The 57,671-nt window shown below is 74.1% G+C and carries 37 protein-coding genes (1 of these 37 only partly in view); 18 read left to right on the forward strand and 19 right to left on the reverse strand.

Annotation, left to right across the window (positions count from 1 at the left end):
• Positions 1–29: 29 nt before the first annotated feature.
• Positions 30–1,313 carry a cation:proton antiporter gene (locus tag AB0C33_RS41085; protein WP_358298264.1) on the forward strand — a complete coding sequence of 428 codons (1,284 nt, stop codon included), beginning with the start codon at positions 30–32 and terminating at the stop codon, positions 1,311–1,313.
• Between the two features lies 1 nt (position 1,314).
• Here AB0C33_RS41085 and AB0C33_RS41090 read toward each other — a convergent pair whose 3' ends face one another.
• Both AB0C33_RS41090 and AB0C33_RS41095 read right to left on the reverse strand, forming a co-directional pair.
• Positions 1,315–1,953 (reverse strand): 4'-phosphopantetheinyl transferase superfamily protein, encoded by a 639-nt coding sequence (locus AB0C33_RS41090; protein ID WP_357978830.1) that lies wholly within the window; start codon positions 1,951–1,953, stop codon positions 1,315–1,317.
• Between the two features lie 59 nt (positions 1,954–2,012).
• Positions 2,013–2,933, reverse strand: a complete 921-nt coding sequence (locus tag AB0C33_RS41095; protein ID WP_358298266.1) for a nitroreductase/quinone reductase family protein — start codon at positions 2,931–2,933, stop codon at positions 2,013–2,015.
• 149 nt (positions 2,934–3,082) lie between these two features.
• Here AB0C33_RS41095 and AB0C33_RS41100 point away from each other — a divergent pair, with 149 nt between their 5' ends.
• From AB0C33_RS41100 to AB0C33_RS41110, 3 genes are all read left to right on the forward strand, one after another.
• Positions 3,083–4,480, forward strand: a complete 1,398-nt coding sequence (locus tag AB0C33_RS41100) for an MFS transporter (RefSeq protein WP_358298268.1) — start codon at positions 3,083–3,085, stop codon at positions 4,478–4,480.
• 33 nt (positions 4,481–4,513) lie between these two features.
• Entirely contained in the window at positions 4,514–5,578 is a 1,065-nt protein-coding gene (locus tag AB0C33_RS41105; RefSeq protein WP_358298270.1) for an alkene reductase, read from the forward strand.
• Positions 5,579–6,077: 499 nt separating this feature from the next.
• A complete protein-coding gene (locus tag AB0C33_RS41110) occupies positions 6,078–6,812 on the forward strand; it encodes a glyoxalase (RefSeq protein WP_358298272.1) in 735 nt (244 codons plus the stop codon).
• A 42-nt stretch (positions 6,813–6,854) separates the two neighbouring features.
• Here AB0C33_RS41110 and AB0C33_RS41115 read toward each other — a convergent pair whose 3' ends face one another.
• The 5 genes from AB0C33_RS41115 to AB0C33_RS41135 are packed head-to-tail and all read right to left on the reverse strand — an operon-like array spanning position 6,855 to position 12,778.
• The gene (locus AB0C33_RS41115; RefSeq protein WP_358298273.1) at positions 6,855–8,153 is read right to left on the reverse strand and encodes a hypothetical protein; all 1,299 of its coding nucleotides are present in this window, start codon (positions 8,151–8,153) and stop codon (positions 6,855–6,857) included.
• The gene (locus AB0C33_RS41120) at positions 8,150–9,361 is read right to left on the reverse strand and encodes a hypothetical protein (protein WP_358298275.1); all 1,212 of its coding nucleotides are present in this window, start codon (positions 9,359–9,361) and stop codon (positions 8,150–8,152) included. The genes AB0C33_RS41115 and AB0C33_RS41120 overlap by 4 nt, the downstream gene beginning before the upstream one ends.
• The gene (locus AB0C33_RS41125) at positions 9,358–10,641 is read right to left on the reverse strand and encodes a hypothetical protein (protein ID WP_358298276.1); all 1,284 of its coding nucleotides are present in this window, start codon (positions 10,639–10,641) and stop codon (positions 9,358–9,360) included. The genes AB0C33_RS41120 and AB0C33_RS41125 overlap by 4 nt, the downstream gene beginning before the upstream one ends.
• Entirely contained in the window at positions 10,638–11,840 is a 1,203-nt protein-coding gene (locus tag AB0C33_RS41130; protein WP_358298278.1) for an ATP-grasp domain-containing protein, read from the reverse strand. Before AB0C33_RS41130 ends, AB0C33_RS41125 begins: the two co-directional genes overlap by 4 nt.
• A complete protein-coding gene (locus AB0C33_RS41135; protein ID WP_358298280.1) occupies positions 11,837–12,778 on the reverse strand; it encodes a glycosyltransferase family 2 protein in 942 nt (313 codons plus the stop codon). The genes AB0C33_RS41130 and AB0C33_RS41135 overlap by 4 nt, the downstream gene beginning before the upstream one ends.
• Before the next feature lie 199 nt (positions 12,779–12,977).
• On the opposite strand from AB0C33_RS41135, the gene AB0C33_RS41140 reads away from it, so the two are divergent.
• The 3 genes from AB0C33_RS41140 to glf are packed head-to-tail and all read left to right on the forward strand — an operon-like array spanning position 12,978 to position 16,554.
• Complete coding sequence (locus AB0C33_RS41140; RefSeq protein WP_358298282.1) at positions 12,978–14,774, forward strand: carbamoyltransferase C-terminal domain-containing protein; 1,797 nt, start codon at positions 12,978–12,980, stop codon at positions 14,772–14,774.
• Positions 14,771–15,409 (forward strand): hypothetical protein, encoded by a 639-nt coding sequence (locus tag AB0C33_RS41145; protein WP_358298284.1) that lies wholly within the window; start codon positions 14,771–14,773, stop codon positions 15,407–15,409. Before AB0C33_RS41140 ends, AB0C33_RS41145 begins: the two co-directional genes overlap by 4 nt.
• Positions 15,406–16,554, forward strand: a complete 1,149-nt coding sequence (gene glf, locus AB0C33_RS41150) for a UDP-galactopyranose mutase (protein ID WP_358298286.1) — start codon at positions 15,406–15,408, stop codon at positions 16,552–16,554. Before AB0C33_RS41145 ends, glf begins: the two co-directional genes overlap by 4 nt.
• Positions 16,555–16,731: 177 nt before the next feature.
• On the opposite strand, the gene AB0C33_RS41155 is transcribed toward glf, so the two are convergent.
• The 5 genes from AB0C33_RS41155 to AB0C33_RS41175 are packed head-to-tail and all read right to left on the reverse strand — an operon-like array spanning position 16,732 to position 29,578.
• Entirely contained in the window at positions 16,732–18,918 is a 2,187-nt protein-coding gene (locus AB0C33_RS41155) for a hypothetical protein (RefSeq protein ID WP_358298288.1), read from the reverse strand.
• On the reverse strand, positions 18,915–22,643 hold the full coding sequence (locus AB0C33_RS41160; RefSeq protein WP_358298290.1) for a DUF5682 family protein: 3,729 nt from the start codon (positions 22,641–22,643) through the stop codon (positions 18,915–18,917). The genes AB0C33_RS41155 and AB0C33_RS41160 overlap by 4 nt, the downstream gene beginning before the upstream one ends.
• On the reverse strand, positions 22,640–23,791 hold the full coding sequence (locus AB0C33_RS41165) for an AAA family ATPase (protein WP_352323711.1): 1,152 nt from the start codon (positions 23,789–23,791) through the stop codon (positions 22,640–22,642). The genes AB0C33_RS41160 and AB0C33_RS41165 overlap by 4 nt, the downstream gene beginning before the upstream one ends.
• Before the next feature lie 34 nt (positions 23,792–23,825).
• Positions 23,826–28,682: a DNA-binding protein gene (locus tag AB0C33_RS41170; RefSeq protein ID WP_358298292.1), complete on the reverse strand. Its 4,857-nt coding sequence runs from the start codon at positions 28,680–28,682 to the stop codon at positions 23,826–23,828.
• Entirely contained in the window at positions 28,679–29,578 is a 900-nt protein-coding gene (locus AB0C33_RS41175; protein ID WP_358298294.1) for a DUF4132 domain-containing protein, read from the reverse strand. Before AB0C33_RS41175 ends, AB0C33_RS41170 begins: the two co-directional genes overlap by 4 nt.
• A gap of 365 nt (positions 29,579–29,943) precedes the next feature.
• Between AB0C33_RS41175 and AB0C33_RS41180 the strand changes: the two genes are divergently transcribed.
• The 5 genes from AB0C33_RS41180 to AB0C33_RS41200 all read left to right on the forward strand — a co-directional run bounded on the left by AB0C33_RS41180 (position 29,944) and on the right by AB0C33_RS41200 (position 40,130).
• On the forward strand, positions 29,944–31,539 hold the full coding sequence (locus AB0C33_RS41180) for an FAD-dependent oxidoreductase (protein ID WP_358298299.1): 1,596 nt from the start codon (positions 29,944–29,946) through the stop codon (positions 31,537–31,539).
• A 32-nt stretch (positions 31,540–31,571) separates the two neighbouring features.
• Positions 31,572–32,783: a cytochrome P450 gene (locus AB0C33_RS41185; RefSeq protein WP_358298301.1), complete on the forward strand. Its 1,212-nt coding sequence runs from the start codon at positions 31,572–31,574 to the stop codon at positions 32,781–32,783.
• 135 nt (positions 32,784–32,918) lie between these two features.
• Positions 32,919–35,750: an AAA family ATPase gene (locus tag AB0C33_RS41190; protein WP_358298303.1), complete on the forward strand. Its 2,832-nt coding sequence runs from the start codon at positions 32,919–32,921 to the stop codon at positions 35,748–35,750.
• Positions 35,751–35,822: 72 nt separating this feature from the next.
• Positions 35,823–35,945, forward strand: coding sequence for a hypothetical protein (locus AB0C33_RS41195; RefSeq protein ID WP_357978876.1), 123 nt, complete (start codon positions 35,823–35,825; stop codon positions 35,943–35,945).
• 135 nt (positions 35,946–36,080) lie between these two features.
• Positions 36,081–40,130: a S8 family serine peptidase gene (locus tag AB0C33_RS41200; protein WP_358298305.1), complete on the forward strand. Its 4,050-nt coding sequence runs from the start codon at positions 36,081–36,083 to the stop codon at positions 40,128–40,130.
• Between the two features lie 75 nt (positions 40,131–40,205).
• Here the strand turns inward: AB0C33_RS41200 and AB0C33_RS41205 are convergent, their stop codons facing one another.
• Entirely contained in the window at positions 40,206–40,673 is a 468-nt protein-coding gene (locus AB0C33_RS41205) for an NUDIX domain-containing protein (RefSeq protein WP_358298307.1), read from the reverse strand.
• Between the two features lie 129 nt (positions 40,674–40,802).
• Between AB0C33_RS41205 and AB0C33_RS41210 the strand changes: the two genes are divergently transcribed.
• Together AB0C33_RS41210 and kstD are read left to right on the forward strand one after the other, a co-directional pair.
• Positions 40,803–41,693, forward strand: a complete 891-nt coding sequence (locus AB0C33_RS41210; protein WP_358298309.1) for a YihY/virulence factor BrkB family protein — start codon at positions 40,803–40,805, stop codon at positions 41,691–41,693.
• 74 nt (positions 41,694–41,767) lie between these two features.
• On the forward strand, positions 41,768–43,525 hold the full coding sequence (gene kstD / locus AB0C33_RS41215; protein WP_358298310.1) for a 3-oxosteroid 1-dehydrogenase: 1,758 nt from the start codon (positions 41,768–41,770) through the stop codon (positions 43,523–43,525).
• Between the two features lie 3 nt (positions 43,526–43,528).
• Here kstD and AB0C33_RS41220 read toward each other — a convergent pair whose 3' ends face one another.
• Complete coding sequence (locus AB0C33_RS41220; protein WP_358298312.1) at positions 43,529–44,194, reverse strand: hypothetical protein; 666 nt, start codon at positions 44,192–44,194, stop codon at positions 43,529–43,531.
• A gap of 256 nt (positions 44,195–44,450) precedes the next feature.
• Between AB0C33_RS41220 and AB0C33_RS41225 the strand changes: the two genes are divergently transcribed.
• Together AB0C33_RS41225 and AB0C33_RS41230 are read left to right on the forward strand one after the other, a co-directional pair.
• Positions 44,451–45,851, forward strand: coding sequence for an APC family permease (locus tag AB0C33_RS41225; RefSeq protein ID WP_358298314.1), 1,401 nt, complete (start codon positions 44,451–44,453; stop codon positions 45,849–45,851).
• Positions 45,852–45,958: 107 nt separating this feature from the next.
• Complete coding sequence (locus tag AB0C33_RS41230) at positions 45,959–46,522, forward strand: dihydrofolate reductase family protein (RefSeq protein ID WP_358298316.1); 564 nt, start codon at positions 45,959–45,961, stop codon at positions 46,520–46,522.
• 164 nt (positions 46,523–46,686) lie between these two features.
• Here the strand turns inward: AB0C33_RS41230 and AB0C33_RS41235 are convergent, their stop codons facing one another.
• The 5 genes from AB0C33_RS41235 to AB0C33_RS41255 all read right to left on the reverse strand — a co-directional run bounded on the left by AB0C33_RS41235 (position 46,687) and on the right by AB0C33_RS41255 (position 53,217).
• Positions 46,687–48,639, reverse strand: a complete 1,953-nt coding sequence (locus AB0C33_RS41235) for an ABC transporter ATP-binding protein (protein WP_358298318.1) — start codon at positions 48,637–48,639, stop codon at positions 46,687–46,689.
• A complete protein-coding gene (locus AB0C33_RS41240) occupies positions 48,636–50,372 on the reverse strand; it encodes an ABC transporter ATP-binding protein (protein ID WP_358298320.1) in 1,737 nt (578 codons plus the stop codon). Before AB0C33_RS41240 ends, AB0C33_RS41235 begins: the two co-directional genes overlap by 4 nt.
• Entirely contained in the window at positions 50,372–50,995 is a 624-nt protein-coding gene (locus tag AB0C33_RS41245; RefSeq protein WP_358298322.1) for a helix-turn-helix domain-containing protein, read from the reverse strand. The genes AB0C33_RS41240 and AB0C33_RS41245 overlap by 1 nt, the downstream gene beginning before the upstream one ends.
• Positions 50,996–51,064: 69 nt before the next feature.
• Positions 51,065–52,792, reverse strand: coding sequence for an MFS transporter (locus AB0C33_RS41250; RefSeq protein WP_358298323.1), 1,728 nt, complete (start codon positions 52,790–52,792; stop codon positions 51,065–51,067).
• Between the two features lie 122 nt (positions 52,793–52,914).
• Positions 52,915–53,217 carry a 4a-hydroxytetrahydrobiopterin dehydratase gene (locus AB0C33_RS41255; RefSeq protein WP_358298325.1) on the reverse strand — a complete coding sequence of 101 codons (303 nt, stop codon included), beginning with the start codon at positions 53,215–53,217 and terminating at the stop codon, positions 52,915–52,917.
• 479 nt (positions 53,218–53,696) lie between these two features.
• On the opposite strand from AB0C33_RS41255, the gene AB0C33_RS41260 reads away from it, so the two are divergent.
• Together AB0C33_RS41260 and AB0C33_RS41265 are read left to right on the forward strand one after the other, a co-directional pair.
• A complete protein-coding gene (locus tag AB0C33_RS41260; RefSeq protein ID WP_358298327.1) occupies positions 53,697–54,803 on the forward strand; it encodes an FAD-binding oxidoreductase in 1,107 nt (368 codons plus the stop codon).
• Between the two features lie 70 nt (positions 54,804–54,873).
• Positions 54,874–57,671: the 5' portion of an amino acid adenylation domain-containing protein gene (locus tag AB0C33_RS41265; protein ID WP_358298329.1), read on the forward strand. It continues 241 nt past the right edge of the window; the window shows 2,798 of its 3,039 coding nt (coding positions 1–2,798); its start codon is at positions 54,874–54,876; the stop codon falls past the right edge of the window.

A 57,671-nucleotide genomic window follows, 5' to 3' on the forward strand; every position in this document is an offset into this window, starting at 1 on the left:
CGATCGGCCTAGCCTCTCCTGTGCCTGACATGCCTCTGGGAGCCCACGAACTGCTGGTCTTCATGCTGCAGCTGGGCCTGCTCCTCGGTCTCGCCGTCCTGCTCGGCCGGCTGGCCGTGCGCCTGCGCATGCCCGCCATCGTCGGCGAGCTGACCGTGGGCGTGCTGCTCGGCCCGTCGCTGCTGAACCATCTGGCCCCCGCCCTGAAGTTCACCCAGCTCCACCTGCTGGACGCGGTGGGCCAGGTCGGCGTCCTGCTGCTGGTCGCCATCACCGGCGTCCAGCTCGACTTCGGCCTGGTCCGGCGGCGCGGCGCGACGGCCGTCAAGGTGAGCGTCGCCGGTCTGGTCGTGCCGCTGGGGCTCGGCGTGGCCGCCGGTTTCCTGCTGCCCGCCTCCCTGCTCGTCGAGGGCACCAGCGTGACCGTCTTCGCGCTGTTCCTGGGCGTGGCCACGTGCGTCAGCGCCATCCCCGTGATCGCCAAGACGCTGACGGACATGAAGCTGCTGCACCGCGACGTCGGCCAGCTCTGCCTGACCGCGGGGATGGTGGACGACGCGTTCGGCTGGTTCATGCTCTCGGTCGTCTCGGCCATGGCGACCACCGGCGTGCGCACCGGGCAGATCGTGTTGTCGCTGGTCTACCTGGTCGCGCTGGTGCCGTTCGCGCTGTGGGTGGGCCGGCCGCTGGTCCGCTGGACGATGCGGGCGGCCACCCGCTCGGACGAGCCGGGCCCGGCCGTGGCCACCGCCGTGGTGCTGGTGCTGCTGGCCGCCGCCGGCACGCACGCGCTCGGCCTGGAGGCCATTTTGGGGGCGTTCGTCTGCGGCGCGCTGATCGGACGGTCCGGCCACGCCGACGCCGCGTGGCTGGCCCCGCTGCGCACGATCGTCCTGAGCGTGCTCGCGCCCCTGTTCTTCGCGACGGCCGGCCTGCGCATGGACCTCACGCTGCTGTCCAGGCCGGACGTGCTGGCGGCGGCCGGGGTCGTGCTGGGGGTGGCGATCGTCGGCAAGTTCCTGGGCGCGTACCTCGGGGCGCTGCTGAGCCGGTTGAGCGCGTGGGAGGCGTTCGCGCTGGGGGCGGGCATGAACGCGCGCGGCGTCATCGAGGTGATCGTGGCGATGGTCGGGCTGCGCATCGGCATCATCGACACGGCGATGTACACGATCGTGATCGTCGTCGCGATCGTCACCTCGCTCATGGCGCCGCCGATCCTGCGCGTCGCGATGAGACGCGTCGAGCTCACCGCCGAGGAACGCCTGCGCCGGGCCGAGCACGAGCAGCTGGTCGAGCCCGGCCGCCGCGGCTGACCTATCGGGGGACGACGATCGCCGTGGCCAGCAGCCCGGGGGCGGCCGTCCAGCGGCCCGCGAACTCCGCCAGCGGCGCGTCCGGCGGCAGCAGCCTGGCGCGGAAGCGGCCGTCGAGGGAGAAGGCGAGTGAGCCGTCGTGGAACCCCAGCCACTCGCCGGTCAGCGGGAACCACGCCTTGTAGACCGACTCCTTGGCGCTGAACAGCAGCCGGTCCCAGCAGGTGCCGGGCCGCAGGTCGCGCAGCTCGCGGACCATCGCGGCCTCCTCGGGCCTGGCCACCATGCGGAAGACGCCTTCGGGGAGCGGCTCGTGCGGTTCGGCGTCGATGCCGATGCTGCGCACGTCGCCGGCGTCGGCCACGGCCGCCGCGCGGAACCCGGCGCAGTGCGTCATGCTGCCCACCGCGCCCGCCGGCCAGCGCGGCGCGCCGCGCCGGCCGGGGACGATGGGCGCGGGCGGGATGCCGAGGGCCGCCAGCGCCTCGCGGGCGCAGTGGCGGACGGTGGCGAACTCGCGCCGGCGTTTGGCGACCGCCTTCCTGACGGCGTGCCGCTCCTCGGGGAAGAGCCGCACGCCGGGCGGGTCGCCGTAGGCGGTGGAGACGGCGACGTTGTCCGGGACGAGCGTCTCGATCATCGAGTGTCCCTCCTCCTGGGCCGGCGGGTGCCCCTCCGTCTACCCACAGGCCGCCGTCGTCACCGCTCTCCGGCGAGCGGTTCGAGGACGAGGACCGGGATCAGGCGCTCGGTCTTCGTCTGGTAGTCGGCGTAGTCGGGGTAGGCCGCCACCGCCCGCCGCCACCAGGCGTCCTTCTCCTCCCCCGACACCTCGCGCGCCCGGTAGACGCCGGTCGCCGTGCCGTCCTGGAGCTCGACGACGGGCTCGGCGAGCACGCTGGCGTACCACTGCGGGTTGACCGGGGCGCCGCCCAGGGACGCGACGGCCGCGTAGCGCCCCTCGTGCTCGACCCGCATGACCGGCGTCCTGCGCAGTTTGCCGGTCTTCGCGCCCCGGTAGGTCATCAGCACGACGGGCCGGTCCTTGATCGTGACGCCGTCGGTCGTGCCGGTGCGCAGGATCTGCTCGACGTGCTCGCGGACCCAGTCCGACGTGCTGGGCTCGTACTCGCCGATCGGCCCCTGCCCGGCCCGCCGCGCCGCCTCCGCCGGGCCGTGCCGCCGGCCGGGGCGCTTGTCCACGTTGTCGGTGAGGGTGTTGATCAGGGCGGGCAGCCCGGCCACCGTCTCGGCCGGCAGCCCGGCCACGGTCTCCTCGGCCAGGTCGACCCAGAGCCGCTTGACCTGCTCGGCCAGCGCCCGGCCGCTGTCGGTGAGCTCGACCACGCTGGCCCGCTTGTCGGACGGCGCAGGCGTGCGGCGGATGTGACCGGAGGCCTCCAGCTTGCGGCTCATGAGCGTCACGCTGGGCGGCTCGCATCCCAGCGCCTCGCTGAGCTGCGCCTGGATCCTCGGCCCGGTGCGGGCGAGTTCGAGCAGCAGCGCCTCCTGCCCCGGATGCAGGCCGAGCGGGGCCAGCAGGGCGGCTGCCCTGGCCCGGTGGCGCAGGCTCAGCAGGCGGATCGCCTGGTTGACGGCGTCGGCTTGTGCGAAGTCCATGATCGCTCCTTGACGGAAATTAGTTATGTGCATAATAGTTATCCGCGTAACCAATCCTACACGGCCGGGCACCGCCCACAGGAGCCGGGATTGCGAAGAGCCCCGACGCGGCGCGTCCCCAGGGCGAGCAGACAAGAACGGAACATCCCATGACGAGCATCGGCGCCGCCGCCCGGCGGGCCACCCCACGAACCATCCCGTCCTGGCTGATCCTGGCGCTGGCCTGCGCCGGCCAGTTCATGGTCATCCTGGACGCCTCCATCGTGAACGTCGCCCTCCCCGCCATCCGCGCGGAGCTCGGCTTCACCCCCACCGGGCTCGCCTGGGTGGTGAACGGCTACCTGCTGGCCTTCGCCGGCTTCATGCTGCTGGGCGGCCGGGCCGCCGACCTGTTCGGCCCGCGCCGGACGCTGGTCGCCGGGCTGCTGCTGTTCTCCGCCGCCAGCCTGGCCGCCGGCCTGGCGACCGCGGCGGAGGTCCTGGTCGCGGCCCGCGTGGTACAGGGCGCCGGGGCCGCCATGATGGCCCCCGCCACGCTGGCCGTGATCAACACGTACTTCACCGAGCCGGGCGCGCGTGCCAGGGCGTTCGGCGCCTGGTCGTCCGCGGGCGGCGTCGGCGGGATGATCGGCGCGGTGGCCGGCGGCGCCATCACCACCGGCCTGTCGTGGCGCTGGGTCTTCCTGATCAACGTGCCGGTCGGCGCGCTGCTGATCGCCGTGGCCCTCGCGGCGCTGGTCACCGTACGAAACGCGCGGCGCGAGCCGCTCGACCTGGCCGGCGCGGTCACCGCGACCGCCGGCCTGGCGGCGCTGGTCTACGGGGTCATGCAGAGCGCCGAGCACGCCTGGTCGTCCGGACGGGTGCTCGTGCCCGTGCTCGCCGGCCTGCTGCTGCTCGCCGTCTTCGTCGTGGTCGAGGCGCGCTTCGCCGGAAGGCCCATGCTGCCCCTGCGGCTGCTCCGGATCCGGGGGGTGGCCGTCGGGAACGGCATGCTGCTGCTGTTCGGCGGGATCACCATCGCGATGTGGTACTTCACGTCGCTGTTCCTGCAGAACGTCCTGGGCTTCAGCGCGCTGCTCGCGGGGCTCGGGCAGACGCCCGCGGCGGTGACGTTCATGCTGGTCGCCCGGGCGTCCGCCGCCCTGCTGCCGCGGGCCGGGGCGCGTGCGCTGACGCTCGCCGGCGGCGCGCTGTTCGTGGCCGGGTTCGGCTGGCTGTCCCTGGCGCAGGCCGGCAGCGGCTACCTCACCGGCGTCCTCGGGCCCACGCTGCTCGTCGCGGCCGGCATCGGGCTGACCTTCCCCACCCTCATGGCCGCGGCGACCGCCGAGGCGCCCGAAGGAGCGGCGGGCGTCGTCGGGGGCCTGGCCAACACCACCAGCCAGGTGGGCTCGTCGATCGGCCTGGCGGTCCTCGCGACGGCCGCGGGCGCCGCCGGCTCCCCCGAAGCCCTCGCCGACGGCTACGGCCTGGTCTTCCTCATCGCGGCCGGGCTCGGCCTGGCCCTGGCGGCGGGCGGCTTCCTGCTGCCGCGCCGCGCCTGACCCACCCCCACCCCTTCCACCAAGGAGATTTCCATGTCCATCGCCTTCGATCCGATCGCCGTGGGCGGCACGAAGCTGGCCAACCGGGTCGTCATGGCCCCGATGACCCGCAGCCGCGCCCGCGACGGGCTGGTGACGAGCCTGACGGCGCGGTACTACGCCCAGCGCGCCTCCGCCGGGCTGATCGTCACGGAGGGCATCCAGCCGTCGGTGATCGGCCAGGGCTATCCCTTCACGCCCGGCCTGCACAGCGCGGCGCAGGTCGCCGCCTGGCGGGAGGTCACCGGCGCGGTGCACGCGGCGGGCGGCAAGATCTTCGCCCAGCTCCTGCACACCGGCCGGATCGGCCATCCGGTGCTGCTGCCCGAGGGGGCGGTCCCCGTCGCGCCGTCGCCGGTGGCCGCGCGCGGGCAGCTCTTCACCCCCGACGGCGTCAAGGAGTTCGTCACCCCGCGCGAGCTGACGGAGCCCGAGATCGAGCGGACCGTCGCCGACTTCGCGGACGCCGCCCGCAACGCCGTCGAGGCCGGCTTCGACGGCGTGGAGCTGCACGGCGCCAACGGCTACCTGATCCACCAGTTCCTCGCCCCCGGCAGCAACCGGCGCACCGACGGCTGGGGCGGCTCGGCGGCCGGGCACGCCAGGTTCGCCGTGGCGGTCGTCTCGGCCGTGGCCGAGGCGATCGGCGGCGACCGCACCGCGTTGCGGATCTCCCCCGGGATGCCGAACAACGACATGCACGAGCCCGACCCGCGGCCGGTCTACGAGGAGCTGCTGGGCCGGACGTCCGGGCTGGGGCTGGCGTACCTGCACGTCATGGAGGCCGCCGACCGGGAGCTGACGCGCGCCCTGCGACGGCTCTTCCCCGGCCCGCTCGTCCTGAACCCGCACACCGGCGACCGCCCGACCGGCCCGGAGGACCTCGCGCTGATCGAGGACGGCACCGCGGACCTGATCGCCTTCGGCCGGCTCTTCCTCGCCAACCCCGACCTGCCCCGCCGGCTGGCGACCGGCGCGCCGCTCAACGCCCCGGACCCGGCCACCTTCTACGGCGGCGACGCCGCGGGCTACACCGACTACCCGGCCCTGCCCGCCTGACCGGCCGGTCGCGGGGCGCGGACCGGTTCAGGGGACGCCATCCTTTTTGATCTTCAAGGATGGCGTCGGCCGGAATTTCGGTCGGCCGATAAAGCGGCTCCCTTGCGGAGCAGGCGGTCGGAGGCGGTGTCAAGGAAGGTCCGCGCCCCACGCCCCGGCGGCGATTGGCCCGGACCCGCGCGAACAGGACGCCACCAGCCTCGATGCGCGCCTCCGGCCGCCGGAGTCACCGAAATGTGATCGGCGCTCTTTTCCCATGCATTCTTCGCCTCGCGCATGATTCAGTGGAAAACAATTCATCGGCGAATTCAGGGCGGGTGGATCGCCGAAAATTCACCGCCGCCCGACCGCTGTTCAAATGATTCGGGAAAAGCGCATTGTCCGATCAATTGCGTCCCGGAATTCAGCGAACAAGGCTGCGGAACCGTCCTGGAACGATCCATATGCGAGAGGCCGCCGGAGATGCCAGCATCGTCGGATGACCCGAGAGGTGGAATCCGTGAGCGAGCCCGCGATCCGTCCCAACGAGACGACGGTTCCGGTGCTGCCCTGCCCTTCCCCCGAGCAGACCCTGGAGTTCTTCGAGGCGCTCGGGTTCACCGTCACCCACCGGCAGACCCGGCCCTACGTCTATCTGGCGATGCGCTGGAGCGGGTTCGACCTGCATTTCGGCCCCGCGCCGAAGGACTTCGACCCCGCCCGGGACGCGACCGGGGCGTGCCTGGTCCTGGTCGACGCCGTGGCGCCGTACCACGCCGCGCTCGTCGCGGCCATGCGCCGGGCCTACGGCAAGGTGCTGAGCTCGGGCCTGCCGCGGATCACCCGCTACCGGCCCGGCGCGTCCAGGTTCACGCTGATGGACCCGTCCGGGAACTCGATCATGTTCATCCAGCGGGACGAGCCGGCCGAGCTGGAGTACGGCGGCTCCACGAAGCTGACGGGCCTGGCCAAGGCGCTGGACAACGCCCGGATCCTGCGCGAGTTCAAGAACGACGACCTGCAGGCCTACCGGGCGCTCAAGTCGGCCGTGCGCCGGCACGGCCCGCAGGCTCCGGCGGCCGAGCGGGCCATCGCCCTGTGCCACCTCGCCGACCTCGCCACGGCGCTCGGCGAGCCCGCCGAGCCGTGGCTGGCCGACCTGCGCGGCACCGAGCTCACCCCCGACGACAGGCGGCGCGTCGAGTCCGAGCTCGGCCACCTCGCCGACCTGAGCGAATGGCTCGGGCCGAGCTGACGGCGGGCAGAGCGGCGGCGAACGGCCGGGCCGCGGCGGGCGTCAGGAGGCGGGGGTGTTGTGCATGATCTTGACCATCCGCACCTTGCCGTTGGGCTCCGGGGTGATGCTGTCCACCGTGCGCGCGGTCACCTCGAAGTCCTTGGCGACGGCGGCCACGGCGTCGCGGACCCGCCCGGCCAGGTCGGCGGGGGCCGACGGCGAGGGCACCAGCAGGATCTCCACCGCGCCCGGCCGGTACTGGAGCACCTGCACGCCGCGCACGCCGGCCGTCGGCATCACGGCCGGGTTGGTGAGGAAGTTGGCGTGCACCGTGCGCCCGTCGGCGGCCACGACGCGGTCCTCGGTCCGTCCCTGGATCCGGCGGATGATCGGGGTGTGGAAGGCGCGGCACGGGCAGTCGTCCGGCTCGATGAGCACGCGGTCGCCGAGCCGGTAGCGGATCAGCGGCATCGCCTCGGCGTGCAGCCGGGTCACCAGGACCTCGCCCTCGCCGTCGGCCAGCGACACGCCGCCGTCGTCGTGCAGCACCTCCACCACCACGTCGGCCGAGCGCAGGTGCATCGCGCCCTCGGGGCAGGTGCGGCCGATCGTGTACGCCTCCACCGAGGCGTACACCTCGTGGCCGCGCGCCCCGAAGTAGTTCAGCACGTGCTCGCGGGCCTCGGGGGTGAGCGTCTCGCCGGCGAAGATGACGGTGTGCACGCGACGGTAGGCGATCTTCCTGCGGCGCAGCTCGTCCACGAGGGTGACGATGCAGCCGGGGAAGCCCCACAGGAACGTCGGCCGTCCGCGCAGGAACGCCTCGACCTGCTCGTCCAGGCTGCGGCTGGTGTTGACGTGGACCGTACGGGCCAGGCCGAGCCGCTGGAGCCGGTGCGGCCGGAACTCGCCCACCCGGAAGTAGCCGATCCGGTCCCAGGGACGCAGGCCCGAGGCCAGCAGGTCCTGGAGGTAGGTGGCGCGCAGGTAGCCGAGGTCGCCCTCGGAGTAGAAGGGCCGGATGGGCACGCCGGAGGAGCCGCTGGTGGGCGCCTCGCGGGTGTTGTCGGGGGTGAACCCGGTGGCCATCAGCTCGGCGGGCGGCAGGTCCCGCAGCGTCGTCCGGTTCAGCATCGGCAGGGCGGCCAGGTCGGCGGCGGTGGACAGCGCCGCCACGGCGTCGGCCGGGAACACGCGGCGGTAGTACGGCACGTTGGCGTGCGCGTGACGGACGAGCCCCGTCAGCAGCCGGTCCTGCACGACCTGGAGCCGGGCCGGGTCCATCCGGTCCCGTGAGCGCGCCAGGTACAGGTTCCGCACCACCGGCACCACCGGGATCGTGCTGGGCAAGCCCTTCATGAGGTCTCCTTCTTCAGCGTGGCCAGCATGACGCCGCCCTTGACCACCTCGCCCGCGCAGTACGCCAGCAGCGCGCCGAACGCCGTCGCGGCGGGCACCAGGAACCAACCGGCGGCGGCCACCACCGCGAACTGCAGGCACGCGGCCACCGCGGCCAGCCGCCGTCCCCGGTCGTCGGTGTTCTCCACCAGCAGGAACGCGGGCAGCACGGCCACCGTCAGGGCCGCCTCGGCCAGCAGCGCCGCGCCGGTCGCCACCATGCCCCGCTGGCCGCCCGCCAGCACCACCCCGAGCACGACCACCGCCAGGGCGCCGGCCGGCACGGCGGGCGCGAGGATGCGCCGCGCCATCCGGCGGGCGCCGGCCTCGCCCGTGCCCTCGATCCAGACCGCCACCCGCGGCTGGAGGATGCGCAGCAGGTACGACACGCCCATCACGACCACCGACAGCGCCACCGACCACACGTAGAAGACGCTGGTCTGCTGCGCGTCGTCCAGGTGGGCGAAGTACGCGAACGTCACCGAGGTGGCCGCGACCGCGGTCACCTCGCCGACGCTGAGCAGCGCCGCCGCGCGCACGGCCGGCCGGTAGGCGCCCTTGTCCGCCTTGCCGGAGCGCCCGCGGATCAGCCCGGCCGCCAGCACGGCGTTCAGCACCGCCAGCACGCCGACGTGCAGGGCCAGCAGCGCGTTGGCCCGCATCCCGGTCAGGGCCACCAGCCCCACGCCGGACGCCTGCGCGACGGCGAGCGTCAGGTAGGCGAACACGTCGGCCCGCGCCCGCCCGCGCAGCCGGTTCAGCGCCGCCATGACCGCGCAGCAGCCCAGCCCGCAGGCGTAGGCGGCGGCCGCCGCGTACCGGGCGGGCGCGCCGCCGGGGTCGGCCGCCGCCAGGGCCAGCCAGACGGGCACGGCCAGCGTGAACGGCGTGGCCGCCAGCAGCATGAACAGCGGCCGCAACGTCTGCCCGCCGCGCCGCGGCACCAGCGCCAGCGCCGCCTTCTCGATGCCGCTGGACGTCAGCGCCAGCAGCCAGCCGGACACGCCGTTGGCGGTGGCGTACAGGGCGAACTCGTCGGCGCCCCAGAGGCCGAGCAGCACCAGGTTGGCGGTCCACAGGGCGGCGCGGAACGCGCCGCGCCCGGCGAACAGGGCCGCCGTCACCGCCACGAGGCGTGGCGGCGGCCTGCGGCGCAGGCTCACGGTCACGGGCCGGCCTGTGCCGACTCGACGAACCTGCCCTTGCCGCCGGGGGTGAGCGTGACCCGTTCGGCCTGCTCGAAGCGCACCTCGACCGGGCCGCCCACCTGCTTGGCCAGCCCGTCCCGGTAGGCCGCGGCCACCTCGTCGAAGTCCCGGCCCGCCTCGGGAACCAGGTGGACGGTGACGTTGCCGTCGGCGTCCTGGCGGACCATGCTCTCGGCCACGCCCGGCGTCCACATGGCCAGCGACAGGAACGTGGCGGTGTAGACGCGGTGGCCGCCGGGGAAGGTGATGTAGTCGTCGGACCGGCCGCCGGTCACCCGCATGCGCGTGAACCGGTTGCCGCAGCCGCACTCCCCCGGCACGATCATGCCGCGGTCGCCCAGGCGGTAGCGGATCAGCGGCATCGCCCGTTCCCTGAAGTGGGTCACCACGACCGCGCCGTCCTGGCCGTCGGGCACCGGCATGCCGTCGTCGTCCACGATCTCCAGGCGGACGCGGTCCTCGTCCACGTGCATCGCGCCCCGGTCGCACTGGGTGGAGACGGTCAGCACCTCGTAGGCCGAGTACTCGTCGTACACCGGCACGCCGAAGCCGTTCTGCAGCAGCTCGCGCACCTCGTCGGTGAGCAGTTCGGAGTCGGTCATGACCATGCGCAGCGTGCGCCGCAGCTCGGCCACCTGGGCCGGGGTGGCGGCGCGCAGCAGCCCGCGCAGCACCACCGGGTAGCCCATGATCAGGTGCGGGCGCACCTTCAGCACGTCGGCCAGGATCTTCGCGTCGCCCTGCCCGGCGCCGATGACCGTGCGCGGGAACAGGCCGAGCCGCTGGAACCAGCGCAGCGGGCGGGGGAACGGCTTGATGTGCGCGATCCGCCACCACGGCCGGTAGCCCGACAGCAGGAAGCGGCGGAAGATGGTCGCGCCGTGGTAGCCGTAGGCGGCCACGTCGTGCCGCACCTCCAGGACGCGGCCCGTGGTCCCGCTCGTACGGTCCAGCCGGTAGTCCTTGGTGCTCAGGCCGGGCGTGTGGAAGCGGGACAGGTCGCCGTCCAGCACGGTGGCCTTGTCCAGGATCGGCAGCTTCGCCAGGTCGGCCAGGCTGTGCAGGGGCACGTCGTAGCGCGGGTCGGCGTAGTGCGGCACGTGCGCGCGGGCGAAGGCCAGCAGGTCGCGCAGGCCGTCGAGGGTGAGCCGGTCGGTCTCGGCGCGCGGGCGGCGGATGGCGCGGAAGGCGTCCACGACGTGCCGCACCTCCCGCACGGCTACGCCCAGTCCATGGCTCACAGGCCGTCCCCGATCTCGAAGCGGAGCAGCCCGGTGGCCTCGGCCAGCACGCCGGCCAGGGCGTCCCGGCCGGAGGCGGCGGCGGTCAGGTAGCCGAGCTTGGCGCCCGCCCGCGTGTAGCGCTCCACGTGGTCGCCGGGGGCGGCGGCCAGCACCAGGTCGACGACGCCGGGCAGCGCCCTGACCTGCTCCTCGCCGTCCACCCTGACCAGCTTGCCGTCGCGTTCCGCGTTGAGCACGCGGACCGCGCCGTACCGGGTCGCCGCCGGGGTCAGGGACGGCGTCTCGCCCATGGCCGACAACACGTACTGCTCGACCACGTCCACGCCGTGCACCAGGCCCAGCAGCTCGGCCAGGCCGTTGCCGCCCAAGCGGGCGCCCATCTCGACGAGCACGACCTCGCCCGCCCCGGTGACCAGCACGTCGGCGCTGAGCGGCCCTTCGCGCAGCCCGGTCTCGGCGCAGATCGCGTCGAGCATCGGGCGCACGGCGTCGGTGACGTGGTCCGGGCCCGGCATGGTGTGCTGGACGGTGATGAACAGCGGCGGCGGGGTCAGCTCCCGTTCGGCCAGGCCGATCAGCGCCACCTTGCCGCCGATCACGAACGCCTCGGCCGTGTAGTGGGCGCCCTCCAGGAACTCCTCGGCCACGACGCGGCCGGACAGCGACCACTCCCTGGCCAGCCCCACGGCCTCGGGCAGCTCGTCCGGCGCGCGGCACAGCGACACGCCGCGGCTGCCGGAGGAGTCCACCGGCTTGACCATGAGCGGGAAGCCCAGCTCAGGGGCGTCGCGCAGCACTTCCTCCGCAGCGCCGCTCACGTGGCGGGGACCGGGCAGGCCGAGCCGGGCGCACATCGCGCGGAACCAGCCCTTGTCGACCGAGCCGCGCACCGCGCCCTCCGACAGCCCGCACGGCAGGCCGAGCCGGGCGGCCAGGGCGAGCTGCGAGGGCAGGTTGACGTCGCTGGCCGGGGAGACCACGCCGGCCAGGTCGTCGCGCTCGGCCAGGGCCCGCGCGACCCGCGGCACGTCGCGGGTGCTGAGGTCGAGGAACTCGTCGGCGTGCGCGACGCCGGGGGCGTCGGCCCGCATGTCCACGCAGATCGTGCGCACGCCGAGGCGGGCCGCGGCGCGGATGGTGCTGATGGCGCCGTCCGCGCCGCCGAGGACCGCGATGGTGCGGCCGGCGCCGGTCACGTGAGCCTCCCGGCGAGCAGGTCAGCGGAATCGACCGGCACGTTGGCCTCCCGTACGAGGAACAGCGGCGGACGGGCCTGACCGCGAGAGATGTGCAGAAGCGTGCGGGCCATCATGCTCAGCCCGAACAGGGCGGCGGCCAGCGCCAGCCCGAACAGCAGCGCGCTGCCGGTGATCCCGGCCAGCAGCGCCACGGGCAGGCCGATCAGCCCCGCCCACACCGCGGCCGAGATGGGCCGCGACGAGAAGCCGAAGAACAGGTCCAGCGAGTGCCTGGCCAGCCCGCGCACGGTCACCTTGGACGAGCCGTGCACCCGCGGCCGGTGCGCGGTCGGCACGGTCGTCCAGGCGCGCGTCAGGCGCGGCAGCGTGGCCAGGAAGTACGGCGTGCCGAGCCGCAGGTCCACGATCCGTCGCGCGATCTCCGTGCGGACCAGGCGGAACGTCGTGGCGCGCGGCGGGATCTCGATGCCCAGCAGCCGCCGCGCCAGCCAGTCGTGCACGATCGACGCGGTCCGCCGCGGCCAGGGGTCCTTGCGGTCCACCCGGATGCCGAACACCGCGTCGTACCCGTCGGCCGCCCGCTCGATCAGCCGCTTGGCCTCGGTGGGCGGGAACTGCAGGTCGGCGTCGAGGTGCAGCACCCAGGGGTTCCGGGCGTACCGATAACCGGCCGAGAAGGCGGCCTCCACGCCGAAATTCTTGGACAACGATATGAACGACACACGATTGTCACTCTCGGCGATCGCGCGAATGCGCGCGAGCGTGTCGTCCGTACTGCCGTCGTCGACGAAGAGAATTTCGAGTTCTCCCTGGTCACCCAGCGCGTCTGCGATTTCGCGATAGGTGTCAGGGATGTTGTCGGCCTCGTTCAGGCACGGAACGACCACGGTGAGTGCCAGGCCGTCCGGCGGAACCGGAAGCGGATGCTCATTCATGGAACGGTCTTCACCACGTGTATCAACCCCGGTTCACCCTGTGACAGGGCCCGGGCATTCCCACCCGGCTACGACCCCGGTTGCGGAATATATCCATACGTGTCAGACAAAAGCTAGGTATTGATTTCTTTACGGCCGGTTTGTTAGGAAGATCTCCGACGCGGGGCCGCTGGGTCATGCGCATTGTCAGGGGGCATTCATGTTTGTGCTCGGCATCAGCCAGGTCCACGACTCGGCGGCGGCCCTGGTGGCCGACGGGAAGATCGTGGCCTTCGCCGAGGAGGAGCGGTTCACCAGGGTCAAGCACGACGGCCGGTTTCCCGCGCAGGCCGTGCGCTACTGCCTGGAGGAGGCCGGCATCACGCTGGCCGACGTCGACCACGTCGCCTACTACTGGCAGGCGCCCCGCGAGACGTTGCACGCGCTCGGCCACTTCGCCCGGCACCTGCCCCACACGCTGGCCGTCTTCCGCAACGACGCCGGCGACTACGGCGACAAGGCCAGCGGCCTGCTGGAGACGCTGTCCGACCAGAAGGGCCAGGCCCACCCGGACGACTACAACGTGGGCGGCGCGCTGCTGCTGCACCTGCGGCGCGGGTTCACGCTGGAGAAGATCCTGCGCGAGTCGCAGAACTTCCGGGGCCGGACGAAGTTCAAGGTCCACCTGATGGACCACCACCGCGCCCACGCCGCCAGCGCGTTCTTCATCTCGCCGTACCAGGAGTCGGCGATCATCACGTGGGACGGCATCGGCAGCGACGGCACCTCCACCTACCTCGGGCTGGGCAAGGGCGGCCGGATCCACGACATCCGCCGGGTCAAGTTCCCGCACTCGCTGGGCGCCATGTACGCCGGCGTCACCGGCTACCTCGGCTTCAACCCGACCCGGGACGAGGGCAAGGTCATGGGCCTGGCCGCGTACGGCACCGACCGCTACGTGGACGACTTCGCCGACCTGGTCCGCCTGGGCCCCGACGGCCACTTCGAGCTGGACCTGAGCTGGTTCCGGCACCACGCCACCGGCAAGCACCAGATGTCGGCCAAGTTCCTGGCGCGCTTCGGCCCGGCCAGGCCGCGCGAGCGCGCCATCCCCAACCAGCACTACGCCGACGTCGCGTACGCGCTGCAGGCCACGCTGGAGCGCACCGGCCTGCACGTGGCGCGCTGGCTGCAGGCCAAGACCGGGCAGACCCGCCTGGTCACCGCCGGCGGCGTCGCGCTGAACAGCGTCATGAACGGCCGCATCCTGCTGGAGACGCCGTTCGAGGACTTCTTCGCCCAGCCCGCAGCCGCCGACGACGGCTCGGCGCTGGGTGCGGCGCTGCTGCTGGGCGTGGAGAAGTACGGCATGCGGCGCCCGCGCGACGAGGAGTACATCTTCCTCGGCCCGCAGTTCGGCGAGGAGGAGATGGAGCGGGCGCTCCAGGACGCCGGCCTCGACTACCGGCGCACCGACGACATCAACGACACGACGGCGCAGGCGCTGGCCGACGGCAAGATCGTCGGCTGGTTCCAGGGCCGCATGGAGTGCGGGCCGCGCGCGCTCGGCAACCGCTCGATCCTGGCCGACCCGCGCCGCGCCGACGCCAAGGACCGGCTCAACGAGAAGGTCAAGCACCGCGAGCCGTTCCGCCCCTTCGCGCCCTCCTGCCTGGCCGAGCACGCCGGCGAGTACTTCGCCAGCGGCTACCCCTCGCCCGTCATGCTGCTCGTGTTCGACGTGCTGGAGCACCAGCGGGACAAGGTGCCGGCGATCACGCACGAGGACGGCACCGCCCGCGTCCAGACGGTCTCGGCGGCCGACAACCCGCGTTACCACGCGATGATCTCCCGCTTCGCGGAGCTGACCGGCGTGCCCATGGTGGTCAACACCTCGTTCAACGACAACGAGGAGCCCATCGTGTGCACCCCCGAGGACGCCGTGCGCTGCTACCTCAAGACCGACATGGACGCCCTGGCCCTGGGACCGTTCTTCACCGAGAAGGACGTTCGTTGAGGCGTTGGCTGTGGCTGGCGCCCGCCGTTCTGGGCGCCGGGGCGGCCACCCTGATCATGGTGATCCTGCCGCCCGACCGTACTCTGGACAACCCGCTCGAAGCGCTGTGGAAGGTCAGCCCGCTGGTGTTCGCGGTGCTGGCCGTGGCCGGGTTCCCCCGGCGTCCGGGGCTGGGCATGGCACTGATGTGCGCGCTGGTCGTGGGGTACATGGGCGTGCTCGACACGGTCAACGTGCTGCACATCTTCTCCTACGCCGAGTCCGCCGACCAGAAGGCCGCCTTCCCCGAGCTCTACCAGTTCATGCTCTTCATGAACTCCTTCACCGTGCTGGCCGTGCTGTTCGCCTACCGGCTGGGCGGGGCGCGTTCCGACCGCGTGCTGAAGGTCGGGCTCGCCAGTGTCCTGGTGGTGATCTCCGGGCTGAACGACCTGTCGATGTGGCTGCTCGGCGACTGGCCGCAGGGCCGGCCCGGCACGCTGACGTGGGCCTCGCACATCGCGGTGTTCGTCGGCGGGCCGCCGAGCGTCGCCGTGGCAGTGATCTTCTTCCTCGTCCACCTCGCCCTGGCCGGGGTCGTGCTGGCGCTGCCCGTTCGGCGCTGGCTTGACCGGCTCGTCCCCGCGGCCGCATGAACGCCGACTTAGTCGTCGTCGGCTCCGGTCTGTTCGGGCTGACCGTGGCCGAGCGGTGCGCGTCCGAGCTGGGGATGCGCGTGCTGGTGCTGGAGCGCAGGGACCACGTCGGCGGCAACTCCTACAGTGAGCGCGAGCCGCAGACCGGCATCGAGGTCCACCGGTACGGGTCGCACCTGTTCCACACGTCCAACGCGCGCGTGTGGGAGTACGCCCAGAGGTTCACGTCGTTCACGCCGTACGAACACCGGGTCTATTCAGTGCACAAGGGGCAGGTCTACCCGATGCCCATCAACCTGGGCACGATCTGCGCCTTCTTCGGCCGCCACCTCAGCCCCGACGAGGCCCGCGACCTGGTCGCCCGGCAGGCCGCCGAGGTGACCAGCGCCGGCAACCTGGAGGAGAAGGCGATCTCGCTGATCGGCCGGCCGCTGTACGAGGCGTTCATCCGAGGCTACACCGCCAAGCAGTGGCAGACGGCCCCGGCCGAGCTGCCCGCCGAGATCATCGGCCGGCTGCCGGTGCGCTACACCTTCGACGGGCGCTACTTCGACGACCTCTACCAGGGCCTGCCCACCGACGGGTACGCCGCCTGGCTGGAACGCATGGCCGACCATCCCAACATCGAGATCCGGCTCGGCGCCGACTTCTTCGACCTGCGGGAGAGCCTGGCCGGCGCGGTGCCCGTCGTCTACACCGGGCCGCTGGACCGCTACTTCGGCTACGCCGAGGGCGAGCTGGGCTGGCGGACGCTCGACTTCGAGACCTCCGTGCTGCCGACCGGCGACTTCCAGGGCACGTCGGTGATCAACTACGCCGACGAGGACCTGCCGTGGACGCGCGTCCACGAGTTCCGCCACCTGCATCCCGAACGCACCTGGTACCCGTCCGACGCCACCGTGATCATGCGGGAGTACTCGCGCTTCGCCGGCCGGACCGACGAGCCGTACTACCCGATCAACACGCCGCAGGACCGCGCCCGGCTGCGCCGGTACCGCGACCTGACCAAGGGCGAGCGGGACGTCTGGTTCGGCGGACGCCTGGGCACCTACCAGTACCTCGACATGCACATGGCCATCGCCGCCGCCCTCACCCTGTACGAAAACCGCCTCCGCCCCCGCTTCACCCCCCACACCTCCGAATAGGACGGCCCCTCCCACACCCGGGCTTGGGGCCGCTTCCGCCCACGCCTCCTGGGAGGGCGGCCAGCTTTCGGGGCCGGGGCCGTCGTCGCGCGCGGCTGCCTTCTCGCCCCCACCGCACCCTTTCGCCTGCCCCGGGGAGCGGGCCGCCCGTGGTGCGGGCGGCCCGGTCGCCGGGTTTCAGGGGGTGGCCTGCCAGGAGGTGCGGACGAGGGCGCGTTCGGTGGCGGCCAGATGGGTCGCCGCCGCGAGCCAGGCCCGCGCGTACCCGTCCGGTTCGGCCTCGGCCAGCCTGCCGAACACGTCACGTTCACGCCGGTCGGCCTCGTCGGCGAGCGCGACGGCCAGGTCGGCGGCCGTGCGGAACCCGGCCCGGCGCAGGGACGCGGCCTGCCCGCGGGCGTCGCCGCCGCGCGCGGACTCGGCGACCGCCCTGCGTCCGCCGGAGACCGCCAGCTCGACCAGCCGGCGCACCCGCCACAGCGGCGCGCCGTCCAGCGGGTCCACCTCGGCGTACGCGTCCCGGCCGGGCGAGGGGCTGGCGTCGGCGGGCGGGGGGCAGGCGTCGGCGGGTGGCAGGTGCGAGCCCTGGAGGCGGTCGTAGCCGAGGTCGGCCCGGCCCTGCCACTCGGGGGGCAGTCTGAGCGTCGCCTCCTCCCCCGCGACCGGCCCCACGGCGAGCGGGACGAGCGTCGCCGCCCGGCCGGGCTCGACCCTGGCCACCACGCGCACCCGCAGGCCGGGGCGCGAGGCGAGCCGCCGCAGGTTCTCGACGTACGCGAGATCGGGATGACGGTTCGCCGGAACCAGCCGGACCACCGGCCCCTCACCGCCGACCGCCGCTCCCGCCGCTTCCTCCGCCTGCGTGGCTTCGGCCGCTCTCCCGACTTCCGCCACTCCCGCGGCTTCCACCGCTCCCCGGGATTCGGCCGGTTCCGCCACTCCCCCGGCTTCCGCCGTTCCCTCGGCTTCGGCCGGTTGTGGCGGGGCGGTGGGTGGGAGGTGGCGGGCCAGGACGTGGTCGCCCGCCGCGCCGACGATCACCAGGTCGCAGCCGACCGGCTCCCGTACCTGCTCGGCGGACTCCTCCTCGCTCCACGCCCCCGCCGACAGCCGGGCCCCCACCGCTTCGGACAGCGGCCGGGCGAACAGCGCGCCGAGCGGCCCGTCCGTCCAGGCCAGGCCGGCGACCGGGGTGGCCCGTACGCCCTTGCCCGCGCCGAGGCGGCCGTCCGGGGAGACGGTGGCCCCGGCGATCAGCAGTCCGCCGCGGGCCAGTTGCGCGTGGCTCATCATGGCCGCCCCGATGGCGACGGTTGCGGTCGCCGCGCCACGGGCACGGGCCGGGCCGCCGGGCTTGACGTCGGCCACCGAGAACCAGCGTCCGTCCTCGGTGAGGAGGTGGGTGACCACCCCGCCGTAGCCGGTGCTGCTGATCACGGGCTCGCGGAAGACGCCGTACACCTTCAGGCCGCCGTTCGGACGGTAGCCGCGCCGTACGGTGCCGACCAGCGCCGGGTCGGGATCGGACGCGGCCAGCCGGCCCACGGTGAGCAGCAGCTCCCGCAGGGCGGAGACCAGGTCGGCGAGGCGGTGGCTGTCGTAGCGGGCACGGGCGGCGCGCAGCCCGCGCACCACCCGCAGCGTGGCGGCCTCGGCCCTGGGCAGCCCGGCCAGGCGGGCGGTGTGGGCGGCTCTGAGCAGCTCAGCCTGCGGCACCGCGCCCGCGCCCGGCACACCCGCCGACAGCACGGCGGCCGCCGCCCGCCACAACCCCGCGGCCGCCGCCACCTGCGCCGCCCCGGGCGCAGCCGGAACGACCGCCTCCCCTGAGCCCGACCCGGACGCGGCACCCGCCTGCCCGGACCGTGGACCCGACCCGGAGTCGCCACCCGCCTGGCCGGCTCCTGGGCCGGGCGCCGGCTCGGCACCCGCCTGGTCGGTGTCCGGTCGCCGGCCGGGTTCGGTGGCCGGCTGGGCGGGACGTCCGTCGGTGGAGGGCGTGTCCGGTTGCCCGGAAGGGGACGGGGATGTGTCCGTCTCCACGTCCAGGGGCAGGGTGTCGGCCGGGTCGGCCAGGGGGCAGGCGGTGAGGAGGGCGGCGCGGTGGAGGCAGCGGGGGGCGAGGAGGCAGGAGCAGCGGGCCTGCCCCTCCTCCGCGATCACCCCCGACGGCCCCGGCGACAGCGTGACCACCGCGTCCTCGCCGCACGTGACCACCACGTCGGTGCCGTCGGCCACCCGGTCGAGGGCGGCGTACTGGTCGACGGCCGCGTCCAGCTTCTTGCGCAACCTGCTGGTCAGGCCGTCGACGGCGGCGGCCACCACGTGCGGCGCGGCAGGCGGGAGCGTTGCAGAGGTGTTCACCGGACTCCTCCCCGGAGGCGGTCCCCCACCCAGCGGGCGAGGGCGAGCGGGCTGAGCGCGGCGACCGGCATGCCGGCCGCGACGAGCTGCTGGGCGATGGGCAGCGAGTAACGGGGCACGCCCTGGTCGTCGAGCGCCGCGCAGCCCATCAGGTGGACGCCGGACCCGGCCAGTGAGCGCACCTCCGCGAGCAGGCCGCCCACCGGGTAGCCCTCCTCGAAGTCGCTGACGACGACCACGAGCGTACGGCTCGGCACGGTGACCAGCGTCCGGGCGTGCGCGAGCCCGGCGGCGATGTGCGTGCCGCCGCCGACCCGCACTTCGAGCAGCAGGGACAGCGGGTCCTCCACCCGGTCGGTCAGGTCGATCACCTGGGTGGAGAACGTCAGGAAGTGCGTCGAGAGCGTCGGCACGCCCGCGAGGACGGCCGCCGTCAGCGCGGACCACACGACCGACGCCTCCATCGACCCCGACACGTCGACCACGAGGATCAGCCGCCAGTCGGCCTCCTTCCTGGCCCGCGTGCTGAACACCGGCCTTTCCGGCACCACCACGAGCCGCCCGTCGTCGAGGCGGCGGGTGTGGGCCAGGTTGGCGCGCAGCGTGCGCGGCAGGTCGAGCCGGCCGCCGGGCCTTCTGGTCGGACGCGGGTTGGCCAGGCCGGTCAGCGCGGGTCTCAGCCGGGTCGCCAGCTCGCGGGTCAGCTCGGCGACCAGGCGGCGGACGAGCGGCCTGAGCTTGGCGACCTGCTGCTCGGGCAGCCCGCCGGCCAGCGACAGCACGGACGTCAGCAGCTCGACGGACGGCCGCACGGCGGCGGGGTCCAGCTCGGCGAGCACGTCGTGCCGTCCGGCGTCGGCGGCCCTGGCCAGCACTTCCTCGCGTACGTCGCCGCCGAACAGGGACTCCAGCTCGTCGGCCCATTCGCGGGCCGTGGGGAACGGGTCGCCCTGGCCTCCGGTGTCGCCCTGCTGCCCGAAGTCGTCGGCGCCCTCGCCGCGGCCGGCGCCGTAGAGCTCGTCCAGGGCGCGGGCGTACGGGCGGGCGCCGGCGGGCAGCCGTTCGCGCTCCCGCCCGAGCAGCAACCGCCACCGGTCGGCGGGGCCGATCCGCGTCCCGCCCTCCACCCGCCGCCCGGACACCGGCTCCCCGCCCTCCGCCTGGCGCGTGGACACCAGAGGCACCGGTTCCCCGCCCTCCACCAGCGGGACCGGACCGCCCTGCGAGGCCGGGACGCCCTGCGAGGCCGGGACGTCGTGCGGGGTGAGGAGGCCGAGGGTGTGCAGGGCCGTCAGGCCGGCCAGGTCGGCGGCGGTCCAGGTGGCCAGCAGGTCGGGCGGCGCGTCCAGCGTCAGGTCCGGACGGTCCCCGAGCCGCTCGGACACCGCCGCCAGCAGCCGGCCGCGGGCCGCCGGGGCGAGCGTGTCGAACCCACCTCGCAGGGCGGGCAGCCGGTCGAGGAACTCCTTGTCCGCCAGCTCGTCCACCCGGTCCATCAGCGGGCCGAGCGCGGCGGGCGCCGCCTGGAGCAGCGGTCCGGCGGCCGTGAGCACGCCGGTCAGCAGCAGGCTCAGCCGGCGGCGGCCGTCCGGGGTGGTGGCGGTGTCGATCCAGCCGGCGGCCCGCGCGCCCAGGAGCTCGGGGCCGTCCAGGTCGAGCAGCACGCGGGCGGCCAGCGCGGCCCCCTGGACGAGCGGCGCCCCGGTGCTCGCGAGCGCGCCCAGCGCGTCGTCCAGCCGCAGGCCCAGCCGGTCCTCCCCGGCCCGCGTGGCGAGCGCGACCAGCGCGACCGCGTCCTCGGGCCGGTCGCTGCCGGCGAGTCCGGGCAGCGACCGGACCGCGGCCTCCAGCAGCGTGACGGCCAGCTCGCCCGCCTGCTCGCGTCCTTCCGGCGTGGTGCCGGGAAGGTGCTCGCGGCGCAGCGCCTCCAGCAGGTCGAGGGCGTCGAGCAGCTCGGGGAGGGTGGCCGTGGCGGGCAGCGTGCCGGCGGCGTCGGCCAGCCGCTGCCCGACCAGCTCCGGCAGGTCGCAGCGGGCGGCGGCGCGCAGCCCGTCGAGGATGGTGCGGCAGGTGGGGCCGCCGTCCGCGGACTCGCGCCGGTAGGTCTCCCGCAAGGTGCCCGCCGCGGCCTGCGCCGGGGTCACGCCCCGGACGCCGGCCAGGTCGAGCAGCGCGGGGACGGCGGGCGTCCAGGACAGGCGCCATTTGGTGGTGAGCGCGCCGGCGTCGCCGGTGCCCGCGACCTGGATCGGCTCGCCGTAGCCGATGCCGCACACGTGCAGCCGGCGCAGCAGCACCTCCCGGCGTGCGTCCAGGTCGGAGCGGAGCGGGTCGAGGCGCACCTCGCGCGGGTCGGGGTCGTCCGGGCAGGGCAGCCTGAGCGCGGCCAGCTCCTCCTCGACGGCGGGCCCGAGCCCTGAGCGGGGGGTGCCGGGGGCGGTGCGGCCCCTGGCCGTCCCGACGAGCACCGTGTCGAGCGCCTTGGCCAGCGCGCGTCCGCGGCCCAGGGGTTCGCCCTGGCCGAGGACGGTCGTCACCGCCTCCAGCAGCTCGCCGCGGCCGGGGGCGGGCAGGCCGCGCAGGCGGGCGAGGTCGCACGCCAGGCGCAGCGTCTCGACGGCCTCGCCGGTGCCCGCCGCGTGTCCGGCGGCCCGCAGCTCCCTGCACAGGTCGGTGATCGCGCGGGCGGCGCCGTCCCTGACCCGGTCCGGTACGCCGTCCGCCTCGAACACCGCCTGCTGCCAGCGCGGGTCGCGGATCCCGGCAGGGTAGCCCGACCGGGAGTCGAGCAGATCGAAGGCGTACGGAACCAGCGAGGTGACGGCCCGCGCCCCATCGGGCGCGGACCCGACGGGCGCGGACCCGGCGGGCACGGACCCGGCGGGCACGGACCCGGCGGAGGCGGTGGGAGCGGAGTCGGGGGCGGGGGTCTCGTCGGTGGTGAGCAGGGCGGGGGCGTGGAAGGCGCCCACGACCGCGGCGACCCGGCGTCCACCGGCCGCGGCGGCGGACACCACGCGGCGCATGTACGCCTCCCGCGCCAGGTCCCTGGCCTGGACGCCGCCGCCCGCAGCCGCGTCGCGCCGCAGCGCCCAGCCCACGCCGAGCGCGGCCCGGCGGACGGCCTCCGGCTCGCAGCCCGGCGCCAGGACCTCGACGGCCCGGTCCCACATGTCGTCGCCCACCCGCCCGGTGCCCGCGGCGGTCAGCGCGTCGGCGAAGCGCGGCCCGCCGGCGGCTTCAGCCTCAGGCCCGGCGGCCTGCCGGCCCGGGTCCGAGAGCGGGAGGTCGCAGCACAGCACCTCCACGCCGCGCTTGACCGCCCACCGGATCGCCACCAGCTCAGGGGAGAAGTCGGCGAACGGGTAGAAGCCGAGCCCGTCCGCGCCGTTCCCGGCCAGGGCGACCGGGGCGATGGTGGCCGGGTCGGCGAGGTGGGGCAGCCACTGCTGGAAGTCGGCGGGCAGCTCGACGCACACCGTCTCCGGGTCGGCCGCCTCCAGCAGCTCGGGCAGCACGACGGCCAAGGCCGGACTGTGGTGCCGCACCCCCACCAGGTACGGCCGGGTCGCAGCGGCCAACCCGGCCACCACCACCCGCGGATCCGCCGGGTCGAGGGACGCGGCCAGGTCGAGCGGCGCGGCCGGGGCGGCCGGGGTGGCCGGGGCCGGCGAGTCGGGCGGGCCCGCCGGGTCGGCCCGGTCGGCCGGGGTGTGGGGCGTCAACGGAGGTTCTCCCGCAGGTCCCAGAGGCGGCGCCACATGGCCGAGCCGTCCTCGGCGCGCCGCCGCACCGGCCCGTCCCAGTAGCCGAGCAGCCGTCCGTGGTCGGCGGGGTCGTCCTTGCGCACGACGCCCAGCAGGTGGCCGGGCACCAGGTCGAGGACGTCGCCGCCCGGCAGGTACGCGGCCGCGACGCCGAGCGAGGCCGCCACCTGCACCGCCTCGGCGGTCGACATCACGGTGCCCGGCCGCTCGACGTCCCAGCCCTCGCCGGACCGTCCGGTGCGCAGGTCGCGGAAGACCGTGACCAGCGCCTCCAACACCGCGTCGTCCACGGCGAACCCGGCGCCGGCGCGCTGGACGACCGCCGTGGCCTGCCGCCGCACCAGGGACGTCTCGGCCGCGGCGTCGGAGATGGGATCGACGGTCTCGAAGTTGAAGCGCCGCTTGAGCGCGGCCGACATCTCCGACACGCCGCGGTCGCGGAGGTTGGCCGTGGCGATCACCGTGAACCCGGGGACGGCGGCCACCTGCGCGTCGTCGGTCCCGGCCAGCTCGGGGACGCTGACCCGCCGGTCGGACAGGATGGACACCAGCGCGTCCTGCACCTCGGGCAGGCAGCGGGTGATCTCCTCGACCCTGGCCACCCGCCCCGATCGCATGGCGGTCAGCACCGGGGAGTCCACCAGCGCGCCCCGGCTCGGCCCCTGGGCCAGCAGCAGCGCGTAGTTCCAGCCGTAGCGGAAGGCGTCCTCGGTGGTGCCGGCGGTGCCCTGGACGGTGAGCGCGCTGGTGCCGCAGACCGCCGCGGCCAGCAGCTCCGACAACATCGACTTGGCCGTGCCGGGCTCGCCGACCAGCAGCAGGCCGCGCTCGCCGGCCAGCGTCACGACGCAGCGCTCGACCAGCGCGCGTTCGCCGACGAACTTGGGCGCCACCTTGAGCTTGGACGGCAGGCCGTCCCGGGCGGGCAGGGAGAGGGTCTCCTCGCCGCTGCCGCAGATGAAGGTCACGACGGCGCGCGGCGTCAGCAGCCAGCCGGGCGGGCGGGGGCCGTCGTCGTGGGCGGCGAGGAAGGCCAGTTCGGTGGCGTACCGCTGCTCGGCGGAGACCACCTGCGTGGCGGGGGTCGCCTCGTCGGTGAGGGTCATGGGGTTTCGTGTCCTTCGTGTGGTGATGACAGGGTCAGCGGCGGCGGCCGCGTTTGACGTCGAGCTGCTCGAACCGGGGCACGTCGCCGTCCTGGACGCGCCGCCAGGCCCTGGCGTACAGGTCGGCCACGGGTTCGCCGGGCACGAGGAGGCCGCCGAGGCCCGCGTTCGGGCTGAACATCGGGAGCTTCCACTGCTCCAGCGGGAGCCGCGGCGTGCGCTCCTCCGACCAGCCGCCGGTCAGGAACAACGAGCGTCCGGCGCGGGCGCGCACGGCCTGGACGACCAGGTCGGTGCGGGCCAGCTCGGCCCGCGCGGCCTTGAGCCGGGCCGGCTTCCAGCCGGTCCACCGGGCGGTGTTGCGGTCGGTGGGGTCGGGCATGGCCAGCAGCATCAGGTAGACGGCGGCGGCGTCCTCGCCGAGGCCGTGCGCCTTGGCGACGTCCACCACCAGGTCGGGCACCGAGCGGGTGGGGTCCTGCGGCCACCAGATCCCGTCGGCGTCCCGGTCGCCCTGGGCGGGGTCGCCGGGGTCGGCCAGCAGCGCCGCGAAGCGCGGGTCGAGGGCGGTGCGCAGCGCGGACACGGCGGGGAACGAGCCGTTGAGCCCGATCAGGGCCCGCAGGTAGGGGTCCTCGCCGGCCGCGTCGAGCAGGTGCGGGCGGAGCGCGGGCGAGGGCTGGCTGTCGTAGGTGGCCATGACGACCGCGCCGTACCGCTCGTAGCCGTCGCCGACCTCGGTCGGCGTGCCCGCGACCTTCTTGAACGCGGGCAGGCCGACGTACTCGTCGAGGTCGATCAGCAGCCCGGGGTGGGCGAGCCGGTCGCGGACCGCCGACAGGGCGGCGGGCAGCCCGGCGCGCAGCGGATCCCCGGCCGGCAGCCGGTGGGCCAGCCAGGCGGCCGTGGCGACGGCCGTGACCAGCGACCGCCCGCCGAACCCGGTGCCCTGGCCGACGGGGTGGACGCGGTCGCCGCGCACCTCCCACTCCAGGTCCACGCTCAGCTCGGGAGCGGCGGCGGGGTCGAGCACCGCGCGCAGGGCGGGCGCCGGGTCGCCCTCGACGGTGCGCAGCGCGCGGGCGGCCTCGCCGAGCAGCCATTCGGGCAGGGCGAGCCGCTGCCCGACGCGCTCGTTCCACACCCGCGCGGCGGCGGCCGCGTCGGGGCCGTCGGTCCACAGGCGGGCCGGGTCGGCGGGCAGCAGCGCCGCTGTGACGGCCCGCCGCACGCCGGCGCCGAGGGCGCGCAGCTCGTCCTTGGCGACGGCGGCCTCGGCCACCTTCACGCCGATCGTCGCGCGGGCCTCCTTGTCGAGGTAGGTCCGCTCGTAGGTGTCCACCTGCGGGAACCCGGCCACGACCAGCCGCGCGGCGGTCCGGGAGACCCCGGTGAGCCGGGCGAACTCCTCGGCGGCGGCGTCGTGCCAGGGCGCCGGGCCGCGCGCGGCCAGCTCGGTGAGGAACGCCGCGAGCCAACTCGCCTCCCGGTCCCCGCCGACGGGCGAGGTGTCGCGGACCGTGTAGGGCGCGGGCACCTCGAACACCCCGGCGGGGTCGTGGCACAGCGCCGTCCATTCGAGCCCGTCGACGTCCGTCTCGCGCAGGTCGAGGAAGACGACGAACGCGCCGCCGCCCAGCGGCAGCACGCCCGAGAGCGAGCCGTCCGCCGGGGTGCCGTCCGCGGCCACCATGTGCTCGCGCCTGAGCGTCACCGTCATGCGGCGCCAGCGGGAGGAGCCGGCCGCGACCGGCAGGCCGCCGTCGCGCAGCTCGCCGAGCAGCACGCCCAGCGCGTCCCGGTGCTCGGCCGGGGTGGTCGGCGCCGCGCACCGGTACGCCACGGCGGCGCAGTGGTCGAGCAGGCGCTCCCACCGCAGGCCGGAGGCCGGCAGTCCGGGCAGGCGGAGGTGGTTGGCCACCTGCGGGCGGTCCTGCCCGGCGGTCACGGCCCCGCCCACCGCGCGGATCTGCTGGAAGGCGGCGTCGGCGTTGTGGCGGTGGTAGCCGCGGCCGTCGCCGAGGCCGTTGAGCGCCTCGTCCAGCAGGTGGTCGGCGGGCCCGGACGGGCCCCGTTCGGCGGCCGGGTCGCCGGCCAGCGCGCGGTTGAGGTTGGCCACGACGGTGCGCACCGCGTCCTGCTGGGTGGCGGCGAAGCCGACGATCCCGGCCACGCCCTTGACCAGCGCCTCGTGGGTGATGCCCGGCAGCAGCGCGCGGACGGCCGCCGCCAGGTCGGCGCCCTGGGGCGTGGCCGCTTCGAGCAGGGCCTCGGCGGTCTCGCGGTCCGCGCGGCGCAGCGCCGCCGAGCCTTCGAGGTCGCGGGGGCGCAGGCAGTACCAGTAGCGCTCGGGCGGCAGGATGGGCGTGCCCGCGCCGAACGCGCCCGGCTTGGCGTCGGTCCGGTACTCGGCCAGGACGACGCCGTCGGCGTCCACGAGGCTGATCCGGTAGCTGCCGCGGACGACGGCGCAGGCCCGCTCCGCGCCCGGGAACGTCAGCACGCGCACCGGCACGCCGGCGTCCGGCGGCAGCGTCACCGAGATCCCGGACAGGTCCTCGGCGCGGTGGGAGCCGTCGGGCAGCCTGACCACGCGCAGGCCGTACAGGCCGTCCACGGGGGCGCCGACCGGGGTGGGCTCGTCGGAGGGGGCGGGCAGCAGCCAGCCCTCGGCGGGCCGGACGTACGGGGTGCCGGCGAGGAAGCCGGGCAGCGACTTCCTGCCGACGCCGCCGCCGGCGGGGTCGAACTCGTACCAGCCGGTGTCGTGCTCCGACCAGGTCCACGTCCAGAAGGACGTGCCGTCGGTGAGCAGGTGCCGCTCGTCGGGGACGGCCGTGTCACCGGCGTGCAGCACGCCGTACCCGGTGGTCCGGCCGCCGCCGGGCACGGCCAGGCTGACCGGGTCGTCGCCCTGGTAGTAGTCCAGCCGCGTGCCCCGGCTCCGGTCCTTCCCGTCCAGGTCGCGCACCCGGTCGGCGGAGGTGTGCCAGTAGCCGCGCAGGCCGTTGGCGCGGTCGCGGGAGTCCCAGTAGACGAGCAGCTCGCCGTCCACGTAGTGGAAGCCGGGATCGCTCCAGGTGTCGTCCCTGGGGACGCGCAGGTCGTGGGTGAGCAGGACGCCGTCGGCCGAGAGCACCCGGGCCTGCGCGGTGCCCGCGACGACCAGGTTGGGCCAGGCGTCGCAGACGACGAGGTCGTCGATGTCCTTCTCCGGCACGAGCTGGGTGGCGGCCTGCTCGAAGGCGGGCCAGCCCAGCTCGTCGATCACGCCGGACCGCAGGGCGCGGGCCAGCACCCCGGCCACGTCGGCGTCGGTCACCGCCTGGCGCACCGCGTCCTCGGCCAGGGCCAGGGCCTCGCCGGGCAGCCAGGACAGGCGGCGCAGGGCGTCGGGCAGGTTGGGCAGGCCGGCGGCGGCCGAACGGCGGGCGACCAGGCGTACCCACTCGGCCAGCAGCGGACGCCCGCCCGGCGAGGCGGCCAGGGCGCGGACGGTGGCCCTGCCCACGTCGTCGGCGTCGAGGTGGTCGGCGCCGTGCCGGAAGGCGGTGTGGAAGCGGCCGTCGGCGGCCAGGGCGAGCAGGTCGCGCCGGTCGTCGTGCTCCGCCCAGTGCGTCAGCCGGAGCCGGGCGCCGTCGCCGGGGTCGGCCAGCGGGATGCCGAGGGCCAGCAGCAGGTCGATCAGGTCGGCTTCGTCGTCGACCGCGATCGTCGTGCCGGTCGCGGTCAGCTCGGCGCGCAGCCGGTCGGCCATGCGCTCGATCAGGGCGTGGAGGGCGGGCAGGTGCGGCGCGACGCCCCAGGCCCGCTGCCGCGCGGCGAGGAACCTGCGCAGCCAGCCGGCGGCGCCGTCGGCCGGGCGTTCGGCCTCGGGCACGTCGGTGTGCAGGCCGGCGGTCGCGCCCGCGCTCTCCAGGATGTCGAGCCAGATGCCCGGCAGCTCCCGGTCGTGGCTGTCGGGGATGACGTTCAGCAGCGTGCCGCGCAGCTCCGGCCGCTGCCTGGCCAGCGCCGCGACGGCCGGGGCGTGGGACTTCCACCAGCCGGTCGGGGCCTGCATGGCGGCCGGCAGGGCCAGCACCTCGGCCAGGTAGTCCTGCTCGGCCGCCTCGGCGTCCACGCCGGCGGCTCTGGCGAGCCTGCGGATGTCGGCGGCCATCTGCGCCGAGGGGGCGAGGCCGCCGGCGGTCCTGCGCACGCACAGCCGCGCGTACCTGTTCAGTGCCTCCGCGGCGGGCAGGCGGGCGGTCAGCTCCTTGGCGTACCCGGACAGCGCCTTGACCGGCAGCGCCCCGGCCAGCGCGAACTCCAGGAACACCGCGTCGAGGCGGTCGTCGTCCACGGGGAGGCCGTGCTGGGCCTCGGCCCGGCGGGCGGCGGAGAAGAGCTGCCCGGCGTACTGGGCGTTGTCGGCCGCGGCGAACACGCGGGCGGCCTGCTCGTAGAAGGTCGGCAGGAAGTGCGGGACGGCCGCGGCGAGCTGCCCGGCCAGGCGCTGGTAGGCGTCGAGCGCCGTCTTGGGCTTGGTCCTGGCCTGCCGGGCGACGCGCTCCAGCTCCGGCACGACGGCCAGGGCGTGGTGCCCGTCCTGCGGGTGGTGGACCAGCACCCATTCGGGGAAGCCGAGCGAGCGCCGCAGGCCCAGGCCGACCACCGCGGCCTCGCCCTCGGGCACCAGGCCGAGGAAGCCGCCCACCGCGTCCTCGGCGCCGCTCAGCTCCTCGGTGACCAGGCGCACGATCACCCGGTCGTCGAGGCCGGGGTGCCGGTAGGCGCGGGCGACCAGCGGCACGGCCCGCTCCCCCGCGCCCTCGGTGCCGGCCGGCAGCACCGCGCCGGCGTCGAGCAGCTCCCGCGCCTCGGCGTTCTGCGAGATGTCCCCGGTCATGCGCCCTTCCCCTCTTCGACCTGCCGGCCGGCGTGCAGCGCGGCGGCCATCCTCATGCCTTCCGACCAGGCGACCGGGCCGACCTCGCGCAGCGTGAGCGTCCTGCCGTCCTGGTCGCGCCAGGTGAGATCGCCCGTGGACGTCTCGCTGTCCCAGTAGGGCTCGCCGATCCAGACGGCGGCCTCGGTGAGCCGGCCGGCGTCGCGCACCTGGCAGGTGGCGTAGCCGCCGGAGACGCGGTACCCGAGCTGGGTGGCGCGGGCCGCCACGCCGAACCGGGAGGCGTACGTGCCGCCCGCGAAGTCCTTCACCTGGCGCACCCCTTCGCCCTGGTCGGCGGGCTTGCGCCAGATGGCCCGGTGGATCTGCTCGACCTTCTGCGTGATGCCCAGCTCGGCGGCGAACTCGCGCAGGTCGTCGAGGTCGGGCAGGAGCACCGGGTGCGGCAGCGTCACCGTGCGCGGGGCCAGCCTGACGGTCTCGCCGTCGAGGTTGACCATGCGCAGCTCGCCGGAGGAGGTCGCGTCGCGCAGGAAGCCCACCTCGTCGGGGTCGTCGCCGACGACCGCCACGTCACGCAGCGCCGTCTGCCACGCCTCGTCCGGCCACACCCGGGCGATCAGCTCGGTCGGCACGGGCAGCGAGGACACCATCCAGGCGTCCACGTGCGCCACGCAGGACGCGGCGTGCCGGTCGAGCCATTCGGCGAAGCGGCGCAGCCGGTCCGCCTCGGGGTGCTCGCGCACCGCCTTCGGCAGCGTCTTCAGCTGCCGTCCGGCCGAGCGGCCGGACGTGGCCCTGGCCGTGACCCGGCCCTCTATCAGGGCGACCTCGTACGCGTCGCCCGCCGCCAGCCAACCCAATTGCCGCCGCCTCTCCTCGCGCAGCCATGGCATGCAGCCATGCCGTCAAGCCATGGGAATGTGTCGCGGCGCGGATCTCCCGCCGCCACGTTGCGCGGAACGTTATCGGCGATCACTGACAAATGCCTACCGACTGCCCGACGGCCCGGTTACGGCGCCGGGTCCCCTCGGCGAGCGGGGTCCGTCCGGGACGGCGTGAATCGCGTGCGTACCGCCTGAAGACCGTCCGTACCGCCCAAGGACCGTCCGTACCGCCCAAGGACCGTCCGTACCGCCTAAAGAGCAGGGCAGGATCGGCGCGCGCAGGCTACGGGCGCGGGCGGCGGGGGTAGGCCAGTCCGAGCCGGGCGCGCCGACCGGGGAACGGGCGCGCGGCTCGCTCGACAGGGGGATGGCCGGTGAAAGTCGTCGTCGATCTGACGCGGTGCCAGGGGTACGGGCAGTGTGCCTTCCTCGCGCCCGACGTCTTCACCATGCGCGAGGAGTCCCTCCTGTACGACCTCGACCCCGGCGACGAGCGGCGCGAGCACGTGCTGCGCGCGGCGGCGGCCTGCCCCGTCCAGGCCATCCACCTCGACTGGACGGCCACCCGGCTCACGCCCGAGCCGCCCGGCCCGCCGGCGCGCGGGATGACCGACGGGCGCATCGTCATCGTCGGCGCGTCCCTGGCCGGGGCGCGGGCCGCCGGCGTCCTCAGACGGGAGGGCTTCACCGGATCGCTGACCGTGATCGGCGACGAGCCCGCCGAGCCGTACGACCGGCCGCCGCTGTCCAAGCAGGTGCTCATGGGGCAGGTCGCGCCCGACCACGTCATGCTGCCCCACCTGCGCGAGGTCGAGGCCGAATGGTTGTGGGGCACCCGGGCGACGGGCCTGGACGTGGCCGGCAAGCGCGTCCTGCTGGCCGACGGCCGCGAGGTCGGCTTCGACCGGGTGCTGCTGGCCACCGGCACCCGCGCCCGGCCCTGGCCGCACGAGGAGCAGGCCCGGCTGACGGGCGTCCACACGCTGCGCTCGATGCGGGACGCCGCCGGCCTGCGGGAGGCGCTGGCCGCCCGCCCCAACCGGGTGCTCATCCTGGGCGCCGGGTTCACCGGCAGCGAGATCGCCTCGGTCTGCCGCGAACTGGACCTGCCCGTGACGGTCGTCGAACGCGGCCCGGCCCCGCTCGTCAACGCCCTCGGCGGCGTGATCGGCGACGTCGCCGCCCAGCTCCACCGCGAGCACGGCGTGGACCTGCGGTGCGGCACCACGGTCACCGCGCTGGAGGGCGACGGGCAGGGGCGGCTGCGCGGCGCCCATCTGTCGGACGGCAGCACGGTCGAGGCCGAGGTCGCCGTCGTCGCGCTCGGCTCGGTGCGCAACGTCGAGTGGCTGCTGGACTCGGGGCTGGCCGCCGGTGTGTGGGGCGTGGCCTGCGACGCCGGCTGCCGCGCCGTGGACACCAACGGCCTGGTGACCGACGACGTCTTCGTCGCCGGCGACATCGCCCGCTTCCCGCACCCGCTGTACCAGTACCAGTTCATGACGCTGGAGCACTGGGGGAACGCCGTCACCCAGGCCGAGATCGCGGCCCACAACATGGTCAGCGACCAGACCCACCGCTGGCCGCACCTGTCGGTGCCGGTGTTCTGGTCCAGCCAGTTCGGTGTCAACATCAAGTCGGTGGGCGTGCCCACCTTCGCCGACGAGCTCGTCGTCACCCAGGGCTCGACGGACGAGCGCCGCTTCGTCGCCGTCTACGGCTACAAGGGCCGGATCACCGCCGCGGTCACCTTCGACCAGGGCATGTGGCTGGAGTTCTACCAGCGGCTGATCGAGCGGGCCACGCCCTTCCCGCCCGCCTTCCGGCACATGGACATGCGGGGGGAGGCGCGGCCCGTACCGGCCCGGGTGCCCGAGCGGCTGGTCGCGGCCGAGGGGGCGACGGTCGTGGTGACCGGCCACGACCCGGCCGAGCGGCGCGCCTCGCTGCGGCACGAGCCGCAGAGCTGACCCGGCAGGAACTCAGGACAGGAGTGCAGGACATGACCTCGGACGCCGCCATGCAGCGCATCCTCGACCCGGCCGGCCGCGCCGACCCCTACCCGTTCCTCGGGGAGCTGCGCCGCAACCCGGTGACGCGGCTGGCGGACGGCTCGTACGTCGTCAGCACGTACCGGGAGATCGTCGAGCTGCTGCACGACCCGCGGGTCAGCTCCGACCGGCGCAACCTGGCGAACGCGCCGGAGGAGCCGGAGCACGCGCCCGCCTTCATCAGGCTCGACCCGCCCGAGCACGACCGGCTGCGCCGCCTGACCATGCGCCACTTCGGCCCGCCGCACTCGCCGGGCGTCGTGGACGGGCTGCGCCCGATGATGCTGGCCACCACCACCGAGCTGATCGACGCCCTGGCCGGCAAGAACCGGGCCGACGTCGTGGACGAGGTCGCCTACCCGCTGCCGATCGCCGTCATCTGCCGGCTGCTCGGCGTGCCGGCCGAGGACGAGCAGCAGTTCCACGCCTGGGCCGACCAGATCGTCGAGACGCTCGGTCCGGGCGAGGAGGACCGCGCCGAGCGGGCCCGCGAGCGCCAGGCGGTGTCGCAGAACCTGGAACGCTACCTCGCCGGGCTGGCCGAGGCGCGGCGGCGGGAGCCGGGCGACGACATGTTGTCCGGGTTCGTCACCTACGAGGGCCCGGACGGCCGCATGACGCCCGAGGAGGTCGTCGCCACCTCCCTGCTGCTGCTCATCGCCGGGCACGAGACCACGATCAACCTCATCGCCAACGGCATGCTCACCGTGCTGCGCGACCCCATGCTGCTGGAACGCCTGCGCGCCGACCCCGACCTGGTCATCACCACGGTCGAGGAGCTGCTGCGCTTCGAGCCGCCCGTGCAGCTCGTCTCCTCCCGGGTCACCCTCGACGACGTGGTGGTCGGCGGCGTGACCATCCCGGCCGGCTCGCCCGTCGTGCTGGCGCTGGCGGCGGGCAGCCGCGACCCGGCCCACGTGCGCGAGCCCGACCGGTTCGACCCGTGCCGCCGGCCGAACGAGCACCTGGGATTCGGGGGCGGCGTCCACTACTGCTTCGGCGCGCCGCTGGCCCGGCTGGAGGCGCAGATCGTGCTGGGTGAGCTGGTGCGCAGGGTGCGCAATCCGCGGCTGGTCGCCGACCCGCCGCCGTACCGCCCCAGCCCGGTGCTGCGCGGCCCCCGCCACCTCCTGATCGACTACGACGGCATCGCCCCGGCCTGACCCGCCCACGGCGCCCCCGCTGGAGCCGGAAGCCGGGGGCTGCCGTCGCTTCCTCCCGGTTCGGGCGTTTCGCGGGGTTGTGACGTTGATCTGTGACTTCGGGTGCAGTTGAATGAGCGGGTGCGTGCTGGGCGGGTGGTGTCTCCTGTTCTGGTTGGGCGGGAGAAGGAGCTCGCCCGGCTCGTCGCGCTGGTCGCCGGGGCGCCCGCCGTGGCCGTCGTCGAGGGCGAGGCCGGCATCGGCAAGTCCAGGCTGACGGCCGAGCTGCTCGGCGGTCCCGCGGTGGCGGGCCTGCGGGTGCTGAGCGGGGCCTGCGTACAGATCAGGGAGCCGTTCCCGCTGGGCCCCGTCGTCGAGGCGTTACGCGGACGGGCGTCCGAGCTGGCCGGCGCGGCGCTGTCACCGGTCGCCGGCGCGCTGCGCGAGCTGCTGCCCGAGCTGGCCGGGGTGCTGCCGGAGACGCCGCCGCCGCTGGACGACCGGGCGGCCGAGCGGCACCGGGTCTTCCGCGGGCTCGCCGAGGTGCTGACCGCGCTCGGCCCCGCCGTCCTGGCGGTGGAGGACCTGCACTGGGCCGACGGGCAGACGGTCGAGTTCCTGACGTACCTGATGTCCGTGCTGCCCGGCACGTTGCGGGTGGTGCTGACGTACCGGAGCGAGGAGGCGTCCGGGGCGGTGCGGGCCATCACGGCCCGCGCCCCCGACACGATCACGGCCGAGCACCTGGTGCTGCCGCCGCTCGACGCCGCCCAAACCCGGGTGATGGCCTCGGCGATCCTCGGGGCCGAGGAGGTGACGGCCGAGTTCGCCGAGCACCTGTGCGGGCGGGCCTCCGGCCTGCCGCTGGCCGTGCAGGAGCTGCTGGCGCTGCTGCGCGACCGCGGCACGCTGATCCGGTGGGAGGGCGGCTGGGCGCGGCGGGCCTTGGAGGAGCTCGACGTGCCGAGCGGCGTGCGCGCCTCGGTGCAGGAACGGGTGGCCCGGCTCTCCCCGGGCGCCAAGGAGGTGGCCGAGCGCGCCGCCGTGCTGCAGCTCCCGGTGCCCGTCGCGCTGCTGTCGGGGCCCGACGTCGGGGCGATCGACGAGGTGCTGGGCTCAGGGCTGTTCGCCGACACCGGCGGCCTGGTCGGGTTCCGTCACGTGCTGGCGGCGCAGGCGGTATACGAGGCGATCCCGCTCGGCCGCCGGCAGGCCCTGCACGCAGCCGCCGCCGACACCGTACGCGAGCTGCGCCCGGTGCCGCTGGGCCGGCTGGCCCACCACCTGCGCCAGGCCGGCCGGGCCGGGCAGTGGGTGGCGGCCGCGATCGAGGCGGCCGAGCAGGCGTCCCGGCTCGGTGACGACGCCGAGGCCGCCCGCCTGCTGGAGGACGTCCTGCGCGGCGCCGACCTGCCCGCCGCCCGGCGGGCCGAGCTGACGGTGAAGCTGGGCTGGGCCGCGCTGGAGCTGCTGCGCCCGCCGCCGGTCGCCGACCTGGTCACCGGCGCGCTGGAGCAGGACGTGCCGCCCCCGGTGCGCGGCCACCTGCGCCTGCTGCTCGCGCTGCACCTGGAGCGCACCCGCACCGACGGCGCCCGCATCGGCGAGGCCTTCGCGCGGGCCGCCGACGACCTGGCCGGCGAGCCGGGGCTGGCGGCGTGGGCCATGGCCGGGGTCGGCCGCCCGCCCAGCGGCCTGCCGCCGGAGGAGAGCAGGTCGTGGCTGGAGCGGGCGCTGGCGACCCTGCCCGCGGTCGCCGACCCGGCCATGCGGATGCTGGTGCTCGGCAAGATCGCGATGATCTTCGTGGTGATGGGCGACCCGCGCTGGGCCGTGCTCGCCGACGACCTGCTGCGGGAGACCGGCGGACGGCGGCTGCTGCGCCGCGAGGTCAACGCCTACCGTTCCATCGGGGGCGCGGCCCTGTTCAGCGGGCACCACCGGCGGGGCCGCCGCCTGCTGACCGCGGCGGTCGAGGAGGGCGCCGAGCCCGACCTGCGCGAGCGGCTGGAACTGCGCTGCCTGGTGAACCTGGCCGCGGCCGACTACTTCGAGGGCTCCTGGCAGGGCCTGCCGGCCAGGCTCCAGGAGCTGCGCGACCAGTTCGGCGACGAGCCGCACGAGCGCATCCTCCTCGACATCGTGACCGCCTGCCTGGCCGTGGTGCAGGGCCGTCAGGAGGCCGCGCTGCCGTCGTTGCTCGACGCCGCCGCCGAGGCCCGCACCCGGGGGCAGTACGACGACCTGGTGCTGCCGCTGGCGATGTCGCTCCGGCTGAGCGCCGCGCGGGGCGAGCCGGAGGCGGCCATCGAGGCGGCCGTCGAGGCGGGCCGCCACTGGGAGGCGAGCGAGCTGTGGCCGGTGGCGGTCCGCGCGCTGCCCGCGCTGACCGAGGCGCTGCTCGTGGCGGGCCGTCCGCAGGAGGCCGCCGACGTCGTCGCGCGGCACGCCGACCGGCTGGCCGGGCGCGACGCGCCGCTGGCCGGGCCCGCGCTCGCGCAGGCCCGCGGCCTGCTGGCGGCCGCCGGGGAGCAGTGGGCGCGGGCCGCGACCGAGTTCACCGCCGCCGCCGACGCCTTCGAGACGGTCCCGGCGCGGTACGAGGCGGCGCAGGCGAGCGAGCAGGCCGCCGCCTGCCTGTTCGCCCTCGACGACCCCGAGGCCGCCGTCCGGCTCGGCCGGGCCGTCGCGGTGTACGCCGAGCTCGGGGCGCGCTGGGATCTCGACCGCGCGACCGGGCTGGGCCGCAGGTGGGGCGTCCGCCCGGCGGCGCAGAGCGCGCCCGCGCAGGCGGGGAACGACCACGCCCTGTCGGCCCGGCAGGAGCAGGTGGCCCGGCTGGCGGCCGAGGGGCTGACCAACCAGGAGATCGCCAGGGAGCTGTTCCTGTCGCCGAAGACGGTGGACAAGCACGTCAGCGCGGCCATGCGCAAGGTGGGGGCGCGGTCGCGGACGGAGCTGGCCCGCCACCTCCTCCCCAGCGACTAACCCCAAAATGGGGATTTTTCCCCATAGGGCACCCCATACCCCACCCCATACGTCTGCCGCGACACTTTCGGCATGTCCGACACCATCCAAGACCCCGACCGGCCGGACCCGGACGACCCGGCCCCCGACGTCCCCTCCCCGCACGAGGAGACCCCGGAGCCCCCCCGCCCACCGGACGGCTTCGAACCCGTCTGACCCTTCCGGACGGTCACGGAACCCCGCCCTTCCCGGACGGTCATGCCCCCGTCCACACCCTCACGGACGGTTCCTCCTTCCGGGCCATGAGCCCGCCGCCGCCGTCCGAACCCCTCCCCCGCCAGAAAGGCCACCATGGCACTGCCCCGCCCCCCGCTGGCGCGCCGGACAGGCGTCCTGCTGACCGCGGTCACCGCGCTCGCCGGCGTGCTGACCGCCGGACCGGCGACCGCCGCGACACCGGACACCCCCGCACCCGGCGCCCCCGCCGCTCCCGCAGCGCCCACAGCGCCCACAGCGCCCGCGCAGCCCGCCAAGGACGTCGCCCTGTCCGGGGTGCGCGCCCAGAAGGTCGTCGTCACGCTGATCACGGGTGACAAGGTCCAGCTCACCCGGTCCGCCACCGGCCGGTACCGCGTCGAGCCGGCCCCCGGCACCCGCCAGGACGGCCGCCGCATCAACCTGTTCACCCAGTTCACCCCGGACGGCGTCTTCGTGCTGCCGGACGACGCGGTCTCGGCCGTCCAGGCGGGCCTGGTGGACAGGCGGCTGTTCGACGTCAAGTACCTGGCCGAGAACGGCTACTCCGACGAGGTGGCCAAGCGGCTGCCGGTCATCGTGCAGTACCCGGGCGACCAGCCGGAGGCCGCGGTCAAGCGCTCGGCCGCCGCCGTCCCCGCCAGCGAGCCCACCCGGACGCTGGAGAGCATCCACGCCTCCGCCCTCGACGTCACCAAGGCCGAGGCGGGCGCGTTCTGGGAGGCCGTGCGCGGCGGCCGGCCCGCCGGCGAGGGCCTGGCCAAGTCGCCCGGCACGCTGCGCGGCGGCATCGCCAAGCTGTGGCTGGACGCCAAGGTCAAGGCCGACCTGGACGTGAGCGTCCCGCAGATCGGCGCCCCCAAGGCATGGGAACGCGGCCAGGACGGGACCGGCGTGAAGATCGCCGTCCTGGACACCGGCGCCGACACCGGCCACCCCGACCTGGCCGGCAGGATCGCCGACAGCAAGTCGTTCGTCCCCGACCAGCCCGTCCAGGACGGGCACGGGCACGGCACCCACGTCGCCTCGACCATCGCCGGCACCGGCGCGGCCTCGGGCGGCAAGTTCAAGGGCGTCGCCCCGGGCGCGCAGCTCGTCGTCGGCAAGGTGCTCGACAACACCGGCTCCGGCCAGGAGTCGTGGATCATCGAGGGCATGGAGTGGGCCGCGCGCAGCGGCGCCAAGGCCGTCAGCATGAGCCTCGGCGGCCCGCCCAGCGACGGCACCGACCCGCTCAGCCAGGCCGTGAACGACCTGACCGCCGAGACCGGCACGCTGTTCGTGGTCGCCGCGGGCAACCTGTACGAGGCCGAGACGATCAGCATGCCCGGCGCGGCCGACGCCGCGCTGACCGTGGCCGCGGTGGACAAGAGCGACAAGCTCGCCGCGTTCTCCAGCCGCGGGCCGCGCCCTGGCGGCGGGCTCAAGCCCGACATCGCCGCGCCCGGCGTGGACATCGTGGCCGCGCGGGCGGCCGGCACCGCCATGGGCTCCCCGGTGGACGACCACTACACCGGCGCCTCCGGCACCTCCATGGCCACGCCGCACGTGGCCGGCGCGGTCGCGATCATGGCGCAGCGGCACCCGGACTGGACGGCCCAGCAGCTCAAGTCCGCCCTGATGTCCACCTCCACGGACGACGGCTTCACCGTCTACGAGCAGGGCGCCGGCCGGGTGGACCTGGACCGCGCGACCCGGCAGCAGGTGTTCGCGACGAGCGGCGGCGTGGACTTCGGCCTGCTGGAGACCGGCAGCGCGGCGAAGACCGGCGAGATCTCCTACCGCAACCTGGGCGACCAGCCCGTCACGCTCACGCTGAAGGCGGCGATGGGCGCCGCCAGGCCGGTCCTCGCCGACGCGACGCTGACCGTCCCCGCCGGCGGCACCGCCGCCACCACCGTCACCCTCGACCCGGCCGAGCTGCCCGTCGGCCTCTACAGCGGGGCCGTGACGGCCGAGGCGGACGGCGTCCGGCTCAGCACGCCGCTCGGCGCGGTGCGGGACGTCCCCAAGTACGACCTGACCATCCGCACCATCGACCGGGACGGCAGGCCGCGCACCCCGTCGGCCATGAGCGTCCTGGACGTCGACGGCAACAAGGGCGAGCTCGGCCCCAACCGCATCGACGACGTGGGCCTGGTGGTGAGCCGCGTCCCGGCCGGCACCGTCAGCCTGCTGCAGGTGCTCGACTGGGTGGACGCCGACGACCGCGCCAACCGGGCCTGGCTGTTCGAGCCCGAGCTGACCGTCACCGGCGACATGGAGATCACCCTCGACGCCCGCAAGGCCACCGAGGTCAGCTTCCGCGCGCCGAAGACCGCGCAGCCGCTGAACAACACCTACGACGTCTTCTTCCAGCGCTCCCTGCCCAACGGCAAGGTCTTCGGCGGCACGCTGCTGTCCGGTCGCCCGCTCGGCGGCTGGGAGAAGGTGTGGGCGCTGCCGACGAAGAAGGTCACCAAGGGCGGCTTCCGCTTCGCCGGCCAGTGGGAGCTGGGCGTGCCCGAGGTCACCATGACCATGCGCACGCCGAGGCGCACGACCCTGCACCCGGTCTCCCGGGTCCACACGATCGACTCCGGCGAGATCCACCCGGGCTACGTCCCGTTCGAGGGCACCAAGGACCTGCGGGTGGTCGACGCCGGCAAGGGCCGTCCCGAGGACCTCGCGGGCAAGGACCTGCGCGGCGCGCTCGTGCTGATCGACGCCGAGCCCGCCGAGGGCATCTTCGGGGTGGCGTGCGGCCTGCAGATCGAGCGGGTGGGCCCGATCAGGGACGCGGGCGCCGCCGGCGTCCTGGCCTTCAACGAGAAGGCGGCCACCTGCCCGATCCCGCTGCCCATCTCGCAGAAGCCGTTCAGCGGCCCGTTCCAGCCGGTCAACATCCCCGTCGCCTACGTCTCCAACGCCGAGGGCCTGAAGATCCGCGAGGAGGCCGGCCGGGGCGGGGTGACCGTCCGGGTCGAGGGCACGCCGAACACGCCGTACTCGTACGTGTTCCGCCCGTCCGTGGACGGGCGCGTCCCCGACTCGATGCGGTACGAGGTGACCGAGCGCCAGCTCCACCGGGTCGACCTCGACGTGCACGCCGGGCCGTACACGAAGTACATGAACTGGCGGGCCTCGTGGCGGACCGACGACATCTCGTACACCACGACCAACACCAACATCCTGCAGTGGTCGGCCCCGCTGCCCGAGCGCAGGACGCAGTGGATCTGGCCGCTCGACCCCAAGGTCGTGAGCGAGGCGGGCCTGTCCGCGCTGGTCACGTCCGCGCCGGGCGAGGAGGTCCAGGAGACCCGCTACCGGCACGAGGTGTTCGACCGGCCGGGCACCACCGTCCAGAAGTGGTTCGCCACCCCGAGCACGCCGGGCGCCTCGACGGCCTCCGACAAGCTGTACGCGCTCGGCGGCCCCGCGGACGCGCCCCCGCTCAGGCAGCTCGTGATCGGCGTGCCGTGCGCGATCTGCGTGCACGACGGCAACCTGTGGGTGACGCCGTCGATGGTCAACGGGGTCGGGGACCGGCGTGACGACGGCGTCGCGTTCGGCGACCTGGTGCCCCAGTACGAGCTGCACCTGTACCGCGACGGCAAGGAGCTGCCGAACGCCCCCCTGCCGGGCTTCGACACGCTGCCGCGCTACCCGCTGCCCAAGGAGCCGGGCACCTACCGGCTGACGGCCAGGAACGCCCTGTCGGACATCGAGTGGACGTTCACCGCGCCGCCGGCCAAGGAGCAGCTCAGGCCGGGCGCCAACTGCTACGCCTGGTTCGTCGACGGGCTGGTCGAGCAGTGCCGCACCACCCCCGCGGTCTACGTCAGCTACGACCTCGGTGACACCCTGTCCGCCGGCAACACGGTGGCGGCCGGGCGCAGGCACACGTTCGAGCTGGAGGCCTACCACGGGCCGTCGGCGGCGAAGATGCCGGCGATCGCGGGCGTGCGGCTGTGGACCAGCACCGACGACGGCGCCACCTGGCAGCCCGCCGACCTCAGGCGGGGCCGGGACGGTGTCTACACCGCCGGCGCGAAGTACCCGGCCCACCGCGCCACCAAGGGCGCGGTGAGCCTGAAGGTGGAGGCGTGGGACGCGGCGGGCAACCGCCTCAGGCAGACCACCCTGCGCGCCTTCGACCTCCGCTGACCCCGCCGACCGCGGCCGCCCACCCGGCGGCCGCGGTCACCCGCCGGGCGGGATCCGCTGACCTTCCCGGCGCGGTCACCAGTCCAGCGTGACGGGCGAGTCTGGGCGTACGCCTTCGAGCAGCCCCTCGACCAGCCCGGCCAGCCCCGGCGGGAAGACCCGCTCGGTGGCCCGGCTGAGCTCGCCCGCGCTCCACCAGCGATGCCCGAGCCCGTCGTCGGCGGGCTCGGGCAGCTCCATGCCGGGGACCCGGGCGAAGAAGTACGTGTGCACGGTGTGGAACCGGTGTCCCCGCACCGACCACTCCCCCGCGTTGACGGCCACCGGCCCGCCCAGGTCCGCGGCGGCGAGCACGAACCCGGTCTCCTCCCGCACCTCCCGGCAGGCCGCCTCCGCCACCGTCTCCCCCGGCTCGACCGCGCCGCCGGGCAGGTGCCAGGCGGGCTCGGCGGGCCACGGGTCGGGCGGGACGAAACCGAACATCAGGACGCGGCCGGCGGGCTCGGCGAGGACGACGCGGGCCGTGGGACGATACGTGATCACCTGCCGGAGGGTACCGGCAGGCCGTACGGCGGCGCGCGGGCCGCCGCCCTGCCGATCCGCTCATGGCGGTACGGTGAGCACCCGGCGGCGTACGGCCACCGGGACGGAGAGCGAAGGGACCCGCGCACCATGAACGCCACCGGACCGGACAAGGGCCCGGCGGCGGCCTGGCGGCGGGCCCGCGACCGGCACGGCTGGCTCGACCACCTGTCCCGCGCCGTGCTGCGCTACGACAAGGCCGACGGCGGCCGGCTGTCGGCGGCCCTCACCTACTACTCCTTCTTCGCCACCTTCGCCCTGGCCCTGCTGGCGTTCGGCATCCTCGGCCACGTCATGGACGACCCGACGGTCCTCGCCACGGTCCAGCACTACCTGAGCGAGAACTTCCCGCGCCTCGACGTCCAGGCATTACGGGAGGCCGGGGGCACGGCCGGCGCGGTGGCCTTCGTCGCGCTGCCGATGACCGGGCTGTTCTGGATGGACACCCTGCGCTCGGCCACCCGGGCGATCTGGGGGCTGGAGGAGTATCCGGGGCGTTTCCTCCTGCGCCAGCTCATCGACCTGGGCGTGATGGCCGGGCTCGGGATGCTGCTCGCCCTGTCGCTCGCCGTCGCCTTCGCCGCCGAACGGCTGCTGACCTGGCTGGCCGTGCTCACCGTGGGCGTCGAGGCCCTTCCGGCCCAGTGGGTGCTCACCGCGGCCGGGATCGTGCTCGGCCTCGGCGTGAACACGCTGCTGGCCATGGCGCTGCTGACCGCGCCGCCGCGGCTGCGGGTGCCGCTGCGCCGCGTGATCGGCCCGGCGCTGGTGATCACCGCCGGGCTGGAGATCCTCAAGACGATCGGCCAGGTCTACGTCAACCTCACCGCGGCCAATCCCGCTTACCGGGTGGTCGCGGGCGCGGCGGGCATGCTGCTGTTCCTGAAGGTGCTCAACCAGCTCATCCTGTTCGCCACCGCCCTGACGGCGACCGCCACGTCGGGCCACGTCAAGGATCTGGCCGTGCGGCGGGCCCGTTGACAGGGTAACCAACCAAGCGCATGCTCGTTTCGGCGAGGGGGCCGACCGGCTCTCCCCTGTCGAAGGGATCATCGATGCGACCAGCCTCACCGGCCTCCGACGACCTCACCCCCCGCGGGCGCAGCCGCCGTACCCTGCTCGTCGCGGGCGGGATCCTGGTCACCGGCGCGGCGCTCGGCCAGGACCCGGCCTACGCCGAGGCCGACTACGACGTGGTGGTGGTCGGCTCCGGGGCCGCCGGGATGACCGCCGCCCTCACCGCCGCCAAGCGCGGCCTGAGCACCGTCGTGCTGGAGAAGGCGCCGACGTTCGGCGGGTCGGCGGCGCGGTCGGGCGCGGGCATCTGGATCCCGTGCAACGAGGTGATCCTGGCCGCCGGGGTGCCCGACACGCCCGCCAAGGCCGCCGCGTACCTGGCCCGCGTGGTGGGCGACACCGTCCCGGCCGCGCGGCAGCAGGCGTTCCTGAACGCGGGGCCGCAGATGATCTCGTTCGTGACGCGCAACAGCCCACTGCGCTTCCGGTTCATGGAGGGGTACTCCGACTACTACCCGGAGTTCCCCGGCGGGATGCCGGGCGGGCGTTCCATCGAGCCCGACCAGTTCGACGGCAACCTCCTCGGCCCGGAGCTGGCCCGGCTCAACCCGCCGTACATGGCGACCCCGGCGGGCATGGTCGTCTTCAGCGCCGACTACAAGTGGCTGACGCTCGCCCTGGTCAACCCCAAGGGCGCGGAGGTGTCGGCGGCGTGCCTGCTGCGGGGCACGCAGGCGGCGTTACGCGGCGAGAAGCCGCTGACGATGGGCCAGGCGCTGGCCGCCGGGCTGCGCGCCGGGCTGCTGGCCGCCGGGGTGCCGGTGTGGCTGAACACCCCGCTGCTCGGCCTGCACGTCGAGGGCGGCCGGGCCGCGGGCGTGGTCACCCCGGCCGGGGTGGTCAGGGGCAGGCGCGGGGTGATCGTCGCATCGGGCGGGTTCGAGCACAGCGCGGCGATGCGGGCCGAGTTCCAGCGCCAGCCCATCGGGACGAGCTGGACCGTCGGCGCCAAGGAGAACACCGGCGACGGCATCGAGGCCGGCGAGCAGGCCGGCGGCGCGCTGGACCTGATGGACGACGCCTGGTGGGGGCCGGTGATCCCGCTGCCCGGCGAGCCGTACTTCTGCCTGGCCGAGCGGACCCTGCCGGGCTGCGTCATCGTCAACGGCGCCGGCCGGCGCTTCGTCAACGAGGCCGCGCCCTACAGCGACGTCGTGCACGTCATGTACGACCGCAACACCCCGTCCGACCCGCACATCCCCGCCTGGCTGATCATCGACCAGCAGTACCGCAACAAGTACCTGTTCAAGGACATCGCGCCGCTGCTGCCCTTCCCCGACTCCTGGTACGACAGCGGCGCCCTGTTCAGAGCCCCGACGATCGAGCAGCTCGCCCGCAAGATCGGAGTGCCGGAGGCCGCCCTGCGCGCCACGGTCACCCGCTTCAACGGGTTCGCCCTGGCCGGGCGGGACGCCGACTTCCACCGCGGCGACAGCGCCTACGACCACTACTACGCCGACCCGTACGTCCGGCCGAACCCGTGCCTGGCGCCGCTCTGGCTGCCGCCGTTCTACGCTTTCAAGATCGTCCCTGGTGACCTGGGCACCAAGGGCGGGCTGCGCACCGACGCCCGCGCCCGCGTCCTGCGCGCCGACGGCTCGGTGATCCCCGGCCTGTACGCCGCCGGGAACGCCAGCGGCGCCGTCATGGGCCACAGCTACGCCGGCTCGGGCTCGACCATCGGACCGGCCATGACCTTCGGCTACGTGGCCGCGAACGACCTGGCCGGCGGCTGACCGTCAGTCGGCCGTGTACGTGATCGACCGGACGTCGTAGCCCCTCGCCGTGGAGCCGCGGACGTGCATGAACATCGCGCCGCCCTCGTAGGACCAGGCGCACGCGTAGCCCTTCGGCTCCTTGGCGCAGCCCTGGAAGTGGTGGGTGACGCCGCGCGGGTCGTACCTGACCCGGAACAGCGTCCGCACCGCGTCCTCGGCGCCGACCTCCAGGGCGGCGTACCGGTCGCCGCGCTTCCAGGCGGCGAACAGGTGCCCGGCCGCGGCGGACGGTCGCACGACGTGCCGGGACAGGTAGACCTTGGTGACCTTGGAGCCGGTCACGGCCATCGCGATGCCGTTGAGGCCGCCGGGCACGCGCACGCTGGTGTGCACGTACCGGCACACGCCGCGCGAGCAGCCGTCGAAGCGGTCGGGCGCGCGGTAGGCGTAACCGAAGATCGTGCGCACCGCGGCGGGGGTGGCGACCCCGGCCGCGGCGGCGCGGTCACCGGCCAGCCACGCGCGGAACAACTCGCCCGCCACCTTGCCGGGGGCGGGCGCGGCGGCGAGCGTAGGGGCGGTGGCGAGCGCGGGCGCGGTGGCGAGCGCGGGGGCGGCGGGAAGGCCGAGCGTCAGCGTGGCGGTCGCCGCGAGGACGGCGCCGCCGAGAACCAGTCGTCTGCACACGCCCCGACGTTAGGACCCGCCCCTTGCGCAGGGATTGCTCCCGACTTGCAACCCTTACCCCCGCACCCGGTTCCCCCGTGCCGGGGCGGATGCTCAGCGTGACGGCCTGTTCACGGATGACAAGCCGGGATCGTACAGTGTCAGGATGACGGTCGAGATCACGTGGTCGCGGCGGCGCGCGGCGACCGGCCGGGCCTCGCCGTCGCCCGCGCACCTGACGTAGCCGTCATCCTCACGGACGAGAAGGACCACCCCCATGGCTCAGATCAGTCCCCCCAGCCCGCCCGAGGCCGGCAGCGGCCAGCCCAGCCTGAAGCGGGTGATGGGCCCCGGCCTGTTGCTGCTGTTCATCGTCGGCGACATCCTCGGCACCGGCATCTACGCCCTGACCGGCCAGGTCGCCGGCGAGGTGGGCGGCGCGGCCTGGCTGCCCTTCACGATCGCCTTCGTCGTCGCGCTGATCACCGCCTGCTCCTACCTGGAGCTGGTGACCAAGTATCCGGAGGCCGCGGGCGCCGCCCTCTACGTGCACAAGGCGTTCGGCAAGCACGCGCTGACGTTCCTGGTGTGCTTCGCGGTGATGTGCTCGGGCATCACGTCGGCGTCGGCGGCCTCGCGGGCCTTCGCCGCCAACCTCGCCACCGGGTTCGGCCTCGACGCGGGCAACGGCGTCATCCTGCTGATCGCCGTGGGGTTCATGCTGCTGATCCTGGCCGTCAACCTGCGCGGCGTCGGCGAGAGCGTCAAGCTCAACGTCGTGCTCACCGCGGTCGAGCTGTCGGGGCTGCTGATGGTCATCGTGCTCAGCGGGTACTTCATCTCCGGCGGCCACGCCGACTTCTCCCGCGTCGTCGCCTTCGAGACGCCCTCCGACAAGGGCGTGTTCCTGGCGGTCAGCGCCGCGACGTCGCTGGCCTTCTTCGCCATGGTCGGGTTCGAGGACTCCGTCAACATGGCCGAGGAGACCAAGAACCCGACCCGGATCTTCCCGCGCATGATGTTCGCCGGCATCGGCATCACCGGGGTGATCTACGTGCTCGTGTCGATCTGCGCGGTCGCCGTCGTCCCGGTCGGGCAGCTGGCCGCCAGCGAGACGCCGCTGGTCACGGTGGTGCAGACGGCGGCTCCCGGCGTGCCGATCGCCTCGCTGCTGCCGTTCATCTCGATGTTCGCCGTCGCGAACTCGGCGCTGATCAACATGCTGATGGCCAGCCGGCTGCTGTACGGCATGAGCAAGCAGGGGGTGCTGCCGCCGTTCCTGTCGGCGGTCCACGCCACCCGGCGCACGCCGCACGCGGCGATCCTGTTCACCACGGTGATCGCCATCGGCCTCATCACGTTCGTCTCGCTGGTCCCCGACAGCCCCGTCGTGGCGCTGCTGGGCGGCACGACCTCGCTGCTGCTGCTGGCCGTCTTCGCGGCGGTCAACGTGGCGGTCCTCGTCCTGCGCCGGGACGTCACCGGCGCCGAGCACTTCAACGCGGGCCGGGTGCTCCCCGTGGTGGGCACGGTCACCTGCCTCTACCTGGTGCTGCCGTGGTCCTCCGGGCGTCCGGCGGGCCAGTACGAGATCGCCGGGATCCTGCTGGTGATCGGCGTGATCCTGTGGGCGGCGTCCTGGTCGTCGGCCAGGCGCCGGGCCGCCCGGCGACCATAAGACCGGCGGCCACAAGACCGGCGACCTTAAGCCCGGCGGAAGCAGACCGTAAGCAGGCTCCGGCAAGCTGGGAACCACACAGAGCGAAACCGGAAGGGACATATCAGATGCGCAAGGTCAAGCTGCAGCTCCAGATCACCACGGACGGCTTCGTGGGCGGCCCCGCCGGCGAGATGGACTGGGTCACGTTCCCCTGGACCGACGACATCAACGCCCACGTCGCGGCGCTCTGGGAGCCGGTCGACACCATCGTGCTGGGCCGCAAGCTGGCCGAGGGCTTCATCCCGGCCTGGGAGTCGCGGCCGGCGGGCGAGACCGAGGAGGGCATCGACAAGATGATCAACACTCCGAAGGTCGTCATCTCCCGCAGCCTCACCGAGTCGCCCTGGAAGAACGCCGTCGTGGCGGGCGGCGACCCGGCCGAGACCGTCGAGGAGCTGAAGGCGAAGCCCGGCGGCGACGTGATGGTGGCCGGCGGCGCCTCGATCGGCCGGCAGCTGATCTCGCGGGGGCTGATCGACGAGCTGCACCTGTTCGTCAACCCGGTCGCGATCGGGGCCGGGCTGCCGCTGTTCCCGGCGGGCGAGGGTTACCACCGGCTGCGCCTGGCCGGCGCGCGCGCTTTCGACTGCGGCGTGGTGGGCCTGCACTACGAGCCGGAACGGTCCTGAGAGGTCCGCCCTCCACCGTGGCGGGCCGTGCACCGCGGAAGGCGAAAGAGAGCACGTGCCCGGGAATGGCCTCCCGGGCACTTCGCTTTTTGGTCAGAACGCCGCTGACCAGGAGATAGTCCGACCGTCAATGACGTAAAAGCGAAGGCCCGGGAGAATGGCGGTCAGTCCACCTCGACGGCGGCCTGGGCGAACTGGGCGGAGTAGAGGCGGGCGTAGGCGCCGTCCGCCGCCAGGAGGGCCTCGTGGGTGCCCTGCTCGACGATTCGGCCCTCCTCCATGACCAGAATGAGGCTGGCGTCGCGGATCGTGGACAGACGGTGGGCGATCACGAAGCTGGTCCGGCCCTCGCGCAGCGAGCTCATCGCCCGCTGGATGAGCACCTCGGTACGGGTGTCGACCGAGCTGGTGGCCTCGTCCAGGATGAGGATCGCCGGCTCGGACAGGAACGCGCGGGCGATCGTGATGAGCTGCTTCTCACCCGCGCTGACCGTGGCGCCCTCCTCGTCGATCACCGTGTCGTAGCCGTCGGGCAGCGTGTGGGCGATGCGGTCGACGTGGGCGGCGCGGGCGGCGGCCTCGATGCGCTCACGGGTGGCGCCCTCGGCCCCGTAGCCGATGTTCTCGGCGATCGTGCCGCCGAACAGCCAGGTGTCCTGGAGCACCATGCCGATGTCGGCGCGCAGCTCCTCCCTGGACATCTCGGCCGTGTCGACGCCGTCGAGGGTGATGCGGCCGCCGGTCACCTCGTAGAACCGCATGATGAGGTTGACCAGGGTCGTCTTGCCCGCTCCCGTGGGGCCGACGATGGCCACGGTCTGGCCGGGCTCCACGGTCAGCGACAGGTTCTCGATCAGCGGCCGGTCGGGGGCGTAGCGGAAGGAGACGTTCTCGAACGCCACGCGCCCCCGCAGCTCGGCGGGACGGGCGGGCTCGGCCGGCTCGGCCGACTGCTCGGGGGCCTCCAGCAGCTCGAAGACCCGCTCGGCCGAGGCGACGCCCGACTGGACGAGGTTCGCCATGCCGGCCACCTGGGTCAGCGGCTGGCTGAACTGCCGGGAGTACTGGATGAACGCCTGCACGTCGCCCAGCGAGATCGCGCCCGAGGCCACCTTGAACCCGCCCACGACGGCGACCAGCACGTAGTTGACGTTGCCGATGAACATCATCGCCGGCTGGATGAGCCCGGAGATGAACTGGGCGCGGAAGCTGGAGGCGTACAGGGCCTGGTTGTGCTCCTCGAAGGTGGCGACGGCCTCCTGCTGGCGGCCGAAGATCTTGACCAGGGTGTGGCCGCCGTACATCTCCTCGATGTGGCCGTTGAGCTTGCCGGTGGACGACCACTGCTTGACGAACTGCGGCTGCGACCGCTTGCCGACGACGGTGGTGACGTAGACCGACACGGGCACCGTGACCAGGGCGATGAGCGCCAGGATCGGCGAGATCCAGAACATCACCACCAGCACGCCCACGACGGTCAGCACCGAGGAGATGAGCTGGCTCATGGTCTGCTGGAGGGTCTGGGCGATGTTGTCGGTGTCGTTGGTGGCGCGGCTCAGGATCTCGCCGCGCGGCTGGCCGTCGAAGTAGCTGAGCGGCAGCCGGCCCAGCTTGGCCTCGATCCGCTCGCGCAGCCGGGACGCCGCCCGCTGGACGATGGTCGTCGTGAGCCGGAACTGCGCGATGCCGAGCAGCGCCGCCACCACGTAGATCGCCAGCACCCAGCCCAGGACGTGGGCCAGGGCGGTGAAGTCGATGCCCTGGCCGGGCACGACGTTCATCGAGGCGACCATGTCGGCGAAGTTGTCCTCGCCCTTGGCGCGCAGGCCCGCCACGGCCTGCTCCTTGGTGAGCCCGGGGGGCAGCCGGGCGCCGATGATGCCGGAGAAGATCAGGTCGGTGGCGTGGCCGAGGATCTTGGGCCCGGTGACGGTGAGCGCGACGCTGGCCGTGCCGAGCGCCAGCACGACGCCGAGCATCGCGCGTTCGGGCCGCAGCAGGCGCAGCAGCCTGCGCAGCGTGCCGCCGAAGTCGAGCGCCTTCTCGGCCGGGCCGGCCATCATCCTGCCCGGCCCGAAGGCGGGCTGCGGGCGGCGCGCGGGAGCCTGGGCGGTCATGCCGCGGCCTCCTGTTCGGTGAGCTGGGACAGCACGATCTCGCGGTAGGTCGGGCAGGTCTCCATGAGCTCGGCGTGGTCGCCGCTGCCCACCACCCGCCCCTCGTCGAGCACGAGGATGAGGTCGGCGTCGCGGATCGTGTTCACCCGCTGGGCGACGATGACGATCGTGGCGTCGGCGATCTCCTCGGCCAGGGCGGCCCGCAGGCGGGCGTCGGTGGCGTAGTCGAGGGCGGAGAAGGAGTCGTCGAACAGGTAGATCCCGGGCCGGTGGACGAGGGTCCTGGCGATGGCCAGGCGCTGGCGCTGGCCGCCGGAGACGTTCGTGCCGCCCTGGGAGATCGGCTCGTCCAGGCCGCCGGGCATCGCCTCGACGAACTCGCGGGCCTGGGCGATCTCCAGGGCCCGCCACAGCTCCTCGTCGGTGGCGCCGGGCCGGCCGTAGCGCAGGTTGGAGGCCACGGTGCCGGAGAACAGGTAGGGCGACTGCGGGACCAGGCCGACCGCGCGGGACAGCGCCGCCGGGTCGAGGTCGCGGACGTTGACGCCGTCCACCAGCACGTCGCCGGCGGTCGCGTCGAACAGCCGCGGGACGAGGTTGAGCAGCGTGGTCTTGCCGCTGCCGGTGCTGCCGATGATCGCGGTGGTCCGGCCCGGCCGCGCGGCGAAGCTCACCCCGCACAACACCGGGTCCTCGGCGCCCGGGTAGCGGAAGTCGACCGACCGCAGCTCCAGCTCGCCGCGGTGGCCGTCGGGGATGACGGGGTCCGCGGGCGGGTGGACGGTCGGGTCGGTGCCGAGCACGTCCTCGATGCGCTCGGCGCAGACCTCGGCGCGCGGGATCATCATGAACATGAACATGGCCATCATCACCGACATCAGGATCTGCATCAGATAGGAGATGACCGCGGTCAGCGCGCCGACCTGCATGGTGCCGTCGGCGATGCGGTGGCCGCCGAACCAGATGACGGCGACGCTGGAGACGTTCACGACCAGCATGACCGAGGGGAACATCAGCGCCATCAGCCGGCCGACCCGCAGCGAGACGTCGGTGAGCCGGTCGTTGGCCACGCCGAAGCGCTCGCGCTCGTGCCGGTCGCGGACGAACGCCCGGATGACCCGGATGCCGGTGATCTGCTCGCGCAGCACCTGGTTGATCCGGTCGATGCGCTCCTGCATGGTGCGGAACAGCGGCCGCATCCGCCAGACGACCAGGCCGACGATGACGATCATCACCGGCAGCACGACGAGCAGCAGCGACGACAGCGCGGTGTCCTGGCGCAGCGCCAGCACGATGCCGCCGACGCACATGATCGGCGCGGCCACCATCATCGTGAACGTCATCAGCACGAGCAGCTGCACCTGCTGCACGTCGTTGGTGGTCCGGGTGATCAGCGACGGCGCCCCGAACCTGTTCACCTCCTGCGCCGAGAAGCCCTGCACGCGGTGGAAGATCGCGGCGCGCAGGTCGCGGCCCAGGGCCATCGACGTCCTGGCGCCGTAGTAGACGGCCACGATCGAGCAGACGATCTGGACGAACGTCACGCCGAGCATCACCAGCCCGACGCGCATGATGTAACCGGTGTCGCCGGTGATGACGCCGTGGTCGATGATGTCGGCGTTGAGTGTGGGGAGATAGAGCGTGGCCAGTGTCTGCACGAACTGGAAGAGGACCACGAGGGTGATCTCCTTCCCGTACGGCCTGAGCTGGACCCGCAGCAGGCGCAGCAGCATCAACGGACGCTTTCTGTGATGGGGGTGCGGTAGGAGGGCAGCAGCAGCCCGTCGAGCAGGACGGAGACGAGCTCCTCGTCGTCCATGTCGCCGAAGTCGTCGGACAGGCCGAAACCGCGGTGGACGCTCACCGAGACGAGCATGAGCAGCAGTTGCGCCGTGGCCATGGGCGAGCGGCGCAGATGGTCGCGGTCGGGCTCGACGAGGGCGGCGATCGCGGCGGTGATGCGGGCCCGGCTGTCCAGCATGTGCTCGCGGAACTCGGCGTCCTCGGCCATGAGCTCGCGGGGCACGGTGAAGAGGTTGACGTTGGCCTTCATGCCGGCCCGCAGCAGCGCCGCCACCTCACGCAGCCGGGCGCGCAGCCCGGCGGTGGCGCCGATGGCGGCGAGCGCTTCCTCGGCCGGACGGGGGTCGAAGGCGCTCATCAAGGCCGCGCGCAGCAGCGTGGCCTTGTCGGGGAAGACGCCGAAGATCGTGCCCTCGGCCACGCCCGCGGCCTCGGCGATCTGGCGGGTGCTGACGGCGGTGCCGTGCGCGCGCAGCAGGGGGACGGTGGCCTCGATGAGGGCGGCACGGCGGTCTTCGGGCGCCATCGCGGGCACCCGTCGCCTCTTGGTCATGCGGACGAGCGTAATGAGTGAGTACTCGCTCGTTCAAATCATTATTTGCCGGACATGTGGATCGGCAGGTCAGCCCGTCGGCTTGTCGTCGGCCAGGTTCTTGAGCCACACGCCGGCGCCCCGCATGAGCACGTCCAGCTCACGGCGCAGTTCGGCGTTCTCGCGGCGCAGCCAGAGCAGCTCGTCCCGCTCCTCCAGGGAGAGCACGCCCGTTTCCTCCGGCTGGACCGGCCGCGGGTGGTGGCGGCCCTCGGGGGCCGGGTCGTGCGTGCGGAACGCGTCCTCCCAGGGACCGAGGACGTCGGCGGCGGCCGGGGCGGGCCCGGCCACCGGCGCCGGGGCAGGGGTCGTGGCGGGGGTCGTGGCGGGGGCCGCGGCGGCGACAGGGGCCGGGGCGTCGGCGGTCTTGGTCGTCGGCAGCGTGAGGGTGACCAGCGCGGCGACCACCGCGACGCCGCAGCCGATCAGGAGGGCGGTGCGGAAGCCGGTCTCCGAGGGCAGCGTGTGGCCGCCGACCGTCACGGTGAGCTGGGCCAGGACGACGCCGATCACGGCGGCGCAGACCGAGGTGCCGATGGAGCGCATCAGGGTGTTGAAGCTGTTGGCGGAGGCGGTCTCGCTCCTCGGGACCGCGCCCATGATGAGGGCGGGCATCGCGCCGTACGCCAGGCCGACCCCGGCGCTGCCGACGCAACCGGCGATCATCAGGCCCCAGCTCCAGCCCATCAGGCCGAGCGCGGTGCCGTAGCCGGCCGCGATGACCAGCGCGCCGACGAACAGGCTGGTCTTGGGCCCGCGGGCGGCCGACAGCCGGGCGCCGAGCGAGGAGACCGCCATCATCATCAGCCCGGACGGCGCCATCCAGAGCCCGGCGGCCAGCATCGACTGGCCCAGGCCGTAGCCGAGCGCCGCGGGCAGCTGCAGGATCTGCATGAGGACCAGCGACTGGGCGTACATGGCGAAGCCGACGAGGATCGAGGCCACGTTGGTGAGCAGCACCTGGGGGCGGGCGGTGGTGCGCAGGTCCACGAGGGGGTCGCGGACGCGCAGCTCCCACAGCCCCCACAGCAGGGCGAGCAGCACCGCGCCGCCGAGCAGCCCGAGGGTGGTGCCGCTCGACCAGCCCCAGTCGCCGCCCTTCGACACGCCGAGCAGCAGGCAGACCAGCGCCGCGCCCAGGCCGAACGCGCCGACCAGGTCGAGCCGACCCCGGACGGCGGCGGTGGGTGTGGCCGGGACCAGCAGCCAGATCAGCACCCCGACCAGCACGCTCAGCGCGGCCGAGCCCCAGAACAGCACCCGCCAGTCGGCGTACTCGGCGACCGCGGCCGAGATCGGCAGCCCGAGCGCGCCGCCGATGCCCATGGACGAGCTCATCAGCGCGATGGCCGGACCGACCCGCTGGGGCGGCAGCAGGTCGCGCAGCGCGCTGACGCCGAGCGGGATCATGCCGACGCCCAGCCCCTGGAGACCGCGTCCGGCGATCATGGGGATCAGGGAGCCGGACAGCGCGCACACCACCGACCCGGCGACGAGCGGCACCGAGCAGACGAGCATCATGGTGCGCTTGCCGTAGAGGTCGCCGAGCTTGCCGATGACGGGGGTGGCGACCGCGCCGACCAGCAGCGTCACGGTGATCACCCATGACGTGTCGGCGGCGCTCGCGTGCAGCAGCCGCGGCAGCTGGCCGATGAGCGGCACCACCAGCGTCTGCATGAGCGAGCCGACGATGCCGGCGACCGCGAGCACGCTGACGATCCCGCCGCCGGAGCGCGGGCCGGGCGCGGAATGCACCATTAATCCCCCTATTGTCCGAATGGACCCTACACAGGATGTGCCCCCTGCACAACCTGTGCGCCCTGCACATCGGCCTGGCCACAGAAGGGGTCCTACGCGACGCGAGCCGCTGAGAGGCCAGGTCAGCCGCGGTCGCGGGCGCCGCCGTCGAGGACCTGGTCGATGTGGGCGGCGAGCTCGACGTCGCGCTCGGTGACCCCGCCGGCCTCGCCCGTCGAGAGCCGGAAGCGGATGCCCTCCGCCGTGCGCTCGATCTCGGCCTGGTGCCCCAGCGTTGCGCCCTCGTTGTGCACCGCCTCGCTCAGCCAGCCGTAGCTGTCGGGCGTGATCGGCACGTCCTTGACCAGGGCGTCGCCGTCCCGCCGCCAGCCCTCCAGCGCCGCCAGGGCGGTGTCGATGTCCTCGTCGGTCAGGCGCTCGGCCATGTTGCCCCCCAAGTCGTCGGCTTCCCGACGCTCGGCTACCACCGATGGGCCGCTTCACACCCGCCATTTCCCTCTATAGCGTGTAGTACTACGATTCGTAGAGGCGACGTGGCACGCGGGCGCTGGTGGCGGGGGCGGGGATCAGCGGGCCGGCGGACGGGCCGCGCCTCGGCGGTCGCCGCGAACCTGCTCGCGATGTCGGGCCCGCGGACGCTCATGCGGAGCGAGCCCCTGATGGCGATCGGATCTGACACTCGGAGCACACGCCTGCGCCGTTTCTGACATAGGGGTTGACGCCGCCGGAACGCCCGGCCACCGCCGCCGAGGCCCTGACAGGCCGGTAATCACAAGATCGTTTATATAAATGCTTGAATTACAGCATTTACGACCTGACTTACTACGCATTTCGGGCAAGTCATTTCTGTCAGGACGTACAAACTGTTTGCCGAAACACGGTGAAATGTGATCAGTTTACGGACGTGAGAGATTTTCTCATTGTCGGGGGCGGCGTCGCGGGCGCCTGTGCGGGGTTCTTCCTCGCCAGGTCAGGCACCGTGACCCTGCTCGAAGCCGAGCAGGTCACCGGCCACCACTCGACCGGACGGTCGGCGGCGCTCTTCTCGGAGTACTTCGGCAACCGGGCCGTCCGGGCTCTCACGGCGGCGAGCAGGGACTTCCTCGCCGCGCCTCCACCGGGTTTCGCCGACGTCCCGCTGCTGAGCCCGCGCGGCGTGCTCGCGCTGTGCCCGCACGGCGGCGAGAGGCTGTTCGACGAGGTGCTGGCCGAAGGGCGGCGGGCCCCGACTCCGGCAGTGGAGATCGACCCCGCCGAGGCTTCGAAGCACTGCCCGATCCTGCGTCCTGGCCGGTTCAGCAGGGCGATGCTCAAGCCCGGCGCGATGGACATCGACGTGGACGCCCTCCACCAGGGCTTCCTGCGCGGCATCAAGGCGCGCGGCGGCCAGGTGGTCACCTCCGCCCGGGTCCGGGCGCTGTCGCGCACGGGCGGCGTCTGGCGGGCGGTCACCGACGCGGGCGAGCACGCCGCGCCGATCCTGGTCAACGCGGCCGGGGCGTGGGCCGACGAGGTCGCCGGGCTGGCCGGGGTGCGGCCGGTGGGCCTGCGCCCGCTGCGCAGGACCGCGTTCCTGGTGGACCTGCCCGAGGGGACGGACGCCCGGTCCTGGCCGATGGTCACCGACGTGGCGGACACGTTCTACGTCAAGCCCGAGTCCGGGCGGCTGCTGGTCTCCCCCGCCGACGCCACGCCCGTCCCGCCCTGTGACGCCCGCCCCGACGACCTGGACGTCGCCGTCGGCGTGCGGCGCGTCCAGGAGGCCACGACGCTGGAGATCCGCAGCGTCCGGCACGCCTGGGCGGGGCTGCGCAGCGAGGTGGCCGACGGGACGCCGGTGATCGGGCCGGAGCCCGGCGCGCCGGGGTTCGTCTGGCTGGCCGCCCTGGGCGGCTACGGGGTGCAGACGTCGCCCGAGGCGGGCCGGATCGCCGCCGCCGCGGCGACGGACGGGGCCGCCGAACCGGCGTACGCGCCGGGCCGGCTCCGGAACGACTTGGAACGCCTATGAGGAAGGCGACGGGGGCGTGTGAGGCAAAGGGGCCGGTCGCCGTTCGTACATTCCTGACAGAGAGGTGGAGATGACCGGCAACACCCGCGGCTTCACCGGCCGGGCGGTCGACTTCGGCCCGTTCCGTCCCGTCCCGGCGTTGATCGAGGAGCAGACCGACCGGTGCCCGGAGCGGCCGGCGGTCACCTACGACGGCAGGACCCTCACCTACAGGCAACTGGACGACCTGGTCAACGGCCTGGCTGCGACGCTGGCCGGGCACGGCGTGGGCAAGGGCGACGTGGTCGCCGCCCTGCTGGTCAACTCGCTGGAACTGCCGGTCGCGTACCTGGCGCTGATGAAGCTGGGCGCGGCGTTCGTGCCGCTCGACCCGTCGTGGCCGGTCGAGCGCGTGCGCGACACGCTGGACGTGCTGCCGGACGGGCCGATCCTGTGCGCGGGCGGCGAACCGCTGCCGCCGGGCGCGGCCGATCGGGCGGTGATCGTCGGGATCGACACGATCGTCCCGGCCGCCGAGCGCCCGGCGGTCGAGCTGGGCCCGGACGACCTGGCGTACGGCTACTTCACCTCCGGCACCACCGGCACCCCCAAGTGCGCGATGAACCGGCACGGCGGCCTGGCCAACCGGCTGCGCTTCATGACCCGCTACTTCGCCGCGACCGGCGACGACGTCGTGCTGCAGAACAGCAGGCACACCTCCGACTCCGCGCTGTGGCAGCTGTTCTGGCCGCTGACCACGGGCGGGCGCACGGTGCTGCCCGTGCAGGGCGACTTCCTCAACCTCCGGCACACCATCGACCTGATCGCCCGGTACGGCATCACCACCGCCGACTTCGTCTCCAGCGTCTTCAACGCCCTGGTCGCCATCGTGGACGGCGACGCCGCCGCCCTGCGCGCGCTGTCGTCCCTGCGCCGGCTCGTCGTCGGCAGCGAGGCGGTCAGCCCGCGCGCGGTGCACCGCCTGATGGCCCTGCTGCCCGGCCTCGACCTGACCAACGGCTACGGCCCCACCGAGGCGTCGATCGGGATGGTCTTCCACAGGGTGTCGGCGGCCGACGGCGACGCGGTCCCGCTGGGCCGCCCGATCGACAACTGCTACGCCGTCGTGGTGGACGACGACCTGCGCCCGGTCCCGCCCGGCACGACCGGCGAGATCGCGATCGGCGGCGTCTGCCTGGGCGCGGGCTACCTGGGCGACCCGGCCGCGACGGCCAGGGCGTTCGTCGGCAACCCGTTCCCCGGCGAGATCCCGGGCGAGCGCCTCTACCTCACGGGCGACCTCGGCCACCTGGACGACGACGGCCGCCTGTTCTTCGCCGGCCGCAAGGACTTCCAGGTCAAGATCCACGGCGTGCGCATCGAGCTGGGCGAGATCGCCGCGGCGGCCCAGCGCTGCCCCGGCGTGCTGCAGGCCGAGGTGCTGGTGGCCGAGCAGGCAGGCGTCAAGGCGCTGGCGCTGTTCGCCTCCGGCAGGGGCCTGACCGAGGCCGCGCTGGCCGCCGAGCTGCGCCGCACGCTGCCGCGGACCAGCGTCCCCCGCTACTTCTTCCCGCTGGCCGAGATGCCGCTGCACGACAACGGCAAGGTGGACCGCGGCCGGCTCCAGGAGATCCTCGACGGCCGGCTGGCCGAGGACACCGCGCTGCTGGCCGAGAGCGCGCCGACCGCGTGCCTGGGCGACCAGGTGCTGCGGGCGATGCGCTCGGCGCTGGGCTGGCCGGGCCTGACCGCCGAGACGCACTTCGCCGAGTCGGGCGGCGACTCCATCCAGGCCCTGTCCGTGGTCCACATGATCACCGCCGAGACCGGCGTGCGCGTGGACGTCAAGGACCTGTACGACCACCCGACGGCCGGCGCGCTGGCCCGGCTGATCGAGCGGCGGCGGCAGGACCACGAGGCCATCGAGGAGGAGTCGGTGCTGATGGCGCGCGACTCCGTGGTGCCCGACGGGGAGCCCATCCGGCGGGCGTCCAGGCCGGAGCGGCTGCGCACGGTGCTGGTCACCGGGGGCACCGGGTTCGTCGGCAGCCGCCTGGTGCACGAGCTGCTGAGCCGCGGCGGGCTGCGGGTGTGCTGCCTGGCGCGGGCGGCCGACGACGAGGCGGCCACGGCCCGGGTCGTCGCGGCGCTCGCCGAGCGGGGGTTGTGGGAGCCGCGCTTCGCCGACCGGCTGGAGGGCTACGCGGGCGACCTGTCCTTACCCGGCCTCGGGCTGGACGGCTCCACCTGGGAGCATCTGGCCCGAGCCTGCGACCTGGTGCTGCACAACGGCGCGATGGTGAACTTCCTGTTCGACTACCGCGCCCACCGTCAGGCCAACGTGCGCGGCACGATCGAGCTGGTGCGGCTGGCGATGGCCCACCACCCGGTGCCGCTGCACTACGTCTCGACGCTGGGCGCCCTGCAGACGGAGGCGCTCCACAGGGGCGAGCGCGTCCCGGAGGACTGCGACCCGGCGCTGGCCAGGCCGCCGGGCGGCGGCTACAGCCGGTCGAAGTGGATCGCCGAGCGCTACCTGGCCGAGGCCCGGCGCCGGGGCGCGCTGGTGACCGTGCTGCGGCTGGGCGAGATCATGCCGAGCGCCGACAACGGCTATCCGAACCCGGTCGCCTTCACCCACCTGCTGCTGTCGGCGTTCGTGCGGCTCGGCGTGCGTCCGGACGTCGCCACGCGCACCGACTACACCCCGGTCGACTACGTCGCCGCGCGGGTCGGGGCGGCCGTGGCCGATCCCGAGGTCTGGGGCCGTACGCTGCACGTCTTCCGCGCCGAGAGCGTCCGCATCGACGACGTGCCGGCGCGGGCGGGCGTGCCGGTCACGCCGATCCCGTGCGGCGACTTCGCGCGGCTCGTGCGCGAGACCGGCCG

It is taken from the genome of Nonomuraea sp. NPDC048881 (assembly GCF_040649795.1).
Lineage (GTDB): Bacteria > Actinomycetota > Actinomycetes > Streptosporangiales > Streptosporangiaceae > Nonomuraea.

Coding starts and splice junctions, on each gene's coding strand:
- AB0C33_RS41085 (WP_358298264.1), top strand. CDS start 30: ATGCCTCTGGGAGCCCACGAACTGCTGGTCTTCATGCTGCAGCTGGGC.
- AB0C33_RS41090 (WP_357978830.1), bottom strand. CDS start 1,953: ATGATCGAGACGCTCGTCCCGGACAACGTCGCCGTCTCCACCGCCTAC.
- AB0C33_RS41095 (WP_358298266.1), bottom strand. CDS start 2,933: ATGGACTTCGCACAAGCCGACGCCGTCAACCAGGCGATCCGCCTGCTG.
- AB0C33_RS41100 (WP_358298268.1), top strand. CDS start 3,083: ATGACGAGCATCGGCGCCGCCGCCCGGCGGGCCACCCCACGAACCATC.
- AB0C33_RS41105 (WP_358298270.1), top strand. CDS start 4,514: ATGTCCATCGCCTTCGATCCGATCGCCGTGGGCGGCACGAAGCTGGCC.
- AB0C33_RS41115 (WP_358298273.1), bottom strand. CDS start 8,153: ATGAAGGGCTTGCCCAGCACGATCCCGGTGGTGCCGGTGGTGCGGAAC.
- AB0C33_RS41135 (WP_358298280.1), bottom strand. CDS start 12,778: ATGAATGAGCATCCGCTTCCGGTTCCGCCGGACGGCCTGGCACTCACC.
- AB0C33_RS41140 (WP_358298282.1), top strand. CDS start 12,978: ATGTTTGTGCTCGGCATCAGCCAGGTCCACGACTCGGCGGCGGCCCTG.
- glf (WP_358298286.1), top strand. CDS start 15,406: ATGAACGCCGACTTAGTCGTCGTCGGCTCCGGTCTGTTCGGGCTGACC.
- AB0C33_RS41165 (WP_352323711.1), bottom strand. CDS start 23,791: ATGACCCTCACCGACGAGGCGACCCCCGCCACGCAGGTGGTCTCCGCC.
- AB0C33_RS41170 (WP_358298292.1), bottom strand. CDS start 28,682: ATGACCGGGGACATCTCGCAGAACGCCGAGGCGCGGGAGCTGCTCGAC.
- AB0C33_RS41175 (WP_358298294.1), bottom strand. CDS start 29,578: ATGCCATGGCTGCGCGAGGAGAGGCGGCGGCAATTGGGTTGGCTGGCG.
- AB0C33_RS41185 (WP_358298301.1), top strand. CDS start 31,572: ATGACCTCGGACGCCGCCATGCAGCGCATCCTCGACCCGGCCGGCCGC.
- AB0C33_RS41195 (WP_357978876.1), top strand. CDS start 35,823: ATGTCCGACACCATCCAAGACCCCGACCGGCCGGACCCGGACGACCCG.
- AB0C33_RS41200 (WP_358298305.1), top strand. CDS start 36,081: ATGGCACTGCCCCGCCCCCCGCTGGCGCGCCGGACAGGCGTCCTGCTG.
- AB0C33_RS41210 (WP_358298309.1), top strand. CDS start 40,803: ATGAACGCCACCGGACCGGACAAGGGCCCGGCGGCGGCCTGGCGGCGG.
- kstD (WP_358298310.1), top strand. CDS start 41,768: ATGCGACCAGCCTCACCGGCCTCCGACGACCTCACCCCCCGCGGGCGC.
- AB0C33_RS41225 (WP_358298314.1), top strand. CDS start 44,451: ATGGCTCAGATCAGTCCCCCCAGCCCGCCCGAGGCCGGCAGCGGCCAG.
- AB0C33_RS41230 (WP_358298316.1), top strand. CDS start 45,959: ATGCGCAAGGTCAAGCTGCAGCTCCAGATCACCACGGACGGCTTCGTG.
- AB0C33_RS41235 (WP_358298318.1), bottom strand. CDS start 48,639: ATGACCGCCCAGGCTCCCGCGCGCCGCCCGCAGCCCGCCTTCGGGCCG.
- AB0C33_RS41240 (WP_358298320.1), bottom strand. CDS start 50,372: ATGCTGCTGCGCCTGCTGCGGGTCCAGCTCAGGCCGTACGGGAAGGAG.
- AB0C33_RS41245 (WP_358298322.1), bottom strand. CDS start 50,995: ATGACCAAGAGGCGACGGGTGCCCGCGATGGCGCCCGAAGACCGCCGT.
- AB0C33_RS41250 (WP_358298323.1), bottom strand. CDS start 52,792: ATGGTGCATTCCGCGCCCGGCCCGCGCTCCGGCGGCGGGATCGTCAGC.
- AB0C33_RS41255 (WP_358298325.1), bottom strand. CDS start 53,217: ATGGCCGAGCGCCTGACCGACGAGGACATCGACACCGCCCTGGCGGCG.